This is a genomic window from Streptomyces canus, assembly GCF_030816965.1.
GTDB lineage: Bacteria > Actinomycetota > Actinomycetes > Streptomycetales > Streptomycetaceae > Streptomyces > Streptomyces canus_E.
This window is the reverse complement of record NZ_JAUSYQ010000002.1, coordinates 7,075,865-7,133,535: the sequence shown is the minus strand read 5'-3', so window position 1 is coordinate 7,133,535 and position 57,671 is coordinate 7,075,865. Positions and strand designations below refer to the sequence as shown.

Annotated in this window: 48 protein-coding genes and 2 pseudogenes (2 of these 50 running past the window's edge); 21 read left to right on the top strand and 29 right to left on the bottom strand. The window is 70.4% G+C overall.

The features are described from left to right. The 6 genes from QF027_RS33890 to QF027_RS33865 form a co-directional block, all read left to right on the top strand. A protein-coding gene (locus QF027_RS33890; RefSeq protein ID WP_003973454.1) for a DUF742 domain-containing protein crosses the window boundary here: on the top strand, positions 1 to 171 show its 3' portion. The gene continues 228 nt to the left of window position 1, outside the view; 171 of the gene's 399 nt are visible here — the last part of the coding sequence; its start codon lies beyond the left edge, outside the window; the stop codon is at positions 169 to 171. Continuing rightward, positions 152 to 727: a GTP-binding protein gene (locus QF027_RS33885; protein ID WP_007384912.1), complete on the top strand. Its 576-nt coding sequence runs from the start codon at positions 152 to 154 to the stop codon at positions 725 to 727. Before QF027_RS33890 ends, QF027_RS33885 begins: the two co-directional genes overlap by 20 nt. Positions 728 to 1,129: 402 nt before the next feature. Further along, on the top strand, positions 1,130 to 4,408 hold the full coding sequence (locus QF027_RS33880; protein WP_307078922.1) for a sensor histidine kinase: 3,279 nt from the start codon (positions 1,130 to 1,132) through the stop codon (positions 4,406 to 4,408). Positions 4,409 to 4,418: 10 nt separating this feature from the next. Further along, a complete protein-coding gene (locus QF027_RS33875; RefSeq protein ID WP_007384910.1) occupies positions 4,419 to 4,832 on the top strand; it encodes a roadblock/LC7 domain-containing protein in 414 nt (137 codons plus the stop codon). 100 nt (positions 4,833 to 4,932) lie between these two features. Beyond that, positions 4,933 to 5,514 carry a DUF742 domain-containing protein gene (locus QF027_RS33870; protein ID WP_306975964.1) on the top strand — a complete coding sequence of 194 codons (582 nt, stop codon included), beginning with the start codon at positions 4,933 to 4,935 and terminating at the stop codon, positions 5,512 to 5,514. After that, positions 5,495 to 6,076, top strand: a complete 582-nt coding sequence (locus tag QF027_RS33865; protein ID WP_026248371.1) for a GTP-binding protein — start codon at positions 5,495 to 5,497, stop codon at positions 6,074 to 6,076. The genes QF027_RS33870 and QF027_RS33865 overlap by 20 nt, the downstream gene beginning before the upstream one ends. 173 nt (positions 6,077 to 6,249) lie before the next feature. Here the strand turns inward: QF027_RS33865 and QF027_RS33860 are convergent, their stop codons facing one another. The 3 genes and pseudogenes from QF027_RS33860 to QF027_RS33850 form a co-directional block, all read right to left on the bottom strand. Beyond that, positions 6,250 to 6,441 (bottom strand): acyl-CoA carboxylase subunit epsilon, encoded by a 192-nt coding sequence (locus QF027_RS33860; RefSeq protein WP_057616439.1) that lies wholly within the window; start codon positions 6,439 to 6,441, stop codon positions 6,250 to 6,252. A gap of 57 nt (positions 6,442 to 6,498) precedes the next feature. Further along, positions 6,499 to 8,094, bottom strand: coding sequence for an acyl-CoA carboxylase subunit beta (locus QF027_RS33855; protein WP_306975969.1), 1,596 nt, complete (start codon positions 8,092 to 8,094; stop codon positions 6,499 to 6,501). Positions 8,095 to 8,245: 151 nt separating this feature from the next. Next, positions 8,246 to 10,595 (bottom strand): annotated as a pseudogene (locus QF027_RS33850) (polysaccharide lyase 8 family protein). Between the two features lie 133 nt (positions 10,596 to 10,728). Here QF027_RS33850 and QF027_RS33845 point away from each other — a divergent pair. Then, positions 10,729 to 11,283, top strand: coding sequence for a YceI family protein (locus QF027_RS33845; RefSeq protein WP_307078920.1), 555 nt, complete (start codon positions 10,729 to 10,731; stop codon positions 11,281 to 11,283). A gap of 15 nt (positions 11,284 to 11,298) precedes the next feature. Here the strand turns inward: QF027_RS33845 and QF027_RS49725 are convergent, their stop codons facing one another. Continuing rightward, complete coding sequence (locus QF027_RS49725) at positions 11,299 to 12,012, bottom strand: WD40 repeat domain-containing protein (RefSeq protein ID WP_373432447.1); 714 nt, start codon at positions 12,010 to 12,012, stop codon at positions 11,299 to 11,301. A gap of 41 nt (positions 12,013 to 12,053) precedes the next feature. Between QF027_RS49725 and QF027_RS33830 the strand changes: the two genes are divergently transcribed. Further along, entirely contained in the window at positions 12,054 to 12,227 is a 174-nt protein-coding gene (locus tag QF027_RS33830; RefSeq protein ID WP_306986860.1) for a hypothetical protein, read from the top strand. Between the two features lie 142 nt (positions 12,228 to 12,369). Then, on the top strand, positions 12,370 to 13,152 hold the full coding sequence (locus QF027_RS33825; RefSeq protein ID WP_306975978.1) for a S1 family peptidase: 783 nt from the start codon (positions 12,370 to 12,372) through the stop codon (positions 13,150 to 13,152). Between the two features lie 112 nt (positions 13,153 to 13,264). Here QF027_RS33825 and QF027_RS33820 read toward each other — a convergent pair whose 3' ends face one another. Continuing rightward, entirely contained in the window at positions 13,265 to 14,653 is a 1,389-nt protein-coding gene (locus tag QF027_RS33820; protein WP_307078916.1) for a hypothetical protein, read from the bottom strand. A gap of 50 nt (positions 14,654 to 14,703) precedes the next feature. Beyond that, positions 14,704 to 14,895: pseudogene (locus tag QF027_RS33815) on the bottom strand (hypothetical protein); the annotation flags it as partial. 92 nt (positions 14,896 to 14,987) lie between these two features. Between QF027_RS33815 and QF027_RS33810 the strand changes: the two are divergent. Then, entirely contained in the window at positions 14,988 to 15,467 is a 480-nt protein-coding gene (locus QF027_RS33810; RefSeq protein ID WP_307078914.1) for a hypothetical protein, read from the top strand. A gap of 27 nt (positions 15,468 to 15,494) precedes the next feature. Here QF027_RS33810 and QF027_RS33805 read toward each other — a convergent pair whose 3' ends face one another. Beyond that, complete coding sequence (locus QF027_RS33805) at positions 15,495 to 15,842, bottom strand: ATP-binding protein (RefSeq protein WP_307078912.1); 348 nt, start codon at positions 15,840 to 15,842, stop codon at positions 15,495 to 15,497. A 183-nt stretch (positions 15,843 to 16,025) separates the two neighbouring features. Here QF027_RS33805 and QF027_RS33800 point away from each other — a divergent pair, with 183 nt between their 5' ends. Genes QF027_RS33800 through QF027_RS33785 form a run of 4 tightly spaced genes read left to right on the top strand, consistent with a single transcriptional unit; the run spans position 16,026 to position 19,793 of the window. Then, positions 16,026 to 16,448 carry a helix-turn-helix domain-containing protein gene (locus QF027_RS33800; protein WP_307078910.1) on the top strand — a complete coding sequence of 141 codons (423 nt, stop codon included), beginning with the start codon at positions 16,026 to 16,028 and terminating at the stop codon, positions 16,446 to 16,448. Then, a complete protein-coding gene (locus QF027_RS33795; protein ID WP_307078908.1) occupies positions 16,448 to 16,738 on the top strand; it encodes a Scr1 family TA system antitoxin-like transcriptional regulator in 291 nt (96 codons plus the stop codon). The genes QF027_RS33800 and QF027_RS33795 overlap by 1 nt, the downstream gene beginning before the upstream one ends. Then, the gene (locus QF027_RS33790; protein WP_306975986.1) at positions 16,735 to 16,923 is read left to right on the top strand and encodes a DUF397 domain-containing protein; all 189 of its coding nucleotides are present in this window, start codon (positions 16,735 to 16,737) and stop codon (positions 16,921 to 16,923) included. The genes QF027_RS33795 and QF027_RS33790 overlap by 4 nt, the downstream gene beginning before the upstream one ends. 8 nt (positions 16,924 to 16,931) lie before the next feature. After that, entirely contained in the window at positions 16,932 to 19,793 is a 2,862-nt protein-coding gene (locus tag QF027_RS33785) for a hypothetical protein (protein ID WP_307078906.1), read from the top strand. On the opposite strand, the gene cimA is transcribed toward QF027_RS33785, so the two are convergent. The 6 genes from cimA to QF027_RS33755 all read right to left on the bottom strand — a co-directional run bounded on the left by cimA (position 19,748) and on the right by QF027_RS33755 (position 28,683). Continuing rightward, a complete protein-coding gene (gene cimA, locus QF027_RS33780) occupies positions 19,748 to 21,352 on the bottom strand; it encodes a citramalate synthase (RefSeq protein ID WP_306975991.1) in 1,605 nt (534 codons plus the stop codon). The two genes, QF027_RS33785 and cimA, sit on opposite strands and share 46 nt — an antisense overlap. A gap of 321 nt (positions 21,353 to 21,673) precedes the next feature. Further along, a complete protein-coding gene (locus QF027_RS33775; RefSeq protein WP_307078904.1) occupies positions 21,674 to 22,888 on the bottom strand; it encodes a TolB family protein in 1,215 nt (404 codons plus the stop codon). A gap of 56 nt (positions 22,889 to 22,944) precedes the next feature. Beyond that, positions 22,945 to 25,011 carry a hypothetical protein gene (locus tag QF027_RS33770; protein WP_306975996.1) on the bottom strand — a complete coding sequence of 689 codons (2,067 nt, stop codon included), beginning with the start codon at positions 25,009 to 25,011 and terminating at the stop codon, positions 22,945 to 22,947. Further along, on the bottom strand, positions 25,011 to 26,000 hold the full coding sequence (locus QF027_RS33765) for a protein TolB (RefSeq protein WP_307078903.1): 990 nt from the start codon (positions 25,998 to 26,000) through the stop codon (positions 25,011 to 25,013). Before QF027_RS33765 ends, QF027_RS33770 begins: the two co-directional genes overlap by 1 nt. A 295-nt stretch (positions 26,001 to 26,295) precedes the next feature. After that, positions 26,296 to 27,384, bottom strand: coding sequence for a branched-chain amino acid aminotransferase (locus QF027_RS33760; RefSeq protein WP_307078900.1), 1,089 nt, complete (start codon positions 27,382 to 27,384; stop codon positions 26,296 to 26,298). Positions 27,385 to 27,639: 255 nt separating this feature from the next. Then, the gene (locus tag QF027_RS33755) at positions 27,640 to 28,683 is read right to left on the bottom strand and encodes a 3-isopropylmalate dehydrogenase (RefSeq protein WP_306976002.1); all 1,044 of its coding nucleotides are present in this window, start codon (positions 28,681 to 28,683) and stop codon (positions 27,640 to 27,642) included. Between the two features lie 153 nt (positions 28,684 to 28,836). On the opposite strand from QF027_RS33755, the gene QF027_RS33750 reads away from it, so the two are divergent. Then, the gene (locus tag QF027_RS33750) at positions 28,837 to 30,393 is read left to right on the top strand and encodes a purple acid phosphatase family protein (protein ID WP_307078898.1); all 1,557 of its coding nucleotides are present in this window, start codon (positions 28,837 to 28,839) and stop codon (positions 30,391 to 30,393) included. Positions 30,394 to 30,445: 52 nt separating this feature from the next. On the opposite strand, the gene QF027_RS33745 is transcribed toward QF027_RS33750, so the two are convergent. The 3 genes from QF027_RS33745 to QF027_RS33735 all read right to left on the bottom strand — a co-directional run bounded on the left by QF027_RS33745 (position 30,446) and on the right by QF027_RS33735 (position 33,526). Continuing rightward, positions 30,446 to 30,577 (bottom strand): hypothetical protein, encoded by a 132-nt coding sequence (locus QF027_RS33745; protein ID WP_020121043.1) that lies wholly within the window; start codon positions 30,575 to 30,577, stop codon positions 30,446 to 30,448. 351 nt (positions 30,578 to 30,928) lie between these two features. Then, a complete protein-coding gene (pruA, locus tag QF027_RS33740) occupies positions 30,929 to 32,560 on the bottom strand; it encodes an L-glutamate gamma-semialdehyde dehydrogenase (RefSeq protein WP_306976008.1) in 1,632 nt (543 codons plus the stop codon). A 39-nt stretch (positions 32,561 to 32,599) separates the two neighbouring features. Next, positions 32,600 to 33,526 (bottom strand): proline dehydrogenase family protein, encoded by a 927-nt coding sequence (locus QF027_RS33735; protein ID WP_306976010.1) that lies wholly within the window; start codon positions 33,524 to 33,526, stop codon positions 32,600 to 32,602. Positions 33,527 to 33,671: 145 nt separating this feature from the next. Between QF027_RS33735 and QF027_RS33730 the strand changes: the two genes are divergently transcribed. The 3 genes from QF027_RS33730 to QF027_RS33720 all read left to right on the top strand — a co-directional run bounded on the left by QF027_RS33730 (position 33,672) and on the right by QF027_RS33720 (position 36,865). Next, on the top strand, positions 33,672 to 35,420 hold the full coding sequence (locus QF027_RS33730) for a helix-turn-helix domain-containing protein (protein WP_373432446.1): 1,749 nt from the start codon (positions 33,672 to 33,674) through the stop codon (positions 35,418 to 35,420). A 110-nt stretch (positions 35,421 to 35,530) separates the two neighbouring features. After that, the gene (locus tag QF027_RS33725; RefSeq protein WP_307078896.1) at positions 35,531 to 36,175 is read left to right on the top strand and encodes an HAD family hydrolase; all 645 of its coding nucleotides are present in this window, start codon (positions 35,531 to 35,533) and stop codon (positions 36,173 to 36,175) included. 66 nt (positions 36,176 to 36,241) lie between these two features. After that, entirely contained in the window at positions 36,242 to 36,865 is a 624-nt protein-coding gene (locus tag QF027_RS33720; RefSeq protein WP_307078894.1) for a hypothetical protein, read from the top strand. Here QF027_RS33720 and QF027_RS33715 read toward each other — a convergent pair. Beyond that, positions 36,819 to 37,409, bottom strand: a complete 591-nt coding sequence (locus tag QF027_RS33715) for a TetR/AcrR family transcriptional regulator (protein ID WP_306976016.1) — start codon at positions 37,407 to 37,409, stop codon at positions 36,819 to 36,821. The genes QF027_RS33720 and QF027_RS33715 overlap by 47 nt on opposite strands. A 76-nt stretch (positions 37,410 to 37,485) precedes the next feature. Between QF027_RS33715 and QF027_RS33710 the strand changes: the two genes are divergently transcribed. Next, positions 37,486 to 39,018 carry an MFS transporter gene (locus tag QF027_RS33710; protein ID WP_307078892.1) on the top strand — a complete coding sequence of 511 codons (1,533 nt, stop codon included), beginning with the start codon at positions 37,486 to 37,488 and terminating at the stop codon, positions 39,016 to 39,018. Positions 39,019 to 39,075: 57 nt separating this feature from the next. Here the strand turns inward: QF027_RS33710 and serA are convergent, their stop codons facing one another. From serA to QF027_RS33680, 6 genes are all read right to left on the bottom strand, one after another. Further along, the gene (gene serA / locus QF027_RS33705) at positions 39,076 to 40,665 is read right to left on the bottom strand and encodes a phosphoglycerate dehydrogenase (protein ID WP_266527359.1); all 1,590 of its coding nucleotides are present in this window, start codon (positions 40,663 to 40,665) and stop codon (positions 39,076 to 39,078) included. Between the two features lie 231 nt (positions 40,666 to 40,896). Next, positions 40,897 to 41,895: a ketol-acid reductoisomerase gene (gene ilvC / locus QF027_RS33700; protein WP_306976022.1), complete on the bottom strand. Its 999-nt coding sequence runs from the start codon at positions 41,893 to 41,895 to the stop codon at positions 40,897 to 40,899. 111 nt (positions 41,896 to 42,006) lie between these two features. After that, positions 42,007 to 42,534: an acetolactate synthase small subunit gene (gene ilvN / locus QF027_RS33695; protein ID WP_069766166.1), complete on the bottom strand. Its 528-nt coding sequence runs from the start codon at positions 42,532 to 42,534 to the stop codon at positions 42,007 to 42,009. A gap of 21 nt (positions 42,535 to 42,555) precedes the next feature. Further along, positions 42,556 to 44,400, bottom strand: coding sequence for an acetolactate synthase large subunit (locus tag QF027_RS33690; RefSeq protein WP_306976025.1), 1,845 nt, complete (start codon positions 44,398 to 44,400; stop codon positions 42,556 to 42,558). A gap of 218 nt (positions 44,401 to 44,618) precedes the next feature. Further along, positions 44,619 to 47,636 carry a putative bifunctional diguanylate cyclase/phosphodiesterase gene (locus tag QF027_RS33685; protein ID WP_307078890.1) on the bottom strand — a complete coding sequence of 1,006 codons (3,018 nt, stop codon included), beginning with the start codon at positions 47,634 to 47,636 and terminating at the stop codon, positions 44,619 to 44,621. A 408-nt stretch (positions 47,637 to 48,044) separates the two neighbouring features. After that, on the bottom strand, positions 48,045 to 48,995 hold the full coding sequence (locus tag QF027_RS33680; RefSeq protein WP_306976030.1) for a 2-hydroxyacid dehydrogenase: 951 nt from the start codon (positions 48,993 to 48,995) through the stop codon (positions 48,045 to 48,047). A gap of 75 nt (positions 48,996 to 49,070) precedes the next feature. Between QF027_RS33680 and QF027_RS33675 the strand changes: the two genes are divergently transcribed. Both QF027_RS33675 and QF027_RS33670 read left to right on the top strand, forming a co-directional pair. After that, positions 49,071 to 50,069 (top strand): aldo/keto reductase, encoded by a 999-nt coding sequence (locus QF027_RS33675; protein WP_307078887.1) that lies wholly within the window; start codon positions 49,071 to 49,073, stop codon positions 50,067 to 50,069. A 527-nt stretch (positions 50,070 to 50,596) separates the two neighbouring features. Beyond that, entirely contained in the window at positions 50,597 to 51,778 is a 1,182-nt protein-coding gene (locus tag QF027_RS33670; protein WP_307078886.1) for a PQQ-dependent sugar dehydrogenase, read from the top strand. A 9-nt stretch (positions 51,779 to 51,787) separates the two neighbouring features. Here the strand turns inward: QF027_RS33670 and QF027_RS33665 are convergent, their stop codons facing one another. The 6 genes from QF027_RS33665 to QF027_RS33640 form a co-directional block, all read right to left on the bottom strand. Continuing rightward, a complete protein-coding gene (locus tag QF027_RS33665; RefSeq protein ID WP_306976036.1) occupies positions 51,788 to 51,991 on the bottom strand; it encodes a DUF6191 domain-containing protein in 204 nt (67 codons plus the stop codon). Positions 51,992 to 52,026: 35 nt separating this feature from the next. Further along, a complete protein-coding gene (locus QF027_RS33660) occupies positions 52,027 to 55,086 on the bottom strand; it encodes a helix-turn-helix transcriptional regulator (protein ID WP_307082593.1) in 3,060 nt (1,019 codons plus the stop codon). Between the two features lie 137 nt (positions 55,087 to 55,223). Further along, positions 55,224 to 55,442: a hypothetical protein gene (locus QF027_RS33655; protein ID WP_307078884.1), complete on the bottom strand. Its 219-nt coding sequence runs from the start codon at positions 55,440 to 55,442 to the stop codon at positions 55,224 to 55,226. A gap of 196 nt (positions 55,443 to 55,638) precedes the next feature. Further along, complete coding sequence (locus tag QF027_RS33650; protein WP_306976039.1) at positions 55,639 to 56,223, bottom strand: hypothetical protein; 585 nt, start codon at positions 56,221 to 56,223, stop codon at positions 55,639 to 55,641. Between the two features lie 35 nt (positions 56,224 to 56,258). Then, positions 56,259 to 56,834 (bottom strand): GNAT family N-acetyltransferase, encoded by a 576-nt coding sequence (locus QF027_RS33645; RefSeq protein WP_057616366.1) that lies wholly within the window; start codon positions 56,832 to 56,834, stop codon positions 56,259 to 56,261. Continuing rightward, a protein-coding gene (locus QF027_RS33640) for an MMPL family transporter (protein ID WP_307078882.1) crosses the window boundary here: on the bottom strand, positions 56,812 to 57,671 show its 3' portion. It continues 1,411 nt past the right edge of the window; only the last 860 of its 2,271 coding nucleotides appear in the window; its start codon lies beyond the right edge, outside the window; it ends in the stop codon at positions 56,812 to 56,814. The genes QF027_RS33645 and QF027_RS33640 overlap by 23 nt, the downstream gene beginning before the upstream one ends.

The following is a 57,671-nucleotide window of genomic DNA, read 5'->3' as shown; positions in this document are numbered from 1 at the left end:
GAGGTCTCGGCGCTGCTCGCCATGCCGCTCGGTGTGGCCAGGATCCTCGTCGCGGACCTCGCCGAGGCCGGACTGGTGGCCATCCACCAGCCGGGCGGCGACGAGAACAACGGCGGCGCTCCCGATGTGACGCTGCTCGAAAGGGTGCTCAGTGGACTTCGCAAGCTCTGACGCGGGGCGGGCCACCACCTCCGCGAAGATCGTGGTGGCGGGCGGCTTCGGCGTGGGCAAGACCACGTTCGTCGGCGCGGTCTCCGAGATCAACCCGCTGCGCACCGAGGCCGTCATGACGTCCGCGAGCGCGGGCATCGACGACCTCACCCACACCGGTGACAAGACGACCACCACGGTCGCCATGGACTTCGGCCGCATCACGCTCGACCAGGACCTGATCCTGTACCTCTTCGGTACGCCCGGTCAGGACCGCTTCTGGTTCATGTGGGACGACCTGGTCCGCGGCGCCATCGGCGCGGTGGTGCTGGTGGACACCCGGCGTCTGGCCGACTGCTTCCCCGCGGTCGACTACTTCGAGAACAGCGGTCTGCCTTTCGTCGTGGCCCTCAACGGCTTCGACGGGCACCAGCCGTACGCTCCCGAGGAGGTGCGCGAGGCCCTGCAGATCGGGCCGGACGCACCGATCATCACGACGGACGCCCGGCACCGGTCGGACGCCAAGAGTGCCCTGATCACGCTGGTCGAGCACGCCCTCATGGCACGTCTGCGGTAACGCCCCGAAGGCATGTCGATCAGCTCCCAAATCAAAAGCGTCATACGGCAGTTGTCGTAGATGTCCCGGAGCCGGCTGTGGTCTTTGCCACGGTCGGCCCCGGCGTTCATAACGTTTCGGCAGAGGAATCGGGTGGTACGGCCACGCGTGGTTGCCAACCGGTCTCGCTGCGCTCACAACGGCCCCGTCTTTTGACGGGGCTCGTTCTTTATGACCGTTTTATCTGGGGCTTACATCACGCGGAATACGTGCGTACCACTGTTTGGAGGTGTGCAGGCCGTCGTGCTGGAATGCGTGAACTGCCCAATAGTCAAAGACGTACTCATCAGTCGATGACGTACTGGGCTCTGAGAGACTGCGGCACAACGTAGGTGCCGACCCCTCCGAGAGGTTGTTGGTCGAGTGAGGCGAAGCAAGAACGGTCCCGAGCCGTCGGCCCGGGGCAACTTCACCCCGCCGCCGCGCGGAGCGGCGCCCGCCCCTGTGCCCGGTCCGGACTCGACGGCCGCGCCGTCGTCCAGCGGCGGCCGGTTCTCCCCACGCAACTGGCGGGTGCCCACCCGGCTGAACGCGATCCTGCTCATACCCGTGATCGTCGGCCTCGTCATGGGCGGCTTCCAGGTCAAGAGCTCGATCGACACCTGGCGTGAGGCCGAGGACGCGGAGAACACCGCGCGTCTGGTGCGGGCCTCCCTCAGCTACGCCGACGCCCTCTACAACGAGCGCGACAGCTCCGCCCTCCCGCTGCTCAGCGGCCAGGGCCAGGACAACGCCACGGTCGTCGCCGCGCGCAAGAAGACCGACGAGGCCGCGGACGCCTTCGACGAGGCCGCCCAGAACATGCCGCAGAAGGCGGGCCTGCAGCGCCGCCTCACACTGTTCCGGGACGGCGAGGACGGGCTCCAGACGCTGCGCGCCGGCGCCTACACCTCCTCCAAGCTCACCGGCGTGAAGACCGAAGAGGGCTACACCCAGATCGCGCACCCGCTGACGGAGTTCGCCAACGAGCTCGGCCTGGGCACCGGCAACATCACCAGTTACGGCCGTACCGTCTACGCCATCGAGCTCACCAAGGCGGCCCTGTCGCTGCAGCGCTCCATCGGCATGCACCTGCTGATCAAGCCCGGCCCGGGGCTGAGCAGCTTCGCCAGCCAGAAGGTCGCCCTCTCCTCGTACGCGTACCTGGAGGGCATCGCCGTCGAGGAGTACGTCGGCGGTGGCACCGCGGCCGACGCGGCGAAGCTCGACACCGCGAAGAAGCAGATCCAGGCCGAGGGCGCGGCGCTCGCGAAAGAAGCCGCGGCCAAGAACCCGAACTACGTCCCGCCGCCGTCCAACCCCGTGGACATGGTCTCCAGCCTCGCCCAGCTGCCGTCGATGGACGAGAGCGCCCGTGAGGCGCTCGGCAAGGACGGCATCACCGCCGAGAACTGGTGGGCGGTCAACACCCTCAAGTACAACGCCTACCGCCAGATCGAGACCGACCTGGCCGACACCGCGGTGAACGAGGCCTCGAGCATCGCCGACGACGCCAAGCGCGACGCGTTCATCGTGGGTGCCGCCGTCGTGGTCGCCCTGCTCCTCGCGTTCATCCTGGCCGGTGCGGTCGCCCGCCAGATGTCCCGCTCGATGCGCCAGCTGCGCAACGCCGCCTTCGGCATCGCCGAGCAGCGCCTGCCGATGCTGGTCGACCAGCTCTCGCGCACCGACCCCGGCCGGGTCGACACCCGGGTCGCCCCGATCCCGATCACCACCAAGGACGAGATCGGCGAGGTCGCCCGCGCCTTCGACCAGGTCCACCGCGAGGCCGTACGACTCGCCTCCGAGCAGGCGCTGCTGCGGGGCAACATCAACGCGATCTTCACCAACCTGTCCCGGCGCAACCAGTCGCTGATCGAGGGCCAGCTGACCCTGATCACCGACCTGGAGAACAACGAGGCCGACCCGGACCAGCTGGAGAACCTCTTCCGCCTGGACCACCTCGCGACCCGTATGCGCCGCAACGGCGAGAACCTCCTGGTCCTCGCCGGCGAGGAGCCCGGCCGCCGCTGGGACCAGCCGGTCCCGCTGGTCGACGTGCTGCGCGCCGCCTCCTCCGAGGTGGAGCAGTACGAGCGCGTCGAGCTGTCCGGCGTCCCGGAGGCCGAGATCCACGGCCGCGCGGTCACCGACCTCGTCCACCTGCTCGCCGAGCTCCTGGAGAACGCCACCACGTTCTCCTCGCCGCAGACCAAGGTCCGCGTCACCGCGACCCGGCTGCCCGACGGCCGCATCATGATCGAGATCCACGACAAGGGCATCGGCCTGACCGCCGAGGACTTCGCGGACATCAACCACAAGCTGGCCAACCCGCCGACCGTGGATGCCGCGATCTCCCAGCGCATGGGTCTGTTCGTGGTCGGCCGGCTGTCCGACCGGCACGGCATCCGCGTCCAGCTGCGCCCCTCGGGCGAGCAGGCCGGCACCACCTCGCTGGTCATGCTGCCGGACGCGATCACCCACGGCGGCGGCGGCGAGCACCAGCCGGACCGTGACGAGTTCACCGTCTCGCAGATCATCCCGGAGCAGAACTTCGGCGGCGAGAACTTCAACAACGGCCTGCCGATGCGTACGGCCGCGGAGCTCGGCTTCGACGACAGCCGCTACTCCGAGGTCCCCGACGACATACGCGAGCTGGACCCGGTCGGCCGCTCGCTGATGCGCGAGGAGCGCCGCGCGGCCCTGGAGTCCCAGAACGGCGGCGAGCCGGGCGCTCTCCAGGGTCCGAACCCGGCGTACACCGACGCGTTCGACGCTCCCCAGAGCGCCCCGCAGAGCGGTTACGACAACGGCCGGGGCGGCCTCCCGGAGCAGCAGCCCGCCGCGTACGACCAGCAGACGTCGTACGAGGAGGCGCAGCAGGCGCCGTACGAGGAGCAGCGGCAGACCGCGTACGAGGAGCCGAAGCGCCCGGCGTACGACGAGCCGTACTTCGCGCAGAACGGCGGCCTGCCGCAGAACGACACCTTCTCCGCCGGTGGCGGCTACCCGGAGCCCTCCTATCCGGAGCCGGTCCAGGAGGAGCCCGCGGCGGTGCACGCGGCCGCGCCGGAGACCTTCTCGGGGTTCGAGGAGCGCCGCTACCAGGATGACTGGCCGCAGCCGGACGGTTACCAGAACGGCTACCCGGACCAGTACGCTCCGGAAGCGGAATCTGTGCAGGCCGCTGACGTGAGTGAGCGCAACGGCGTAGGCTTCGAACGTCCGGGGCCGGCCCCCGCCACCGTGGGTCACGAGCTGACCGACGCCGGGCTCCCCCGCCGTGGCTCCACCGGGAGCGGCGCCAACGGCACGCGGCACGCGAACCAGGAGCCGTCGGCCTCCGCGCCGGAGAGCAACGGCGGCGGTGAATCCTGGCGCTCGGCCAACGACGCGCGCTGGCAGCAGGCCTCCCAGCTCCGGAAGCCCAAGGCGGGCGGGGTCACCTCCTCCGGTCTGCCGCGGCGGGTGCCCAAGGCCAACCTGGTCGAGGGAGCCGCCGAATCCACCCCCCAGGGGGGCCCATCGGTCTCCCGTGCTCCCGAGGACGTCAGGGGCAGGCTGAGCAATCTGCGTCGTGGTGTCCAGCGGGGTCGCAACGCAGGCAGTGAAACGAACGGTCAGGGCTTCGGTTCTGACAGCACCTACAACCAGGAGCGTTAGTGTGAGCCCGATGAGCCAGGCGGCGCAGAACCTGAACTGGTTGATCACCAACTTCGTGGACAACACCCCGGGGGTGTCCCACACCGTGGTGGTCTCCGCCGACGGACTCCTTCTGGCGATGTCCGAAGGCTTTCCGCGCGACCGAGCCGACCAGCTTGCGGCCGTCGCCTCCGGTCTGACCTCGCTGACCGCGGGTGCCTCGCGCATCTTCGAGGGCGGCGCCGTGAATCAGACGGTTGTGGAGATGGAGCGGGGATTCCTGTTCATCATGTCCGTATCCGACGGTTCCTCGCTCGCGGTGCTCGCGCACCCCGAGGCGGACATCGGCCTCATTGGGTACGAGATGGCCCTCCTGGTGGACCGAGCCGGTTCGGTCCTGACGCCCGATCTGCGTGCGGAGCTCCAGGGCAGCTTGCTCAACTGACAGACAGACGGTGCGTTTTGGCGTCCCGGGGCCGTAAGGTTTCGGGACGCGGCTCCACACAGCGTGATGGGTGCCCGGCACAGTCGGAGGAGGAGAGAACGTGGCAACACCCCCAGGTGGTTCATCTGGCAATTGGTCGTACGGCCCCGGCCAGGGCCAGAACGACGGTTCCCAGAACCCGAACCGCTACAACTTCCCCTCCGCACCGAGCCAGCGGCGTCAGCAGCCGTACGCCCCGCAGGGCCCCGGGCCGTCGCCGTACGACCAGCCGCCCGCCCCGCGCATCCAGCCCGTGCAGCCGCAGCGACGCACCCCTGAGCCTTCACCCGCGGGAGGCGCCAGCAATCCTCTGGTGCGCCCGTACGCCATGACGGGCGGCCGAACCCGCCCGCGCTACCAGCTCGCCATCGAGGCGCTGGTGCACACCACCGCGCAGCCGCACCAGATGCAGGGCCAGTTGCCCGAGCATCAGCGGATCTGCAACCTCTGCCGGGAGATCAAGTCGGTAGCCGAGATCTCGGCGTTGCTGACCATCCCCCTCGGCGTGGCCAGGATCCTCGTCGCCGACTTGGCGGAGGCGGGCCTGGTCGCCATCCATCAGCCCGGCGGCGACGAGAACGCCGGCGGCCAGCCAGACGTGACACTGCTCGAAAGGGTGCTCAGTGGACTTCGCAAGCTCTAGCGGAGGGCCTTCCCGCTCCACCACGTCCGCGAAGATCGTGGTGGCCGGCGGCTTCGGCGTGGGCAAGACCACGTTCGTCGGCGCCGTCTCGGAGATCAACCCGCTGCGCACCGAGGCCGTCATGACGTCAGCTTCGGCGGGCATCGACGACCTCACCCACACCGGTGACAAGACAACCACCACGGTCGCCATGGACTTCGGCCGCATCACCCTCGACCAGGACCTGATCCTGTACCTCTTCGGTACGCCCGGTCAGGACCGCTTCTGGTTCATGTGGGACGACCTGGTGCGCGGCGCCATCGGCGCGATCGTCCTCGTTGACACGAGGCGCCTTGCCGACTGTTTCCCGGCTGTCGACTACTTCGAGAACTCGGGGCTTCCTTTTGTGATCGCCCTGAACGGGTTCGACGGGAACCAGCCGTACAACCCGGACGAGGTCCGGGAGGCTTTGCAGATCGGGCCGGACACGCCGATCATCACGACCGACGCGCGGCACCGTGCGGACGCGAAGTCGGCGCTCATCACTCTCGTGGAGCACGCGTTGATGGCTCGCCTGCGGTAAGTGGTTCTGTTTGCGGCTACTGGGCTGCCACGGACGGTTGCGCGCCGTCTGCGGCGGCCCAGTGGCTTGTCGCGCCCACGCGGCGGAGCCGCAAGTCGATACAGCCCCGCGCCCCTTCGGGGCACGTCTAAGGGCCCCTCTCATGGAGAGGGGCCCTTAGACGTGCTTACGGCTCAGTGCCAGCTGTGCGGGGCCCGGAAGCCGCCCTCGCGCTCCAGGCGGCGCCAGCCGGCCTTGGGGCGGGCTCGGTGGGCCGGGGTGGACGACGGGGCGGCCGCCGCGCGAGCCAGGAGGATCGCCGTGATCGCGGCGACTTCCTCGGGCTCGGCGTGGCCCTTCTCGACGCGGATGTCAGGGGTGCTCATAGGTCACAGTCTCCGTGAGAGAGGTTTCCGCGAGGGTGTCGCGGAGGGTCCGCGGGGTTACTGCGGAGGGTTGCCGTGCTTACGGGAGGGCAGGTCGGCGTGCTTCGACTGGAGCATCGCCAGGGACCGGATCAGTACCTCGCGGGTTTCCGCCGGGTCGATCACGTCGTCCACCAGGCCGCGCTCCGCCGCGTAGTACGGGTGCATCAGCTCGGACTTGTACTCCTTGACCATGCGGGCCCGCATGGCCTCGGGGTCCTCGGCCTCGGCGATCTGACGCCGGAAGATGACGTTGGCGGCACCTTCGGCACCCATCACCGCGATCTCGTTCGTCGGCCAGGCGTAGGTGAGGTCGGCGCCGATGGACTGGCTGTCCATGACGATGTACGCCCCGCCGTAGGCCTTGCGAAGGATCAGGGAGATCCTCGGCACGGTGGCGTTGCAGTACGCGTACAGCAGCTTGGCGCCGTGGCGGATGATTCCGCCGTGCTCCTGGTCGACACCCGGAAGGAACCCGGGGACGTCCAGGAAAGTGACGATCGGGATGTTGAAAGCGTCACACATCTGGACAAAGCGTGCAGCTTTTTCCGACGCCTCGATGTCCAGGACACCGGCGAGCGTGGAGGGCTGGTTGGCCACGATGCCGACGACCTCGCCGTCCATCCGGGCCAGCGCGCAGATGATGTTGCGGGCCCAGCGCTCGTGGACCTCCAGGTAGTCGCCGTCGTCGACGATCTCCTCGATGACCTTGGTCATGTCGTACGGCCGGTTGCCGTCCGCCGGGACCAGGTCGAGCAGCACGTCGCCGCGCCGGTCCGCCGCGTCCGTGGACTCCACGCGCGGCGGGTTCTCCCGGTTGTTCTGCGGGAGCATCGAGAGCAGGTAGCGCACCTCGGCGAGGCACGTCTCCTCGTCGTCGTAGGCGAAGTGGCAGACACCCGACGTCTCGGCGTGCACGTCCGCGCCGCCGAGGCCGTTCTGGGTGATCTCCTCGCCCGTCACCGCCTTCACCACGTCCGGTCCGGTGATGAACATCTGGGACGTCTCGCGGACCATGAAGACGAAGTCGGTGAGGGCGGGGCTGTAGGCCGCGCCGCCGGCGCACGGGCCGAGCATCACGCTGATCTGCGGGATGACGCCCGATGCCTTGGTGTTGCGCTGGAAGATGCCGCCGTAACCGGCGAGGGCCGAGACGCCCTCCTGGATACGGGCGCCCGCGCCGTCGTTCAGGGACACCAGAGGCGCACCCGCCGCGATGGCCATGTCCATGATCTTGTGGATCTTCGTGGCGTGGGCCTCGCCCAGCGCGCCGCCGAAGATGCGGAAGTCGTGGGCGTAGACGAAGACCGTACGGCCCTCCACCGTGCCCCAGCCGGTGATGACACCGTCGGTGTACGGCTTCTTGGCCTCCAGGCCGAAACCGGTCGCCCGGTGCCGGCGCAGCTGCTCGACCTCCTGGAAGGAACCCGCGTCGAGCAGCAGCTCGATGCGCTCCCGTGCGGTCAGCTTGCCCTTGGCGTGCTGCGCCTCGGTCGCCTTCTCGCTGGGGCCGGCCAAGGCCGCCGCACGGATCCCGTGCAGTTCGGCCACCCGCCCGCGCGCGTCCGTCGGCTCACCCGTCGTCTCACCCGGCGCATCATCCAAAACGGTCATGTAGCGACCTTACGAAGACCCGCGAGGAATGCGAGCCGTCGACTCCTCACAGTCTCCGGCCCGTTTTCCTGGTGCCACTGAACAGAACCCGGGAGGCATGCAGGCGTTCTGACTGCTCAGGGGGCCTGCCGCTTGTAGGGGTCTTACAAAGTCAGGGTGTGAGAGTCACCTCACATTCATGCGTGGCGCATACCGCCCCCGGGGTGACGCGCAGGTGCAGCAGGCGGCCCGTGGCGCGTATGTCGACCGTGTCGTCGGCGCGCACGACCGAACGCACGGGCCGGTTCCAGACGATCTCCAGCGGTTCGCCCGAACGGGGTGGCTCGGCCACGGAGAGAGTAGCGGTACGACCCCTGCGGCGGACCAGCACGCTCGCCCCGGCCGACGCGCTGAGCGGACCCGCGGTGCCGGCCCGCCAGAAGTTGGCGGCGATCAGGCCCAGGTGGTCGACGCGGACCGCCTGGCACCCGCTGTCGTTGGCGAGGACCGACAGCCAGTGGTGGTCGGCGGCGCGGGCGGCGACGGCGTGACGGGAGGCCCCGGGCATCAGGACATAGGCGTACGAGGCGTCCACGGGGTCGGTGCCGTGGTCGAGCCAGAGGGTCTGCCAGCGCCGGGTGCGTCGTTCGGTCGTACTGGAGGTGTTGATGTCGGACCAGGCGCCGGTGCGGTCCTCGCGCAGGGCGCGCAGGTCACCGGGGACGAGCCAGCCTCCGTGCCCCTCCAGATGCGCCCAGCCCCGTCCCCGTACGAAGGACTGCGTCCCGCCCTCCCCCAGGTTGCGGTTGTCGACCACGGTCTCGACGGGGACGCCGTCGGTGCAGGTGATGCCCGCGCCGAGGCAGATCACCGCGTCCGCGACGCAGAACCACGACTTGCGGGCCTGAAGGGTCGACTCCAGTCCCTTCAGGTGCTGGCCGACCGCCGCGTACTCGCCGTCGGTCGTGCCGCCGACCCAGCGGACGTCCGGCTTCGGCTCGCCCCACTCGCCGCCGGCCCGGTCGGGAAGACGTTTCGTGGAGACGGTCGTGCCGGGGAGGCGGTACCAGTCGACGGTCGGCCAGTACCAGTCCGTGTACTGATCGGCCCGGCCGCCACGGCCCTCGGCCCACCAGGAGAGCATTCCGGCGCCGGTGTGCCAGCCGCGCGGGTTCTCGCCGTTGCCGCATTCGTAGGCGGCGATGCGGTCGCTGGCCATGGCGATGTTCGCGACGAATCCGGGGCGGCGGTGGACGGCCCTGTCCATGGCGGCGAAGAGCGTGTGCCCGACGGGTTCGGGGGTGGCGGGGACGGGTGACTCTGCCACCGCGTGCAGCCGGGCGAGGTCGGCCACGTCGAACTGGGGTGCGGTCAGGATCGGTGTGACGGTGTCCCGTTCGATCCAGCCCTTCACCAGGCCGTGCCAGCGGAACCGCTCCTCCCCCCCCCCCCCCCTCGCTCACCCCGCCCGCCAGCAGCGCGATGGCGGCGATGACCCCCTGACCGTGGAAGTGGTCGCCGCGCATGACGTGCCGGTCGTCGCCCTTGAGATGACCGCGGCTGATGGCACGGCCGTTGACGCTGTCCATCACCAGTCCGTCATGGATCAGCGGGGCGTAGGCGCGCTCGACGCTGTCGAGGACGGTCTGCCGGTTCGGGTCGGTCACCTCCCACTCGGACCCGGCGAGGAGGGCGAAGAGGCGGCCGAGGCCGTCGAGCAGGACCTGGCCGTAGGTGCCGGAGTAGGCGACCCAGGTGTGCTGGACGAAGGAGCCGTCGGCGTAGAGGCCGTCGCCCTTCGTGACGTACGGGAAGACCGGCGAGAGGGCGTCACGGGCGAGGGCGATCTTGTCGGGGACTCTGCCGAGGATGCCGCGCAGGACGACGGAGCGGCACAGGTCGACGCGGTTGGCGCCGGTGGAGGTGCCGGAGTAGTCGGTGAGCATCGCGTCGGGGATGAAGTGGTCGACGGCGGCACAGGCGGCTGTGACGCGGTCCGGACCGAGGTGGTCGTACAGGGCGGCCGCGGTGTCCATGAGGAGGCGGGGGCTGCCGATCTGCCATTCCCACCAGTTGCCGTAGCGGGTGGTGGAGGGGTTGTAGACGGTGGCGCAGAGGTGGTCGAGGCCGCGGAGGACGTCCGCGAGGAGAGCCTCGTCGCCGGTCGAGCCGGTGCCCCGCTGGACGTAGGCCTGGGTCATGGTCCACAGGCGGCTGTAGCTCCGGGTGATGCCGGCCGGGGGGTCGTAGGGGTGGCCTGGCCAGAGGGACGTGGCGCTCGGGGCCATGGTGGCGCGGAAGCCGCGGGCGAGTGCGCCGGTCTCGGCGAGACGGGCGGCGTACGGCTGCGCTGCCGGGTCGTATCCGGTACCGAGGGCGATGCCGAGCCAGCGTCGGCGGAGGGTGTCGTAGGGATCGGCTGCGGCGGCGCGGGCGGGCGGGGCGGTGGTGGCCAGGAGCGCCGCCGCGAGTAAGACGGCTCTGCGGGTGGGTCGCACGAGGGCTCTGCGCTGCGGGTTCATACCGGGGCATCTACCACCTCGAGGCCATCACGCCAACACTTCGCGGATGATGTTGAAACCTGTATGGAATAGGTCTACGGTCGTTCGCGTTGAGTAGTTCAAGATTCAACATCACCACTCCAAGGAGCACGCCATGACGAACACCGACCTGACCGCACTGACCGGCGACTACACGATCGACGCGGCCCACTCCACGATCGGCTTCACCGTGCGTCACGCCATGGTCACCAACGTCAAGGGCAAGTTCACCGAGTTCACCGGCTCGCTGCACCTGGACGGCAGTGACCCGTCCGCGTCGACGGCCTCCCTCGACGTCAAGATGGACAGCATCGACACCGGCTCGGCGGACCGTGACGGGCACCTCAAGAGCGCGGACTTCTTCAAGATCGAGGAGTTCCCGACGATGACCTTCCGCTCCACCAAGGCGGAGGCACTCGGCGACGAGGACTACCTCATCACCGGCGACCTGACGATCCTCGGCACCACCAAGCCGGTCACCATCGACCTCGAGTTCAACGGCGCCGCGAAGGACCCCTTCGGCAACGAGCGCGTGGGCTTCGAGGGCAAGGCGGAGATCAAGCGCTCCGACTGGGGCCTGACCTGGAACACGACCCTGGAGACGGGCGGCGTCCTGGTCTCCGACAAGATCAAGCTGAACTTCGACATCTCCGCGATCAGGAACGCGTGACCCCGTCGCCGCGGATCAGCAGGTGCGCCGGTACGGGAGGTCCGGGAGGTACGTCTTCCAGGCCGTCCCGGACAGACCGGAGCCGGCGCATCGGCAGACCTCGGTGATCAGATGGCCCGGGTTCAGGTCGTACCGCCGCACGGGGATGTGAGTGCCGGAGGCGTAGAGCGTGCCGTCGGGGCCGAACGCGAGTGCGCGGATCTCGGCGCCCGGGGTGGGCAGAGTGGTCCCCAGGAGCCGTTGCGACGCCAGGTCCCCCAGGTGCGGGCTGCCGGCCGATCCGGCGACGGCGAGCGTACGTCCGTCGCGGGAGAATGCGAGCGCGGTGCCCCCGTGCTGCCCGTCTGACGATTGGCCATCATCGCTGCCCGTACGGCCGGTTCCGCGTGCCGTGTCGCTGTGTCGCGGTGTCGCCGTGTTCGCGCAGGGGACGTCCGAGTTCATGCTGCCCGGGCTGATGCGCGACATCGCCCGGGAGTTGGACGTGTCCGGTTTCGCCGTGGGAATGGCGGTCGGGGCGCCCTTGATGGCGGGCTTTGCCCGGCGGTGGCCGTGGCGTCGGGCACTGCTGGGGTTTTCGGGTGTGCTCCTGAGTGTGCCTGTCGTCAGGGCGGTGACCGGCAGTTTCCCGGTGCCGCTCGGCACCCGGGCGGTGGGTGCGCTCGCCAACGCCGGATTCCTGGCCGTCGCGCTGGTGGCCGCGGTCGGAATGGTCGCTCCGGATGCCAAGGACGGGCCACCTCGACGCTGCTGGGCGGGGTCACGCTCGGGTGCTGTCCCTCACGGAGCCGGGGCGGCTCGCGCTGGAGAGGGACATGGGCGAACGGGACGCCCGGCCGGCGGGGGCGTGGGCGTCCTTGAGCGCGACCGGGCGGGGGGAGCCGGAGCCGGCCGCGGAGTTGATGGAGCGGGTCGCCGACGCGGAGACACCTGCGTCTGGCTGAATCGCACCCCTTGTGCGTGAGTTCACAGGATTCCCATAATCCATCAACTGCTTTGACCGGCCCATGTCAGAACTTGGGCGTTTCTTTTCCCTCGGATTTGGCATGAGCTCGTCAAAGCCACCCCTCACCTGGAAGAGGCATCTTGAAGACACTCCTCACGACCCTCAAGAGATGTCTGGCGGTCGGAGCCGTTGCGCTCGCGATCGCCGGCCTCCAGCCCGTGTCGGCCGCCCAGGCCGCCCCCTCGCCCGTCGTCGGCGGCAGCCGTGCCGCACAGGGCGAGTTCCCGTTCATGGTGCGCCTGTCCATGGGGTGCGGCGGGGCGCTGTACACCCAGCAGATCGTGCTCACCGCCGCGCACTGTGTGAACGGCACCGGAGCGAACACCAGCATCACCGCCACCGCCGGGGTCGTGGACCTCCAGTCCAGCAGCGGGCGGGTGCAGGTCAAGTCGACGTACGTGTACCGGGCTCCCGGGTACAACGGTGACGGCAAGGACTGGGCGCTCATCAAGCTCGCTGCGCCGATCAACCTTCCTACGCTGAAGATCGCGACGACGACGCAGTACAACACCGGCACCTTCACGGTCGCGGGGTGGGGTGCGGCCACCGAGGGCGGGGCTCAGCAGCGGTATCTGCTGAAGGCCACCGTGCCGTTCGTGAGCGACGCCACCTGCCGGGGATACAGCGGGTACAGCGGACTCATCGCGAACGAGGAGATCTGCGCGGGGTATGCCTCGGGCGGGGTCGACACCTGCCAGGGAGACTCCGGTGGGCCCATGTTCCGGCGGGACTCGGCGAACGCGTGGGTCCAGGTGGGCATCGTGAGCTGGGGCATAGGGTGCGCCCGGGCGAACGCGCCCGGGGTCTACACCGAGGTGTCCACGTTCGCCTCGGCGATCGCTTCGGCGGCCGCGTCACTGTGAGGTGAGGCGGGTTCTGTGCTGCGGGTCCGGTGCGCTGCGCACCGGACCCCGTGGTTTCTGCCCCCGTCGGCCCTGAGGGTGCGACCCTTCGCGCAGCACCCCCGCCCCCCGCTCAGAACCCCCCGCCCCCGAAGTCCCCTCCGCCGCCGAAGTCCCCTCCACCACCGAAGTCGCCGCCCCCGAATCCGCCGAAGTCCCCGGAGTCGAAGTCCGAGCCGGAGAGGTCGCCGCCCTCGTAGCCGCCGAAATCGCCGTAACCGGAGCCGTAGTCGGCCGCGTAGGCGGGGGTGGCCATCATGCTGCCGAGGACCGTGCCGACCAGCAGGCCGGGGAGGAGGCCACCGCCGAAGTAGCCGCCGGCCCAGGGGCCGTAGGCGGGGCCCGCGTCCCAGTAGGGGCGGCGGCCCTGGTCGGTGTCGACCTCGCGCATCACCGGGTCCCGGCCGTCGGCCAGGCGGGTGGCGTCCGCGGCGCAGACCGGGACCTCGCGCGGGGCCCCGCCCGGCGGCGTCCAGATGGCGTCCGTGACGGAGGGGCCGTGGCGGGGGTCGAAGAAGCAGGGGACCCGGCGCTCGGGAAGCGCCCGGCCCTCGCGGCGCGCCGCGAGCTGGGCCAGCGAGAAGCGGCCGTCCTCCAGGGCCCGGGTGACCGCCCGCACGTCCTCGGGTCTCGTGGCCGCCCCCATGAGCGACTTCGCCTGCTCGTACGCGTCCAGGGCCCGCTCGTAGTCCGCGCGCATCGCGTCGTCGGCGCCCGCCTCGGCCGGGTGGAAGTCCAGCCGGTCCAGTTCCTCGCCGAACGCCGTGATGTCCTCGTCCACCACCACCCGCAGCTTCTCCAGCGCCGCCCGTTGCTCCTCCGCGTGCCGGCGCCGGTTGCGCCGCACCAGCGTGTACGCGCCCGCGCCACCGGCCACGAGCACCGCGCCGACCGTGATCAGTGCCGTGCTCGAGACCCCGCCCCCGTCGTCTGAGGTCTGCCAGGTCGACGGGGCCGAGCCGCCCATGTTGGTGACCGCGGCGGCGGTGAAGTCGGTCAGCTGGGGGCGGGTGCCCTCGCCCTGGACGGTCGTCACCAGGTTCCGTACGGCCGGGTGCGACAGCACCGAGGAGTCGGCGCGGGCGTCGAAGGCGTCACCCAGGCGGACCGCGTACAGGCCGGTGATGCCGGTCGCGGTGCGCAGCTTCGTGAAGAGATCCTGTTTCGGGTAGTCGGCGGGCAGCACCGCGACGAACAGCGGCTTGTCCGCCTTCGTGATGCGGTCCGCCAGGGCGTCCGCGTCCTTGGCGGACAGCTGGGCCGCGGCGGCCGGATCGACGTAGACGGGGCTCTTGCGCAGGGCCTGACCGATGGCCGAGACACTCGTGGCGCTCGTCGTGCTCGTCGTGGCGGAGACGGGCGGGGCGCCCGCAGCCAGGACGGCCAGGACCGTGAGCACCAGGGCCAACAGCAGCCCTGGAAGGCTCCGGGTCCGTACTACGGCCTGCGCTGCGGCCTTCATACTTCGAAGCTACCCGAAACCTCCCGGAACCGACCTCTCAGGCGGTCATCTCAAGCAGACCGGTACGCCTGCGTCAGCTTCCGCACCGCCTCTCCGTAGTGTCCGGTCAGCAGCAGGTGGTCGGCGTCGGCGAAGGGCTTGGCCATGGCGGCCGTCATCCGCTCTGCCGCCTTCCGCTGGACGATCAGCCGGGCCTGCCCGACGAGCGCGCGGCCCCGGTCGTCGGCGCCGGCGTCCCGGGCGAGTTGTACGACCGCAACGCGTCCGGTGCACAACCGTGGTCGCACCGAGGATTGAGCGGTGCCATCCTCGGCAGGCGACGGGGGGTGGGGCTGTGAGACGACGGTTCATCGTCGGTGTGGCCTTGGTGGGCGGGGCCGTGGGGCTGTTGAGCGGGTGTACGGCCGTCGATCTGCCGCTGGCCGGGGTCCGGGCAGGGGCGAACGGGGCGCCGTACGTGTTGCTCAGGCCGTGCGGGGACGACAGCTACCGCACGCCCGGGCTCAACGGGTCGGTCGGGGAGGGATCCGTCACCGGGTGGCTCGTGAAGAAGACGAAGCTGAGCGGAGACGCCGACTTCCCGCTGTTCTCGCCTCCGGCCGCCTGGGGCGCCCGGCACCGGGGCACGCAGCGGCTGCTGCCGAAGCACCACTACACACTGAGCTTCGGCCACTACGTGACCGGCGACTCCTACAACGGCACCGTCACCTTCACCGCCGCCGACCTCGACGCGCTCAAGTACGGCCAGGTCTGGGCCGACGGCCGGGCGATGAGCCTTCGCGACTTCGAGGAGCTCGCCGAGTCTTCATGCTGAGGACGCGCGCCGAGGGTGGCCCCTCGGTCAGTCCGCCGGTGCCCTGATCGCGAAGTCGCACCACACGACCTTGCCCGAGTCCCGTTCCCGCACACCCCAGTCGTCGGCCAGCGCGGCCACGAGCAGCAGTCCGCGGCCGTGTTCCGACTCCGGCGTCGCGTCCGGGATGCGGATCTCTCCCGAGCCGCTGTCGTGGACCTCCACGCGGAGGACTCCGTCGGCGAGGTGGACGAGGTCGAGCCGGAAGCAGCGGTTGGGTGGAACGCCGTGGAGGAGGGCGTTGGTGGCGAGTTCGCTGACGCAGAGGAGGACGTCGTCGCTCCGCTCGGTCACGCCCCAGTCGGTGAGGGTGATGCGCGTCAGATCTCTGGCCACGGCTACTGACCTGCGGTCGCGGGGGGGTAGAGGGCGGTGCGGGCGTGGAGGAGTTGGGCTTGTGGGTTCACAGGACGACTGTCACAGGGAGTGACTACCGTGGGGCAGTGAGTGAGGTCGTAGTCCTGATCACTACGACCTCGCTACGCGGACTTGGAGTGCGGGCGGGGAAAGGGGACGACCATGTCGAAGAAGGTCGGTTCGTGGCAAGCGGTCGGCGCACTCGTGGCGCACTATCGGAAACACGCCCGGCTGACGCAGGAACAGTTCGCCGAGGCGGCGAGCGTTCACGTCGACACCGTGGGGTCGATCGAGCAGGGGCGGCTGGCACTCCAGCCGGACCGCGCGGAACAGTTCGACGAACTGCTCGGGACGAAGGGGGCGTTGGCGCTGCTCGTGGAGCGGATGCCGGTGCGGGAGAAGGTGGTGCAGTTCGCGCAGTCGTTGGTGGATCACGAGCAGGAGGCGGTCAGCCTCCTGTCGTACGAGACTCAGTTGGTTCCGGGGCTCCTCCAGACCAAGGACTACTGCCGCGCCGTTCGACTCTCGTTATCCCGCGCTCGGCACCGAGCATTCTGCGGCGGCAGGTCGGCAGCCCTGAGGTGATGCGTGATCAGGTCCGTCAGATCCTGGCGTACACCACGCCGCTCCACATGAGTTTTCAGATCATGCCCATGGACCGCATGCCGCATGCCGGGCTCGCCGGCCCCATGACACTGCTGGAGACGCCCAGGGACGAACGCCTTGTCTACCTGGAAGTACAGCGCGCCAGCTTCCTCATCGAGGATCCTGCCGAGGTCCGCGACTATCACCACAAGTATGGAATGCTGCGGTCACAGGCCCTCTCGCCCGACGAGAGCGTGCGCTACCTGCACGAACTGTTAGGAGACCGATGAGCACCGCACTTCACTGGCTCAAGTCCAGCTACAGCAGCAACGAAGGCGGCAACTGCATCGAGGTCGCCACCCAGCCGTCCGCCGTCCACATCCGCGACTCCAAGAACACCGGCCCCACCCTCCGTGTGGCGCCCGGGACTTGGGCCGCCTTTCTCGGGCTGGCGCGGCGAGACGAGGTCAAGTAGGGCGGGGCGTGTCCGACGGGGGGTACGCGTGGCGCGGCAGTGGGGAGCGGGCCGCCTACGAACGGGCCGTCAGGGCCCGGCTGAAGGACCAGCGGCTGCGTGAACTGCTGGAGCGGCGGCCCACGGTCACCGAGGACGCCGTCGTGGCGGCGATGTGCGCGGAGTCCGTCGTCACGCGCGTTGTGGGCACGTCTGCCCGGACGTTCACGCATCGGCTGCACCTGCGCGCGGGGCGGCTGAACGACAGCCATCGCTGGGCCGCTCCCCAGTCGCCCACGCTCTCCGCGCTCGGCGGGACGGACGACTTCGCGACCTTCGCCTGCGGTGGCGGCTGCGCCTTCCCGTTCCTTCTGGCGCTGCTCACCTCCTGGGGAGCCTCCAAGCTGGTCGCCGCGCCGCTCGCCCTGCTGTCGGTCCTCACCGTCCTGACGTTCGTCCAGGCCCGGCGGGCGGTACTGCGCAGCCTGCCGGACACCGACCCCCCGTCCGTGTGGCAGGCGGCCTTCGTGGCCGTCCCGCTGGTCCCGCTCGTCTTCTTCCTGTGGCTGCTGGAGCAGTTGACCGCCGCACTCTGGATCCGGGACCTGCGGCGGGGGCGCCTGCCGCACACGGTGGACCGGGTCGTCGAGGAACTGCTCGGCGACGACCGCGGCACCCTGCTCGTCACCAGCAGCCACGAGGGACTGCGCTCACCCCGCGGGCACTACTTCGTCCTCAACGGCTCCGCGGTCGAACTGAGCCGGAAGATGGACCAGTTGGACGGCGGGGTGATCGCCGTGAGCGGGCCCCGCGGGGTCGGCAAGACGACGCTCATGGAGAACTGCGTACGCCCCGACGACTTCGCCGTGTTCGCGCACGCCCCCGCCACCTACGCCCCGCACGACTTCCTGACCTCGCTGTTCGTCACGGTCTGCCGGGCCTACATGAGCCGGGCCGGCTACGACCCGCCCGAGTTCGTGCGGCTGTCCTACGTGCGCAGGGCCGTCCGCGCGCTGTCCCGTCCGCTGGGTCGCCTGCTGCGCCGGCTGGCCTTCGCCGTGCCCGCCGCGGCCCTGGTCGTTGCCGGCCTGTACGCCACGGAACGCACCCTGGAGCAGGACCACCGGCCCTGGGCGCAGCGGTACGGCGAGGAGTTGTGGGAGGCGGTCACCGGGTTCGTCCGGGACGTCTTCGAGGGCCGGAGGCCCGAGGCGGCGCTCGGCCTCGCCGTGGCCGGGATCGCGCTGTGGGTGCTGCGGGACTCCCAGGCCTTCTCCCGCTGGGTGCAGGGGATCACCCGCACGCTCTTCCGCGTGGTCACGATCGGGTTGATGGCCGGTCCGGTCGTCTCGCTCTACCTGGACGACCAGTTGCGGCGCTGGGCGCCGGCCATGGTCACGTGGTGGTCGGTGTCGCTGTTCTTCCTCTGGATGGTGTGCGGCTTCCAGTACCTCAACACTGGCGCCGGACTCCGCACCCGGGTGCTGTGGTGGCGGGTGGACCGTGCCTGGTTCTACGGGCCGCCCGCCAAGCTGATCCCGCTGCTGGCGCTGGTCCTCGCCGCGGTGGACGAGGACACCCGGCCCCTGCTCACCGACCCCGATCACTCGGTGCGCGTCCTGGTGTTCCTGCTCGGGGCGCTGCTGCACAGGCTCGGCAGGGGGCCCTGGTCGTTCCTGCGACCCGCACCCCGCCTGGTCGTCGAGTGCCGTGATCACCTCTACCGGCTCCAGACCGTGCAGAGTTCGAGTGCCGCGCTGACCTCCGGTGCCGCCGCCCAGCTGCTCACCCTGGGTTCCTCGCACACCAGCACCCTGACTTCCGTACCCCCCAACTACCCCGCTTTGGTGGGCGAGTTCCGGGAGCTGCTGACCCGGATCGCGTTCGACGAGCGCCTTCGGGGGCACCGGGTCGTGATCGCCGTGGACGAGCTGGACCGGCTCGGCACCGATGTGCAGGCGCTGGCGTTCCTGGGGGAGATCAAGGCGATCCTCGGGGTTCCGCACGTGCACTACCTGGTGTCCGTCGCGGAGGACGTGGGCGCGGCGTTCGTGCGGCGGGGGCTGCCGCACCGGGACGTGACGGACAGCTCGCTGGACGACGTCCTGCACGTGAGGCCGTGCGGGGCGGCCGAGGCCGGCCGGATCCTCGCCCGGCGCGCACCGGGCATCGGCGAGCCGTACGTGCTGCTCGCGCACGCCCTGTCCGGGGGCCTGCCGCGGGACCTGATCCGTTACGCGCGCCGCCTGCACGAGATCAAGTCGGCGACCCGGCAGGCCGAACTGCAGGACGTGTCGGCCCTGTTGATCGTGGAGGAGCTGTCGGAGACGCTGTCGGGCTTCAGAACGCTGCTGGCCAAGCAGCCGTGGCGGGCGGGTGACCCCGACGTGCTGGGGCTGTTCCGGAGCGTCAGCGCGCATCTGCGGGCCGTCTGTCCCTGTCCGGGGCCGATGGAGGAACTGAAGCGGGCGCTGGCGCGTCTGGCGGCGCCCGACACGGCCGGGCTGGGCGAGGCGGCGGGTCGGCTGGTAGACGAGGCCGCCGCCTACGTCTGTCTCTCCCTGACACTGCTGGAGGTGTTCGCACTGCCCGACTTCAACCCGCGCCGGGAGCAGGCCGAGGGCTCGCCCGGCGGGGCCCCGGACCTGCTTGCCGAGGCCCGCCAGGAGCTGTCGCTGTCGCCGTATACCGCCCGGCACGTCATCGACGGGATCCGGCGGGCCTGGGGGCTGTCACCGGTCGTACCGGAGCCGCTGGACGCGGCGGCGGTCGTGCCGCCGCCGCGCCGCCCGGAGTGCGAGCGCCACCGGGTGCGCCGCCCGGTCGCCCGGGCGGTGGTCAGGACCTACTCGGCCGGCTCCACGCCCGCGCGCAGCAGCCCGTACGTGTAGGCGTCCTCCAGGGCCTGCCACGACGCCGCGATCACGTTCTCCGCGACGCCCACCGTCGACCACTCCCCTGTTCCGTCCGACGTGGAGATCAGCACGCGGGTGGTGGACTGGGTGCCGTGGACGCCTTCGAGGATGCGGACCTTGTAGTCGACGAGGTCGAGCTTGGCGAGCTGGGGGTAGATCTTCTCCAGGGCCACGCGCAGGGTGCGGTCGAGGGCGTTGACCGGGCCGTTGCCCTCCGCCGTGGCGACGATGCGCTCGCCCTTGGCGAAGAGCTTGACCGTGGCCTCGTTGGCGTGGGTGCCGTCGGGGCGGTCCTCCACGATCGCGCGCCAGGACTCGACCCCGAAGTACTTCAGGGGCTTGCCCTGGACCTCGGCCCGGAGGAGGAGCTCGAAGGAGGCGTCGGCGGCCTCGTACGTGTAGCCCTTGAGCTCGCGCTCCTTGACCCGCTCCACGACCCGGCCGACCAGCTCGCGGTCGCCGCCGAGGTCGATGCCGAGTTCCTTGCCCTTGAGCTCGATCGAGGCGCGGCCGGCCATGTCGGAGACCAGCATCCGCATGGTGTTGCCGACCTGCTCGGGGTCGATGTGCTGGTAGAGGTCCGGGTCGACCTTGATCGCGGAGGCGTGCAGGCCCGCCTTGTGGGCGAAGGCAGAGACGCCGACGTAGGGCTGATGGGTGGAGGGGGTGAGGTTGACGACCTCGGCGATCGCGTGCGAGATGCGGGTCATCTCGCGCAGCTTGCCGTCGGGGAGGACCTTCTTGCCGTACTTGAGTTCCAGGGCCGCGACGACCGGGAAGAGGTTGGCGTTGCCGACCCGCTCGCCGTAGCCGTTCGCCGTGCACTGGACGTGGGTCGCACCCGCGTCCACGGCGGCGAGGGTGTTGGCGACCGCGCAGCCGGTGTCGTCCTGGGTGTGGATGCCGAGCCGGGCGCCGGTGTCGGCGAGGACGGTCGCGACGACCGCCTGGACCTGGGCCGGGAGCATGCCGCCGTTGGTGTCGCAGAGGATGACGACGGAGGCGCCGGCCTCCGAAGCCGCCCGTACGACGGCCTTCGCGTACTCCGGGTTGGCGCGGTAGCCGTCGAAGAAGTGCTCGCAGTCGACGAAGACGCGGCGGCCCTGGGCCTTCAGGAAGGACACCGTGTCGCGGACCATCTCCAGGTTCTCGTCCAACGTCGTCCTGAGCGCCAGCTCGACGTGCCGGTCGTGCGACTTGGCGACCAGGGTGATCACGTCTGCGCCGGAGTCCAGGAGGGCCTTGACCTGCGGGTCCTCCGACGCCTTCGCGCCTGCTCGGCGGGTCGCCCCGAAGGCGACGAGCTGGGCGTGCCTGAAGTCGATCTCCTGGCGGGCGCGGGCGAAGAACTCGGTGTCCCGTGGGTTGGCGCCGGGCCAGCCGCCCTCGATGAAGCCCACGCCGAAGTCGTCCAGGTGCCGTGCGATGGCCAGCTTGTCCGCGACGGTGAGGTTGATGCCCTCCCGCTGGGCGCCGTCGCGCAGGGTGGTGTCGAAGACGTGGAACTGGTCGTCGAGCTCGCTGGTTGCGGTCATGGTCTCAAGGCTCCTGAGGATTGGATCTCGGTCGTACCGGAATGACCGGCTCCACCGCCCCCACATACTCCCTCGCGCTCTCGCCTCCGGCTGCGGGTGGGCCAGAAATGCGAAAAACCCCTCGCGGGTGCGAGAGGTCTGCGCGCGGGTCGAGGACGACGGTGTCCGCCCGTACCTGGTCGTACGTGGCGGTCACTGCGGACCGGCGCGCCTGCTGCCAATAATCATGGCGAACGAGAGCACGGAGGCAGTCTGGCACAGACCGCCCCCGTGCTCACCCTCCGTCTCAGGATGCGAGCACTGTGCTGCTCATCGTGCTGGTCATCGAAGGTGCCGTACGAACGCGTCCGTGCCGTCGTTGGTGTCGCCGGCCGGGATCAGCGTCGGGTCGGAGGACTGGAAGAGGATCCGGCGGGCGCCGTCGGCGATCCGGCCCGGCAGAACGTCGGCCGTCGCGGTGCCCCCGGTGGTGTCCGGGGTGACGAGGGTGGTGGTGCCCTTCTTCAGGTCCCGCAGATAGACGGGGTACTCCTCGCCGTACCGGCTGCCGGGCTCGGCCACCTTCGACATGAACGTGAGATAGCGGCCGTCGGCGCTGATCGCCGCGTTCCGGGTGTACACCTCGCCGGGGCCGCCCTGGGTGCCGTGGATGCGTTGGTTGGTGCCGGTGCGAAGGGTGTGCACGAACACGTTCCAGCTCACGTCGGTGTCGTCGGGAACCAGGTGGGTGTCCCGGGACTCGAAGACGACCGCACGGCCGTCGCCGCTGATGGACGGGTTCAGCGACTCCCGCTCCGTCTGCGAGCCGTCGTAGGAGCGGTCGATCTGGGTGTACTCGCCGGTGCCGCGGTCGTACATCCAGACGTCGCCCCAGTCGTCGCCGCGCGGCCCGTTCGCGTAGTTGTACTGGTAGACGATCCGGCGCCCGTCGTCGCTGACCGTCGGCTGGAAGGCGTTGCGCGGCTCCCAGGTGGGCCGGGGGTGGCTGATGCGCTCGGTGGTGCCCTTGATGCGGTCGCGCAGGAAGACCACGCTGGTGCTCTCGGCGGTCTCCTGGAGCGTGTAGACGGCGTAGCGGCCATTGGGGCTGACGGAGATCTCGGTGGGCCGCCCGGTGAAGCCCTCGGGAACCTCGATGCCGAACCCGACCCGCTTGCCCGTCTCGATGTCGTGGATCCACAGCTCCGCCGACTCCGGGCCGTACTCGGCGTAGACGTAGCGGCCGTCGTTCAGGACCGCCACCAGACCTCCGAAGCCCGCGAAGCGGAGCTTGCCGGTGTGCGGGTCGCGCAGGTACATACCGCCGTGCGGCACGTTGGGGTCCAGGTCCTCGGCGTCCGAGGTGAGGGCGATGTGGCGGCCGTCGCGGCTGATGACCGCGGTGCGTGTGACGCCGTTGCCCGCCTTCCCCTCCGGGGTGACGCTGACCGGCTCGGTGTACGGGACCCTGGGTGCGGCGCTCGCCGCGGGAGCTGTGAGTGACGCGGTGGCGATGGCCGCCAGAAGCGCGGCTGCCAGGTGCTTCTTGCTGTGCATGGTTGTTCCCCCGTGATCGCTCGTTGTCATTGCGCTGTCCGTCATTGCGCGGTCCGTCATTGCACTGTCCTGAGGAACACGTCCGACACTCCGTTGGTGTCCCCCTCCACCAGATCGGGTGACGCCGACTCGAACGCGACCACCGTGCCGTCGGCGTTGACGGAGGGGTGTCCGGCCGGGAGGTCGTTGCGGCCGCCCCAGCGGTCGACGCTGACCAACTGGCGCTTTCCGGTGGCGAGTTCGAGCAGGTGAACGGAACGGTCTGCGGTGTACGCCACCCGGGTGCCGTCTCCCGAGAGCGAGGGCTGGGTGCCCCCGACCCGGATCGTGGTGCCGGTCTCGAGGTCACGGACGTAGGAGTCGCGGCCCCGCTGGTAGGCGACCTTGCGGCCGTCCGCGCCGAGGGAGGGGGCCGACGCGCGTTCCGCGGCCTTCTCCAGGGTGCCGGTGTCCAGGTCACGGACGTACACGGAGCCGCCCTGCTCGAACGCGATGTACCGGCCGGCGTAGTCGAACGACGGGTTGCCCGCCGCCTCGCCCGTGGGCGCGCTGACCACGTCGGTGGTACCGCCGTTGAACTTGAAGCGGTAGACGCGGGGTTGCGGGTCCGGGTCGGTGTCGGTGGCGGGCAGGGTCGCCGCGTAGGTGAGCCACTGGCAGGTGGGGTTCACCACGGGCTGTCCCATCCAGGTGAAGCGGACGCCCTGGTAGGAGCCCAGGCTGGTGAGCTTGCCGACCGCGCGGTTGCGGACGTGGACGCCCGGACCGCCGTCGGGGGTGTAAGGGGCCACATAGCCGACCTCCCGTCCGCTGTAGCAGGGCGTTCCCTCGCCCGACGGCTTGTGCGTACTGGAGTTGACCTGGGCGACGCCGCCGGCCGCGTTGACGAACACATCGCCCTCCGACGTGAAGGAGACGACCTTGTCCTCCCCCATCGCCGGGTCGTACGAGGCTCCGGACCGCTGTTGCCCGTCATGCGTCATGCTGATCCGCTCGGTGACGGACGGCATCGGCGCCGGGTTCCTCCGCAGCCCGCCGGAGAAGACGAACACGTCCGACTCCGCGTTGGTGTCGCCCGGCACCAGGTGGGACGCCGTCGAACTGAACACCACCGCACGGCCCTTGGCGGCCAGCGCGCCGTCCATCACCTGGGCGCTCCGCGGCAGAGCGGCCCCGCGCAGACCGGTGCGCAGATCACGCACCCGGGTGCCGTCCTCGCCGGCGACGACGGCGTACCGGCCGTCGGCCGTGGCCGAGAGCGGCCGTCCGTCGGCCACCCGCCGCGACTCGCCGGTGCGCAGGTCATGGACGTACAGGCCACTCTCGGCGTCGAGGAGGACGCGACGGCCGTCCGCGGTGATGCTGACCAGGTAGGCGGCTGTGAGGCCCGTGTCCACCTGGGTCCGCTCGCCTGTCCTGCGGTCCTTGACGTAGACGTCGAGGGGATCCTCGTCGCTGTCGACGCGGACGCCGTACGCGACCCGCTTCCCGTCGGCGCTCACCGAGGCCCCGGCCTTCTGGCCCTCCTCGGCCGGTGAGACCAGTTCGTCGGTGCCGGTGGCCGTGTCGCGGACGTACAGGAGCCGGGTGTTCTCCGGGCCGTTGCGGTTGCCGATGGTGTACGCGACGTGCGTGCCGTCCGGACTGATCGACTGCACGCCGCCCAACTCGTTGAAGCCGGGCGGATCTTGCGGCCACAGCTTCTCCGCGTGGCCGGTGGCCCGGTCGTACAGATAAGGGGCCAGGAGACGGGTGCCCGCGGAGAAGGCGATACGGCTTCCGTCGGCGCTCGGGGTCGGTGAGCCGTAGATGTGGCCGCTGCCGAGGTCGATCTTCGTGACCTCGCCGTCGGCCAGGTCCTTCACGAGCAGACACGGGGTGAAGTCCGCGCAGCCGAAGCTCGACGCGACGGACACGAACGCGACATGGCGGCCGTCGGCGCTGATCGCGGCGTCGTCCGAGGACCCGCCGGCCTGACTGCCGTCGGCGGCGGTGCTCACGCGCTGGGTGGGGGACTCCCCGGGACGGGACTGGGCCTGGGACTGGGCGTGGGCCTGGGCGGTGGTACCGGCCAGGGCGAGAACAACTGCCGCTCCCAGCAGTGCTCTTGAGGCGCGGGACATCAGCGGGACCTCCACTGGAAGACGTCGTACGCATCATTGGTGTCGCCGGGGACGATGTCCGCGCCCTCCGTGGAGTAGACGACCGAGCGGCCCCGGTCGGAGACCGATCCGTCGACGGCAACGCCGTTTCCGACGAGCTCGCGGTGTCCGCCGTGCAGCAGCCAGAGGTTCGACTGCCCGTCCTGGAGCAGCAGTCGGCGCCCGTCGGGGCTGACGGCCCGCACCTGGACACCGGGGAAGTGCCGGACCCGGTCCGTGCGCAGATCGCGTACGTACGAGCCGTCCGCCGAATCCATCACGAGGACATGGCCGTCGGCGCTCAGCTGCACGACGGTCGAGCGCGTGCCGTCGTCCACCTCGGTCTGCCTGCCGGTGGCACGGTCGGCGATCCACACGTCCCCGGTGCCGTTGTCCTGGTAGGCGACGAGGCGGCCGTCGCCGCTGAGGGACGGGTTGCCCATGTCCCGGCCGGAGTCGGCCGGGCCCGCGCTGACGGTCTCGGTGGTGCCGGTGACCCGGTCGTAGAGGTCGATGCGGGTCGGGAACTGCGGGTGTCCGGACCACTGGTAGGCGATGTAGCGGCCGTTCGCGCTGATCTCCGGAGAGCCCGCGCTGTCCTGGGCGTTGCCCCCGACCCGGGTTCTCGTGCCGTTGGTCAGATCCGTCAGGAAGACGTTGACGTGACGGCTGCCCCAGTCGATGTACGTGGCCCAGCGGCCGTCGGCGCTGAGCCGGGGCGTGCTGAGCGCGTTCTCCATCTTGGTGACCTCGCCGGTTCTCAGGTCACGGATGTAGGAGTAGGTGCCGGGATGGGCGATCCCCTCGGGCACGAGGTTGGTCGCCGACGAACGGAACGCCACGAAGCGGCCGTTCGGCGTGGTGACCGCGGCGCTGGAGGCTTTGTCACCCTGGGTTCCGTCGGCGGCGGTGCTGACACGGTCGACGTGCGGTGCGGCGGATGCGGTCGTACCGGTGAACGCGACGAGCAAGGCCGCGCCTAAAAGACATGCGGCGGCTCTGGACATGTTCCCCCCTGTGGTCCCCGTTGACGCATGACCCCCGGCCCCGCGCCGAGGGCTCCCCACGAGGCAAACGCACCATCGACCACAGGGTCAATCGGCCTTATTACGTACAACCCGGGCGGAAGGTCACGCGTCCGCGAGGAGGCTCTCGTCGAGGAACTCCCTCACGTGGCCGAGAATCACCCCCGGTCCGCCGCCGCCCGGTCGATGCGACGGGCCCGCCCGGACGTCGTCCGGACGGGCTCGTGGAACGGTCGCTTCGTCAGCCCAGCTTGTGCATCCAGCCGTGCTTGTCCTCGCTGACACCGCGCTGGATGCCGAGCAGCGCCTCGCGCAGCTTCAGGGTGACCTCGCCGGGCGTGCCGTCGCCGTGGGTCCAGCCGTCCGCCTTCGTCTTGACATGGCCGATCGGCGTGACGACCGCGGCGGTGCCGCAGGCGAAGACCTCGGTGAGGGCGCCGGACGCGGCGTCGGCGCGCCACTGGTCCAGGGTGACGACACCTTCCTCGGCGGTGTGACCGAGGTCGCGGGCGACCTGGAGGAGGGAGTCGCGGGTGATGCCCTCGAGGATCGAGCCCGTGAGCGACGGCGTGACGATCCGGTCGCCGTAGACGAAGGCGATGTTCATGGAGCCGGACTCCTCGACCTTGGTGCGGGTCACCGCGTCGAGGTAGACGACCTGGTCGCAGCCGTTCGCGGCGGCCTCGGCCTGCGGGAGGAGGGATGCCGCGTAGTTGCCGCCGGTCTTGGCGTCGCCGGTGCCGCCGGGGACCGCGCGGACGTAGTCCTCGGAGACCCAGATCGTGACCGGCTTGACCCCGCCGGCGAAGTACGCGCCGGACGGGGAGGCGATCAGCATGAAGAGGTACTCGTTGGCCGGGTGGACGCCGAGCGCGGCCTCCGTGGCGAACATGAAGGGCCGCAGGTAGAGGGACTCCTCGCCACCGTGCGGCGGGACCCAGTCGGCGTCCTGGCCGATCAGGGCGTCGAGGGCCTCGATGAAAAGTTCCTCGGGCAGCTCGGCCATCGCCATCCGGCGGGCGGAGTTGCGGAAGCGCCGGGCGTTGGCCTCCGGCCGGAACACGGCGACCGAGCCGTCGGCCTGGCGGTAGGCCTTCAGTCCCTCGAAGATCTCCTGGCCGTAGTGCAGGACGTGGGTGGAGGGATCCAGGGAGATGGGGCCGTACGGGACGAGCTGTGCGTCGTGCCAGCCGCGGCCCTCGGTCCACTTGATCGTCACCATGTGGTCGGTGAAGTGGCGGCCGAACCCGGGACTGGCCAGGATCGCCTCGCGCTCGGCGGCGGAGAGCGGACTGGCGGAGGGCTTGAGCTCGATCGTGGGCGTCGTCATGAGTGGTTGTCCTTCACCGGTTGTGTAGTGACGGGCCGCGCTCACGCCCTTTTACTGTCAGTGACCAGTGCTAGGACGTCCGAGCATTCCCTCACTCCGCGGCTCCGCGTTCGATTATCGCAAGCGGGGAGCCGAGGAAGAAACGGCGTGAAATGCGACCCGGGGGATGATGGTGGCACCCGGCGGGGGACATGCGAAAGCCGCCGGGTGCGAGTGACCCGGCGGCTTCGAATGGTTTTCGAGTGGCGCGCCCGGTCAGCCGGCTACGCGTACGGCGAGCGCGTCGCCGATCTCCGACGTGCTGCGGGCGGGCTTGCCGGTGCGCTCGGCGAGGTCGGCGGTGACCGCCTCGTCGATGCGGGCGGCCTCGGCCTCGAAGCCGAGGTGGCGCAGGAGCAGGGCGACGGACAGGACCGTGGCGGTGGGGTCGGCCTTGCCCTGACCCGCGATGTCGGGCGCTGAGCCGTGGACCGGCTCGAACATCGAGGGGAACTCGCCGGACGGGTTGATGTTTCCGCTCGCGGCGACGCCGATGCCGCCGGAGACGGCCGCGGCGAGGTCGGTGATGATGTCGCCGAAGAGGTTGTCGGTGACGATCACGTCGAACCGGGCCGGGTCGGTGACCAGGTAGATCGTGGCCGCGTCGACGTGGATGTAGTCGGTCGTGACCTCGGGGAACTCCTCGGCCACCTTGTTGAAGATGTTCGTCCACAGGTGCCCGGCGAAGGTCAGCACGTTGTTCTTGTGGACCAGCGTGAGCTTCTTGCGCGGGCGGGCCTGGGCGCGGGCGAAGGCGTCACGGACCACGCGCTCGACACCGAAGGCCGTGTTCACGGAGACCTCGGTGGCGACCTCGTGCTCGGTGCCCTTGCGGATGGTGCCGCCGTTGCCGGTGTACGGACCCTCGGTGCCCTCACGGACGACGACGAAGTCGATGGCCGGCTCGCCCTTGAGGGGCGTGTCGACACCCGGGAGCAGCTTCGACGGACGCAGGTTCACGTGGTGGTCGAAGGCGAAGCGGAGTTTGAGCAGGAAGCCGCGTTCCAGCACGCCGGAGGGGACCGACGGGTCGCCGATGGCGCCCAGCAGGATCGCGTCGTGCTTCTTCAGCGCGTCGAGGTCGGCCTCGGTGAGGGTCTCACCGGTGGCGTGGTAGCGGCGGGCGCCGAAGTCGAAGTCCTTGGTCTCCAGCTTCACATCCTGCGGAAGGACGGCGGAGAGGACCTTCAGACCTTCGGCCACGACCTCCTGGCCGATGCCGTCACCGGGAATCACTGCGAGATTGATGCTGCGAGACATGCGGGAACCCTACTCCTCGTCCCATGGGATGACATGGTGTGTCCGCGATACGGACACGACACGGGAGCGCCCGCACGGACGGGCGTCAGTCCTTCGGCTCACGTTCACCTGGAGGTGTGGCGGCTGTTGGGGCCCGCTGGGAAGTTCACAGCCATGGACCTCCCCGACTTCGGCATTCCGCCCCAGCTCGCGCGCCGGATGACCATGGCCGAGCAGCACGAGTACCTGCGGACGAAGCTGTCCCGGCGCCGCACGCTGGTGACGGCGGGCGCGATCGCGGGGGGCCTGCTGACCGGCTGCGCGGGCAACAGCCCTGCGAGCCCGGCCACCGCCCCCTCCCCCACGGCCGCGGTGCACGGCTCCGCCGTCTCCCCCTTCGGCCGCCATCTCGCCTTCGGCGCCGACCCCAGGACGCAGATGCGGATCTCGTGGCAGGTCCCGCTAGCGGTGAAGAAGCCGTACGTCCGCGTCGGCCTGAAGCCCGACGACCTGAGCCGGAAGATCGAGGCGGAGCTCCGCGACCTGCACACCCCGGGGCAGACCGGCGTACGTCTCGCCCTCGACCAGTACTACCTGCACGCGGCCCTGGACGGCTTACGCCCCGGCACGACCTACTACTACGGCGTCGGCCACGACGGCTTCGACCCGGCGGACGCGAGTCGCCGCTCGACCATCAGCAGCTTCCGTACGGCCCCGGCGAGCACCGAGAAGTTCGTCTTCACCGCCTTCGGCGACCAGGGCGTCGGCACCGCCGCGGCCGCCAACGACAACCTCCTGCTCCGCCAGAAGCCCGCCTTCCACCTCCACGCCGGCGACATCTGCTACGCCGACGGCAACGGCCGGGGCCTGACGTCGGACGGCTACGACCCGGGCTTCTGGGACCTGTTCCTCAAGCAGAACGAGGAGGTCGCGCGGAGCGTGCCATGGATGGTGACGACCGGCAACCACGACATGGAGGCCTGGTACTCGCCCGACGGCTACGGCGGCCAGCTCGCCCGCTGGTCCCTCCCGGACAGCGGCTTCGACCCGCGCTCGGCGCCGGGTGTGTACTCCTTCGTCTACGGCAACGTCGGCGTCGTGGCCCTGGACGCGAACGACGTGTCGTACGAGATCCAGGCCAACTTCGGCCATACGGGCGGGAAGCAGACGAAGTGGCTGGAGGAGAAGCTGGCCGAGCTGCGCGCGGCCAAGGGGATCGACTTCGTCGTCGTCTACTTCCACCACTGCGCGTACTCGACGTCCTCGCACGCCTCCGACGGCGGGGTGCGCGCCGAGTGGCTGCCGCTGTTCGAGAAGCACCAGGTGGATCTGGTGATCAACGGGCACAACCACGTGTACGAGCGGACGGACGCGATCCGCGGCGGCGAGGTGGGCCGGCCGGTGCCGGTCGGCGGCGCCACGGATCCGACGCGGGACGGGATCGTGTACGTGACGGCCGGCGGGGGCGGCCGGGATCTGTACGGCTTCCCGGCGGGCGTGAAGGAGAGCTACGAGGGGCGCGTGCACGACCACGAGTCCGTCGAGACCTTCCAGTGGACGAAGTCCCAGCAGCCCCGGAAGGAGACGGTGGAGTGGTCGCGGGTGCGCTACCGCGGATTCTCGCTGCTCTCGGTGGAGGTGGAGAGCGGGGCGCGGCCGCGGCTGACGGTGTCGGCGCTCGCGCAGAGCGGGGAGCGCGTCGACCGTTTCGAGGTGCGGCGCGGGGCCTGACGGGCCCGCGCCGCACCTCGTGCGGGTGCGGCTCCCGGCTTCGAGGGGTCGGTCAGTGACCGGTCGAGCCGCCGTTGTCACGGCGGTCGAGGGCGCGCTGCAGGGCTGCGGCGGCGTTCTTGCGGTCGGACTCGCTGGTCCGGGAGGTGTGACGGACTCGACGGCGGGCGGTCGTCTCGGCCATGAGAAATCGACTCCTTCGAATTCCAGGGAAATTCCAGGGAAGGGGACAACGAGACGCCGGAGGGGCGGGGAGCGGCGGGCCGCAGGGGTTGCCTGCATGGGGCCCGGCTCACGACCGCCATTCGCTTGATCGAGCGAGACGTTCGGCTCCTACAAAGCTAAGGGAGGACGGCCGGTCTGTCTCCACAATTACTCGGACTTCCTACTATCTGAGACGGCGGAATGGATCACCCGCCACTGACCTGCGGTTTCGTCGACGCCTGAGCGTCCCGGAAGCCCGGTCGCCGAGCATCGCGACATCCGGATGGGGCCGGGCAACAGCCCGGCCCCATCCAACGGCTGACGGGGGCCGTCAGCCCATGTGCGGGTATCCGTAGTCGGTGGGCGGGACCAGGGTCTCCTTGATGGCGCGGGTCAGGGTCCAGCGCTGGAGGTTCTGCGGGGCGCCTGCCTTGTCGTTGGTGCCGGAGGCGCGGCCGCCGCCGAAGGGCTGCTGGCCGACGACGGCGCCGGTGGACTTGTCGTTGATGTAGAAGTTGCCGGCGGCGTAGCGCAGCTTCTCCATCGTGTACGCGGCCGCCGCGCGGTCGTTCGCGATGACCGAGCCGGTCAGGGCGTAGTCGGACGCCGACTCCATCTGGGTCAGCATCTCCTCGTACGTGTCGTCCTCGTAGACGTGGACCGCGAGGAAGGGGCCGAAGTACTCGGTGGTGAAGACCTCGTTCGCCGGGTCCGTGCACTCGACGACGGTCGGGCGGACGAACCAGCCGACCGAGTCGTCGTAGGAACCGCCCGCGACGATCGTGCAGGTGGGGTCCGACTGCGCGCGGTCGATCGCCGCCTTGTTCTTGGCGAAGGCGCGCTCGTCGATGACCGCGCCGATGAAGTTGGACAGATCGGTGACGTCACCCATGGCGATGCCGTCCACCTCGGCGGCGAACTCCTCGCGGAAACCGCTGTTCCAGATCGACGCCGGGATGTAGGCCCGGGAGGTCGCCGAACACTTCTGGCCCTGGTACTCGAAGGCACCGCGGGTCAGGGCGGTCTTGAGGATCGCGCGGTCGGCGCTCGGATGGGCGACGACGAAGTCCTTGCCGCCGGTCTCGCCGACCAGGCGCGGATAGGTGCGGTACTTCTCGATGTTGGCGCCGACCGTCTTCCACAGGTGCTGGAAGGTCTTCGTCGAACCGGTGAAGTGGATGCCCGCGAGGTCCCGGTGCTCCAGGGCGACCTTGGAGACCTCGATGCCGTCGCCGGTGACGAGGTTGATGACGCCCTTGGGCAGACCGGCCTCCTCGAGGAGCTGCATGAGCAGCACGGCGGCGTGGGTCTGGGTCGGGGACGGCTTCCAGACCACGACGTTGCCCATCAGCGCGGGTGCCGTCGGCAGGTTGCCCGCGATCGCCGTGAAGTTGAACGGCGTGATGGCGTAGACGAAGCCCTCGAGCGGGCGGTGGTCGAGGCGGTTCCAGACGCCGGGGGCGTTGGCCGGGGGCTGCTCGGCGAGCAGGTCACGGGCGTACTTGACGTTGAAGCGCCAGAAGTCGATCAGCTCGCAGGGCGTGTCGATCTCGGCCTGCTGAGCGGTCTTGGACTGGCCGAGCATGGTGGAGGCGGCCAGCGTCTCGCGCCAGGGGCCGGAGAGCAGTTCGGCGGCGCGCAGGATGATCGCGGCGCGGTCGTCGAAGGACATCGCGCGCCAGGCGGGGGCGGCGGCGAGCGCCGCGTCGATGGCGTCCCGGGCGTCCTGCTGGGTGGCGTTGCGGTAAGTGCCCAGCACGGCCTTGTGGTTGTGCGGCTGCACGACCTGGAAGGCCTCGCCGCCGCCCAGCCGCTTCTCGCCGCCGATGGTCATCGGCAGGTCGACCGGGTTCTCGGCCAGCTCCTTGAGCCTGGCCTCCAGCCGGGCCCGCTCGGGCGAGCCGGGGGCGTAGCCGTGCACCGGCTCGTTGACGGGGGTGGGGACCTGGGTCACAGCGTCCATGAGATCCGTAACTCCTTGAACTTGAGCGGGTGTTGGGGCTCAGCCCTTGCTGATCATGCTCCGCAGGAAGAAGCGCAGGTTCGCCGGTTTCTCCGCGAGGCGGCGCATGAAGTAGCCGTACCAGTCGGTGCCGTACGCCGTGTAGACGCGCATGCGGTGACCCTCGGCGGCGAGCCGCAGGTGTTCGTCGCCGCGGATGCCGTAGAGCATCTGGAACTCGTACTCGTCGGGCTTGCGGCCGGCCTGCCGGGCGAGTTCCTGGGCGATGGAGATCAGACGCGGGTCGTGGGAGCCGACCATCGGGTATCCCTCGCCCTCCATCAGGATGCGCAGGACCCGGACGTACGCCTTGTCGATCTCGTGTTTCTGCTGGTAGGCGACCTCGGCGGGCTCCTTGTACGCGCCCTTCACGAGCCGCACCCGGCTGCCCGCCCCAGCGAGCCGCCGGGCGTCGGCCTCGGTGCGGAAGAGGTAGGCCTGGATCACACAGCCGGTCTGCGGGAAGTCCTTCCGCAGCTCCTCGTGGATGGCGAACATCGAGTCGAGGGTGGTGTGGTCCTCGGCGTCGAGCGTGACGGTCGTACCGATGGCGGCGGCAGCCTCGACGACCGGCCGGACGTTGGCCAGGGCCAGCTCGTGACCCCCGGGAAGCGCCTGGCCGAACATCGACAGCTTCACCGACATCTCGGCCCTGGTACCCAGTTCGAGTGTCTTGAGCCGCTCGATGAGCGCCAGATAGGCGTCCCGGGCGGCTTCCGCCTGCTCCGGCGTGGTGATGTCCTCGCCGACCACGTCCATCGTCAGCTCCAGACCGCGGTCGGTCAGCTCGCGGACGATCGGCACGATCTCGTCGACCGTCTCGCCCGGGATGAAGCGGTCGACGACCCGCTTGGTCACCGGGGCCGCCGAGATCAGGCGTCGCATCCGGTCGCTGCGCGACGCGGCGAGAATCACGGGACCCAACACGGGGCACCTCCACAAACCAGCAGATAGAACCACCGTGAAATCTAAGGATCCCCCCGATCGTCGGCCATCGACAGCTGTCACGCATCCGTGCCGCAGATCTCAGACAGATGTATGAAGGACCGCGGAATTGCGGGAGAATGCCCGAGTGACGTCCGATGCCGCATCTTTCCACCGCGCAGGTGACTACCAGGAGCTGGTCGACGAGATCTCGGAGCTCCTGGGGGTGCCGGCGACCCTGGAGAACCGCGACTTCGAGCTGATCGCCTTCGGTGCGTACGACAGTGAGGGCGACCTCGATCCGTCGGCGCTGGACCCCGTCCGCGCCCGCTCGATCCTGACCCGGCGCTCCACGGCCGCCGTCCGGACGTGGTTCGAGGGCTTCGGCATCACCCGGGCGAGCGGGCCGGTGCGGATTCCGCCCACTCCGGAGGCGGGGGTCTATCGCGGGCGGATCTGTCTGCCCGTACGTCATCGGGGCGTCGTCCTCGGTTACGTCTGGCTCCTGGACTCCGAGCCCGGCCCGACCGACCGGCAGCTGGACGCGGCGATGCGTGTGACGGCCCGTATCGGCGCACTGCTCGCGGACGAGGCGCAGCACGGAGCCGACCTGAGCCGGGAGCTGCGGGCGGTGCTGACCGCCGAGCGCGGCTGGCAGGGCGACATGGCGGTGGCGGCCCTGCGCACGGCGCTGGGCTCCCGCGCCGACGGTCCTTACACCGTGGTGTGCGTCGCCCCCTGGCCGTCCACCGGCCCGGACGAGGCCCCGTCGGCCCGCACGGTCCCGCACGCGGCGGCGTTGTGCACCGTGCCGTGGGGTGTCACGGGCCAGTGCCTGGCGGTGCTGGTACGGCTACGGGCGACCGACACGCTGACACCGGCGAGCTCGGCGGCGGGGCGGTTGCTGGGGCGGGCGCGAGGTGTGGACGGGAGCGGCGGCGGTGCCTACGGCGAGCCGGGGAGCGGGGCCGGTCGCAGCGGCAGCGAGCCGAGCGCAGGCAGGTCGAGCGGGACATTTGGCGGCCGGCCGGCCGAGAAAAAGGGGAGCGGACCGGACGACGGCAGGGCGCACAGGGGCGACGACAGCGGACCGGGCGGCGCACGGAACAGCGGCAACCGGCCGGGAAGCGGCAGCAGCGTCGGACCGGTTCAGGGCGCGCCGGGCGCGGGGCGCGGTGCGGCGGGGCCGGACGCGGCCTCCCGTGACGCTCCGGGCACGCCGGGCGGCACGCCAGCCTGCGGCGCACCGCGGGACACCGCAGCCCCCGGCGCGACACAGGACACCACAGCCCCCAGCGTGCCGAGCGGCACAGCAGCCCCCGGCGCGACACCGAACACCGCAGCCCCCGGCGCGACACGGGACACCACAGCCCCCAGCGTGCCGAGCGGCACAGCAGCCCCCGGCGCGACACCGAACACCACAGCCCCCGGCGCGACGCGCAGTACCCCCGCCCCGGGCGCAACTCGGGACACCCCGACGCCCGCCGCCGTGGCTGCCGGAATCGCCGACGCTCGTGTGGGCCTTGCCGAACTGGCTGCCGCTTGGCAGGAGGCGTCGGCCGCGGCCCGTGCCGGGCTCGCCGAACCCGGGTTCGGGCCGGTCGCGGAGTGGTCGCGCATCGGCCCGTACCGTCTGCTGACCGCGCTGCCCCCGGCAGCGGCCCACGACCCGGCCGTACGCCCCCTCCTCTCCCCTGCCCACCGCGAACTCGCCCGCACCGCCGAGGTCTACCTCGACTGCGCGGGCCAGGCCGGCCGCACCGCCGCCGCACTGGGTATCCACCGCCAGACCCTCTACTACCGCCTCTCCCGCGTCGAACAGCTCACCGGCCTGGACCTGGACGACGGCGAGGACCGGCTGTTGCTGCACATGGTGCTCAAGGGGGTACGGCTGTAAGGGTTGTTGGGCGAGGGGCGCGTGCTTGCCCTGCGGGCTCCCGTCGGCCGGAGCGGCCGCACCGTGATCGCCGCGTTCGGCGTGCGACCGGCGTGGGGAGGCTGATCCCCATGCCCCTGCTGATGATCGACCTCGACAACACCCTCGTCGACCGGGACGCCGCCTTCCGCTCGGCGGCGACCGCCTTTCTCGCCGAACATGGCCTGCCTGAAGGGGACTTGGACTGGCTGATGACCCTCGACGCGAGCGGCCACACACCACGGCGGGAGGTCGCGAGGGCACTGTCCGAACGGTACGGCGGCATCGACGCCCAGGACTTCCTCGACCGGGGCGCGGCCGACCGGATCACCCTGTCCGACCCGGTCCGCGAGGCGCTCGTCGAGGCCTGCGCCTACGGCTGGTCCTGCGTGATCGTGACCAATGGGCGGACCGTCCAGCAGGAGACGAAGATCCGCAACTGCGGTCTCGACCGGCTCGTCCACGGCTGGGTGATCTCCGAGGCGGCCGGACACTGGAAGCCCGAGCCGGAGATCTTCCACGCGGCGGCCGTCGTCGCCGGAGCCCCGCTCGACGGCTCGTGGATGATCGGCGACTCGGCCCCCGCGGACATCCGGGGCGCGCTGGGCGTCGGAGCGCGGAGCGTATGGGTATCGGCCGGCCGGCCGTGGACGGAACCGGACTACCGGCCCACCCTCACCGCCCCGGAGACCGCGTCCGCCATCCGGCGCGTGATCAGCGGTCGGGACTGCCATTGAAAATGATTGTCACCATTCTACGGTCTGCGCACCGGCTCCTGACCACCCCCGTACCCGGAGGGTCCCGTGCGCCTGCCCGCCCGCCACCTCATCCCGGCCGCCCTGGCGTCCGTCCTGCTCACCCGGTTGTTTCTCGAGTACGTCCGCCGGGGCGACGGCGACGGCAAGCGCCTTTGCGTCACGATGATGCTGCCCCCGCGCTCCGGTGATGCCGCGCACCAACACGCGGCACCTCAACACCGGGAAGGGCGCCTTCAAGGACGCCTCGCTGCGAGCTACCGCCCCGAGGGGCTGCTCAGGCCCGCGCTGCCGTGGGCAGCCGAGCTGCGCCGGCACATCGAGCACGCCAGGGCCGGCAAGCCGACCGGGCAGACCGTCACCATCGGCACCTTCACCGACCGCGCCGAACTTCCCGAGGTCGCTGCCGCGCTCCAACAGCATCTGCGGAAGGCGGTGTTCAAGGCGAATCCGGAGGTCCGCGAGTACGCCACCATCGAATCCGTCGCGCTGGCGGGCGTGTTCGACGCACCCATCCTCTCCCGGGCCACCGTCCTCGACTCCGGCGGCCCGGCCGCCTGTCTCTACAGCGACTTCGCCTCCGACAGCTCCTTCAACATCCCCCAGCTCGTGGAGGGGCGGATCGTCAGCCCTTCGCAGCGCCCCCGATCACGCGGCGCAGGCCCTCCGTGAGCTGGGCGGCGTCCGTCGCCGTCTCCGGGTTGAACAGCCACTGGACCATGAGTCCCTGGAGCAGGGTCTGGTAGAAGCGGCCCTCGGAGTCGACGACGTCCTTGCCCTGCTCCTCCTCCGGGACGCCGTTGAACAGGGGCAGCAGCCCCGAGCGGCCCTGCTCCTCCGCCTCGACGAGCATCCGGCGCACCTCCGGCATGCGGTCGCCCTGCACGATCAGTTCGAAGCTGAGCATCCAGATCGCCCGCGACTCGCCCACCGCGTTCACGATGTGCGTCCACACCTCCTGGAAGCGCTCCAGCGATCCGGGGGCCGTCGCCAGGGCATCCTCCCCCGCCCCGCCGGGGGCGAATCGATCCCCCGTCGCCTCGACGAGCGAGACGTAGGCCTGCGCCAGGAGCGCGTCCTTCGAGCCGTAGTGATAGCCGATGGACGCCAGGTTCGTCCCGGACTCCTTGACGATGTCCCGCGCGGTCGTCCGCAGGAACCCCTTCTCCAGCAGGCAGCGCTTGGCGCCTTCGAGCAGATCCTCGCGATGTCCCATGCGCTCAGCCTATCTGGACAAGCGATTTATACAAGCGTCATAGACAAGCGTTTAAGACGATCGTATAGTCGCCGTCATGACGAACCCGACGAGCACCACCACCCCGCCCGGCCGCGCCGGCCGCCGTGAATGGACCGCCCTCGCCGTCCTGATGCTTCCGCTGCTCCTGGTCTCGATGGACGTCTCCGTCCTCTACTTCGCGATCCCGGCGATCAGCGCGGACCTGGAGCCGAGCGGCACCCAGCAGCTGTGGATCTTCGACATCTACGCCTTCGTCCTGGCCGGCCTGCTGATGACGATGGGCTCCCTGGGCGACCGCATCGGCCGCCGCAGGCTCCTGCTGATCGGCGCCGTCGCCTTCGGCACCGCCTCCCTGATCGCCGCTTACGCGAACAGCGCGGAGACCCTCATCGCGGCCCGAGCGGTCCTCGGCATCGGCGGCGCGACCCTGATGCCGTCGACGATGGCGCTGATCCGCACGATGTTCACCGACCCCGGACAGCGCGCGAAGGCGATCGGCATGTGGTCCGGCGTGATGACGGCCGGGATCGCGCTCGGTTCGGTGATGAGCGGTGTGCTGGTCGAGTACTTCTGGTGGGGGTCGGTCTTCCTGGTCAACCTGCCCGCGATGGTGCTGCTCCTGGTCCTCGGCCCGATCCTGCTGCCCGAGTCGAAGGCCCCTTCGCCCGGCCGGTTCGACTGGCTGAGCGTCCCCCTGTCGATGGCCGCGGTGCTGCCCGTCGTCTACGGCCTGAAGGAGATCCCGTCCGAGGGCTGGAACGTCCGTTACGTCGTCTCGATCACCGTCGGCCTGCTCTTCGCGGTCCTCTTCGTGCACCGCCAGCGCACCACGGCCTCGCCGATGATCTCCCCGGCCCTGTTCCGCGGCCGCGGTTTCGGGCCCTCCGTCGCGCTCAACCTCATCTCCTCGTTCGCGATGATGGGCTCGGCCTACTTCACCACGCAGTACCTTCAGTCGGTGCTCGGCAAGAGCGCGCTGGAGGCGGCCCTGTGGGCGCTGTTGCCCTCGGTGCCGATCGGCGCCGCGGCCCCGATCGCGACCTCCCTGGTCCAGAAGGGCGTCGACCGCGCCCACGTCGTCACCGCCGGCTTCGCGATCGGCGCGGTCGGCTACGTGCTGCTGGCCTTCACCGGCACGGAATCGATGGGGCTGGTCCTGACCGCGTGCGGTGTCCTCGCCGTCGGCGTCGTCACCGTGGTCTCGCAGATCACGGACCTCGCGATGGGCAGCGCCCCGGTGGAGCGGGCCGGCTCGGCGTCCTCCCTGATGGAGACCGGCGCGGAGTTCGGCGGTGCGCTCGGCATGGCGGTCCTCGGCTCCATCGGTACGGCGGTCTACCGCCACGAGATGCCGGATGCCGCGCCGGATGCGGCGCGGGAGACGCTGGGCGGCGCGCTCGCGGTGGCCGACCGGTTCCCGGGCCTCGCGACGGCGGCCCGGGAGGCGTTCACCAGCGGAATGCAGGGCGCGGCGATCGCGGGGGCGGTGCTGCTGGTCGGCGCGGCGGGCCTGGCGGCGCTGACGCTGCGAGGAGTCGAGGTGCGCAAGGAGGCGCCGGAGCCGGAACCGGAGAAGTCACTCGTATGAGAAAGAGGCTGGGCGGACCGGGAGTTCCCGGTCCGCCCAGCCTCCTGTCGTGAAGCGTCAGACCAGGTTCACCGCACGGGCCGACGTCGCGCCGATCTCCTCGGCCACCTCGGTCAGCACACCCGCGGGCACCGTGTCGTCGACGGTGAGGACCGCGAGCGCCTCGCCACCGGCGATCGCCCGCGACACCTGCATACCGGCGATGTTGATACCGGCCTCGCCGAAGATACGACCGACCGTGCCGACGACGCCGGGACGGTCCTCGTACTTGAGGACGACCATGTGGTCGGCGAGGGCCAGGTCGACGTCGTACTCACCGACCGCGACGATCTTCTGGAGGTGCTTGGGACCGGCCAGCGTGCCGGAGACCGACACCTCCTCGCCGCTGCCGAGCGTGCCACGCACGGTGACGACGTTGCGGTGGTCGGCCGACTCCGAGCTGGTCGTCAGCCGCACCTCGACGCCGCGCTCCTGGGCGAACAGCGGGGCGTTGACGTACGACACGGTCTCGGCGACGACGTCCTCGAAGACACCCTTGAGGGCGCTGAGCTCCAGCACCTTCACGTCGTGCTGGGTGATCTCGCCGTACACCTCGACGTCGAGGCGGACCGCGACCTCACCGGCGAGCGCGGTGAAGATCCGACCGAGGCGCTCGGCGAGGGGCAGGCCCGGCTTGACGTCCTCGGCGATGACGCCGCCCTGGACGTTCACCGCGTCGGGCACGAGTTCGCCGGCGAGGGCGAGGCGCACCGAGCGGGCGACGGCGATACCGGCCTTCTCCTGGGCCTCGTCGGTGGAGGCACCGAGGTGCGGGGTGGCGACGACCTGGTCGAACTCGAAGAGCGGGGAGTCCGTGCAGGGCTCCTTCGCGTACACGTCGAGACCGGCACCGGCGACCCGGCCCTCCTTGAGGGCGGAGTACAGCGCCTCCTCGTCGACGATCCCGCCGCGCGCGGCGTTGACGATCCGCACGCTCGGCTTGACCTTGCGCAGCGCCTCGTCGCCGATGAGGCCGACGGTCTCGGGGGTCTTGGGCAGGTGGACGGTGATGAAGTCGGAGACCTCGAGCAGCTCGTCCAGGGACAGCACCTTGACGCCCATCTGGGCGGCGCGGGCGGGCTGGATGTAGGGGTCGTAGGCGACGACCTTCATGCCGAAGCCGGACATGCGCTGGGCGACCAGCGCACCGATCCGGCCCAGACCCACGACGCCGAGGGTCTTCTCGGCGAGCTCCACGCCCGTGTACTTGCTGCGCTTCCACTCGCCGTTCTTCAGCGCGGCGTTGGCCTGCGGAATGTGGCGGGCGGTGGCGACGAGGAGACCGCAGGCCAGCTCGGCGGCGGTCACGATGTTCGAGGTGGGGGCGTTGACGACCATCACGCCGGCCTTGGTGGCGGCGGAGACGTCGACGTTGTCCAGGCCGACGCCGGCTCGCGCGACGACCTTCAGCTTGTTCGCGGCGGCGATCGCCTCGGCGTCCACCTTGGTGGCGGAGCGGATCAGGATCGCGTCGACCTCGGCGATGGCCGGGAGCAGTTCGGCTCGGTCCGCTCCGTTGCAGTGCCGGATCTCGAAGTCGGGGCCAAGCGCGTCCACGGTCGCGGGCGACAGCTCTTCAGCGATGAGTACGACGGGTTTCGAGCTCACGTGAGTCCTCACAAGTCCAATGCGGACGGCCGTCCCGACGGCCGCAGGCGGTGGAGGGGTGCTTGCCGCGTTGGAGACGCACGACGCTGTGGGCCTGACGCGTATGTAGTACGGCAGTGTAGTGGCGCCGAGACGGTCGTCCCGCGCCTCTGCGGAAGGATCACCCGTCCGTGATGCGACGGGTTGGACAACGGGGCCGGAGCTGTCTGCTCCGGCCCCGTGGCCTGAGGCTTACGCCTCCTCGTCGACCCAGCTCATCAGCTTGCGCAGCTGCTTGCCGGTGGTCTCCAGCAGGTGCTCGGAGTCCTGCTTCTTGTACTCGTTGTACTTCTTCAGACCGCCGTGGTACTCGGCCATCCACTCACGGGCGAAGGTGCCGTCCTGGATCTCGGCGAGGACCTTCTTCATCTCGGCCTTGGTGGCGTCCGTGATGATCCGCGGGCCGGTGACGTAGTCGCCCCACTCGGCGGTCTCGGAGATCGACCAGCGCATCTTCTCCAGGCCGCCCTCGTACATGAGGTCCACGATCAGCTTCAGCTCGTGCAGGCACTCGAAGTACGCGATCTCCGGCTGGTAGCCGGCCTCGGTCAGCGTCTCGAAACCGGCCTTGACCAGCGCGGCCGTACCACCGCAGAGAACGGCCTGCTCACCGAACAGGTCGGTCTCGGTCTCCTCCGTGAAGGTCGTCTTGATGACGCCGGCGCGGGTGCCGCCGATGCCCTTGGCGTACGACAGCGCGAGCGCGAAGGCGTTGCCGGTCGCGTCCTGCTCGACGGCCGCGATACACGGAACGCCGCGGCCCTCCTCGTACTGGCGACGGACGAGGTGGCCCGGGCCCTTGGGGGCGACCATGCAGACGTCGACGCCCGCCGGGGGCTTGATGAAGTCGAAGCGGATGTTCAGGCCGTGGCCGAAGAACAGCGCGTCGCCGTCGTTCAGGTTGTCCTTGATGGACTCCTCGTAGACCTGGGCCTGGATCGGGTCCGGGACCAGGATCATGATGACGTCGGCCTCGGCGGCGGCCTCGGACGGCGTCACCACGCGCAGGCCCTGCTCCTCGGCCTTCGCCTTCGACTTGGAGCCCTCGTGCAGACCGACACGCACGTCGACACCCGAGTCACGGAGCGACAGCGCGTGGGCGTGGCCCTGGCTGCCGTAACCGATGACCGCGACCTTGCGGCCCTGGATGATGGACAGGTCGGCGTCGGCGTCGTAGAACAGCTCGGCCACTTTGGGTTCTCTCCTTGGTCTGCAGGTGTTGCGTCCCACCGTATGACGGCGGGCTGAGATGAAGTTTCCGGGTCTCGGCATACGGGCGGCCGGAGCCGCCCGTACCCGGCCCTACGCGCTGCGGTCGAGCGCGCGCAGCGAGCGGTCCGTGATCGAACGGGCGCCGCGGCCGATCGCGATGGTGCCCGACTGGACCAGCTCCTTGATGCCGAAGGGCTCCAGCATCTTCAGCATCGCGGACAGCTTCTCGCCGCTGCCGGTGGCCTCGATCGTGACGGCCTCCGGGGAGACGTCGACGGTCTTGGCACGGAACAGCTGGACGATCTCGACGATCTGGGACCGCGTCTCGTTGTCGGCGCGCACCTTCACCAGAACGAGTTCGCGCTGAACGGCCGAGCCGGGTTCCAGCTCGACGATCTTCAGCACGTTGACGAGCTTGTTGAGCTGCTTGGTCACCTGCTCCAGCGGCAGTTCCTCGACCACCGTCACCACGATGGTGATCCGGGAGATCTCGGGGTGCTCGGTGACACCGACCGCGAGCGAGTCGATGTTGAAGCCGCGGCGCGAGAACAGGGCGGCGATCCGGGCGAGGATGCCGGGGGTGTTCTCCACCAGGACGGAGAGCGTGTGCTTGGACATGATCTTTTACGTCTCTCTCGCTCAGTCGTCTTCGTTGTCGCCGAAGTCGGGGCGGACGTCCCGGGCGGCCATGATCTCGTCGTTGGAGGTGCCGGCGGCGACCATCGGCCACACCATCGCGTCCTCGTGGACGATGAAGTCGACGACGACGGGACGGTCGTTGATGGAGTTCGCCTCCGCGATGACCTTGTCCAGGTCCTCCGGGCGCTCACAGCGCAGGCCCACGCAGCCCATCGCCTCGGACAGCTTCACGAAGTCCGGCACGCGCGTGCCCTTGGCGTCCGGGTTCACGTCCTCCGGGCCGCTGTGCAGCACGGTGTTGGAGTAGCGCTGGTTGTAGAAGAGGGTCTGCCACTGGCGGACCATCCCGAGGGCGCCGTTGTTGATGATGGCGACCTTGATCGGGATGTTGTTCAGGGCGCAGGTGGTCAGTTCCTGGTTGGTCATCTGGAAGCAGCCGTCGCCGTCGATCGCCCAGACCGTGTTGCCCGGCATGCCGGCCTTGGCCCCCATCGCGGCCGGGACCGCGTAGCCCATGGTTCCGGCGCCACCGGAGTTGAGCCAGGTGGCGGGCTTCTCGTACTGGATGAAGTGCGCGGACCACATCTGGTGCTGGCCGACGCCCGCCGTGAAGATCGTGCCCTCGGGGGCGAGCTGTCCGATCCGCTCGATGACCTGCTGCGGGGAGAGCGAGCCGTCGTCGGGCAGGTCGTAGCCGAGCGGGTAGGTCTCGCGCCAGCGGGACAGGTCCTTCCACCAGGCGCTGTAGTCGCCCTTGTGGCCCTCGCTGTGCTCCTTCTGAACGGCCTGGACCAGGTCGGCGATGACCTCGCGGGCGTCTCCGACGATCGGCACGTCGGCGGCACGGTTCTTGCCGATCTCGGCCGGGTCGATGTCGGCGTGGACGATCTTGGCGTGCGGGGCGAAGCTGTCCAGCTTGCCGGTGACGCGGTCGTCGAAGCGGGTACCGAGGGCGACGATCAGGTCGGCCTTCTGCAGCGCGGTGACGGCGGTGACCGCACCGTGCATGCCCGGCATTCCCACGTGCAGCGGGTGGCTGTCGGGGAATGCGCCGAGCCCCATCAGGGTGGTGGTGACGGGGGCTCCGGTGAGTTCTGCGAGGACCTTCAGCTCGGCGGTGGCGCCGGCCTTGATGACACCGCCGCCGACGTAGAGGACGGGCCGCTTGGCCTGGGTGATCAGCTTGGCGCCTTCACGGATCTGCTTGGCGTGCGGCTTGGTCACCGGGCGGTAACCGGGCAGATCCATGACGGGCGGCCAGGAGAACGTCGTCTTCGCCTGGAGGGCGTCCTTGGCGATGTCGACCAGGACCGGTCCGGGGCGGCCGGTGGAGGCGATGTGGAACGCCTGGGCGATCACTCGCGGGATGTCCTCGGCCTTGGTGACCAGGAAGTTGTGCTTCGTGATCGGCATGGTGATGCCGACGATGTCCGCCTCCTGGAAGGCGTCCGTGCCGATCGCCTTGGAGGCCACCTGCCCGGTGATCGCCACGAGCGGCACCGAGTCCATGTGGGCGTCCGCGATCGGGGTGACCAGGTTGGTGGCACCGGGGCCCGAGGTCGCCATGCAGACGCCGACCTTGCCGGTGGCCTGCGCGTAACCGGTGGCCGCGTGGCCCGCGCCCTGCTCGTGACGGACCAGGACGTGCCGCACCCGGGTGGAGTCCATCAGCGGGTCGTACGCCGGAAGGATGGCACCGCCGGGAATGCCGAATACCGTCTCGGCGCCGACCTCCTCGAGAGAGCGGATGAGGGACTGCGCGCCCGTGACGTGCTCGGGGGCGGACTGCTGTCCTCCGGATCGGGGCCGCGGCTGCGGATGGGCCCCGGTGGCCTGCTCGGTCATCGTCATTCTCTTCTCGATGCTGAGGGTTTTTGCGAAGTTTGTGCGGTGTTCGACTGGTGTCTGTGCAACAAAAAACCCCTCGTGCCATAAGGCAAGCGAGGGGAGCGCGCCGGTGGGGTCGCTGAGCGATCGAGGGCTCAGCGTCAGCCGACGCGCTTTCCAAGTACGAGAATTCGGGTGCGCATGGCACTGACCCTCTCCCCGGCACGCGTGTGGTGTCAAGTGGGTGGGACGGGAGTCTCATTATGTGAGCGAAGGACCGAGCCTCCTCCGAGGACCGCGGTCACCCCACTGGTGTACACCTCAGCGCCGCCTCCCGCGAACGCGGGTTCGGCGGGGCCGTGCGGCACCGGATAGTGGCCCGAGGCCAGCGCCCTGCGCAGCCGGTACTCGTCCAGCGGTCCCGAGAAGGCCATGCCCTGCCCGTGGGTGCAGCCCATCGCCCGCAAGGCGATGACCTGTTCCGGGAGGTCCACGCCGTCGGCCACGGACTGAAGACCGAGGTCTCCGGCGATCCTCAGCAGCCCGCTGGTGATCTTGTGCAGTCTGGCGGACTCCACGACGCCCTCGACCAGGCTGCGGTCGAGCTTCAGTACGTCCACGGGAAGCCTGCGCAGCGCGGTGATCGCCGCGAAGCCGCTGCCGAAGCCGTCCAGGGCGATCCGGACACCGACGCGGCGGATCGCGGTCAGCCGGCGCTCCAGCTCGTCCAGGGAGACCCGGGGGTCGGCGTCGGAGAGCTCGATGACCAGGGAGCCCGACGGCAGCCCGTGCCGGGTCAGCAGCGCCTCCACCGAGCCCAGGGGCAGCGAGCGGTCCAGCAGCCGCTGGGCGCTCATCCGGACAGCCACGGGCACCGTGAGCCCGGTCGCGGCCCGCTCGGCGGCCTGCTCGACGGCCTCCTCCAGGATCCAGCGGCCCAGCTCCTGCGTACGGTCGCTGTCCTCGGCCACCCGCAGGAACTCGGCGGGCGTGAACAGCACCCCCTGGGAGGAGCGCCAGCGCGCCTGGGCGGAGACCGAGGTGATCCTGCCGTCCTCCAGACAGACGACGGGCTGGTGCAGCAGGGCGAACTCGCCGTCGTGCAGCGCGGCACGCAGGCGCGTGGCCAGCTCCGCCTTCCGTACGACGTCCTGCTGCATCTGGGGCGCGTAGAGCTCGACGCGGCCCTTGCCGCCCGCCTTGGCGCGGTACATCGCGAGGTCCGCGTTGCGCAGGAGCTCGCCCGCCCCGAGGCCGGGTTCGGCGAAGGCGACGCCGATGGAGGCAGCGACCCGGACATCGTTGCCGTCGATGAGGTACGGCTGCGAGAGCGTGACCCTGAGGCGGTCGGCGAGCTCCAGGATGTGGCCCTCGCGGGCGGTGCGGTCACGGGTGCCGTCCCCGACGATCAGCGCGGCGAACTCGTCCCCGCCGAGCCGGGAGGCGGTGTCCCCATATCGGACCGCGTCCTGGAGTCTGCGGGCGGCCTGGACGAGCAGCTCGTCCCCGGCCTGGTGCCCGATCGTGTCGTTGACGGCCTTGAAGCCGTCCAGGTCGATGAAGAGGACGGCCGTGCCGCGGTCGGAGGAACGGCGGCCGGACAGGGCCTGCTGGACGCGCCGGGTGAACAGGGCGCGGTTGGGCAGGTCGGTCAGCGGGTCGTGCTCGGCGTTGTGCTGGAGCTGCGCCTGCAGGCGCACTCTTTCGGTCACGTCCCGGCTGTTGAAGATGAGGCCGCCGTGGTGACGGTTGACGGTGGACTCGACGTTGAGCCAGCCGCCGTCGCCGGACCGGAAGCGGCACTCGATGCGGGTGGTGGGCTCTTCGAGAGGGCTGGCGGCGAGGAAACGGCGCACCTCGTGCACCACGCAGCCCAGGTCCTCCGGGTGGATGAGACCGGCCAGTTCCGTGCCCACGAGCTCCTCGGCGGAGCGGCCGTAGACCCCTGCGGCGGCCGGGGAGACGTAGCGGAGGATGCCGTTGGGTGCGGCGATCATGATGACGTCGCTCGAGCCCTGCACCAGGGAGCGGAAGTGGTTCTCCTTCTGCGCGAGTTCCTGGGTGAGGGTGATGTTGTCGAGCAGCATGATGCCCTGGCGCACCACGAGGGCGAGCACGACGGTGCCGCCGGTGAGGAGCACCACGCGGTCCACGCTGCGGCCGTTGAGGACGTTGTAGAGGATCCCCAGCGTGCAGACGGCGGCGGCGAGATACGGGGTGAGGGCGGCCAGGGACCCGGTGATGGGCCGGGTGACCGGATACCGGCTGTGGTCACCGCCCTGCCCTGCCTGCCCTCCCTGCCCTCCCTGCGCGGACGGATGGCGCTGGATCCCGAACCGCGGCCTGGGCAGGTGTTCGTGCACCACGCGCGTGCGCCCGGCCGGTCGCCGCAGGTCGCCGTCCGGGTGCCGGGGTGCGGCCCAGGGGGCGTAGGCGAGGAGCAGGGAGCCGGCGAACCACCCGGCATCCAGCAACTGGCCGGAGCGGTAGCTGTTGTGGAGCAGTGGCGAGGTGAACAGGGCGTCGCACATCACGGTCAGGGCGAGCGCGCCGATCGCGGTGTTCACCGCGGTGCGGTTGACCGCCGAGCGCCGGAAGTGCAGCGCGAGGACCATGCTGACGAGGGCGATGTCCAGCAGCGGATACGCCAGGGACAGCGCGGTGTGCGCGACGCTGGGCCCCTCCGACTTGGCCGCCTGGGCGAGAGCGAGGCTCCATGAGAGCGTGAGGAGCGAGCCGCCGATCAGCCAGGAGTCCAGGCCGAGACAGACCCAGCCCGCCTTCGTCACCGGGCGCTTGGCGAGGACCAGCAGACCCACGATCGCGGGCGGCGCGAAGCACAGGAAGAACAGGTCGGCGTAGCTGGGGTTGGGCACGTCCCGGCTCAGGACGACCTCGTACCACCCCCAGATCAGGTTGCCGAGCGACGCCATGGTCGAGGAGAGCGCGAAGAACAGCCAGGCCTGCCGAAAGCGGACCCGACGGTCGCGGGCGTAGAGGAAGCACGACACGGCGGCCGTGCCCGCCGCGGCGCTGAGCCCGAAGTCGCCCATGATCAGGGCGAGTTCGCGCGAGCCCCAGCCGAGCGCGGAACCGACGGCGTATGCCGCGCACACCAGGGCGAGGAGGAGTTGGTGGACCAGGCTCGACCCGCCACGGAGGACCGGCGGCCGGGAGGGCAGCAGCGCCGCCCTCGCGGGGCGGGCCCGCAGCGCTCCGTCGAGGGTGGTCGTAGGAGAGGGAGGCGAGCTCACCGGGTCCTCCCGGTCAGCGCCGCCCCCGGGTCCCGGGGGTCCGGGTGCGCATGCCTCCTGCGAGTGCTGTGCCTGCGGTGATGAGGGCTGTGGTGACCGCCGTGACCGGCGTGGTGGCCGCGTCTGCGCGCGGCTGTGTGCCAGGGTCGGAGCCGGCGGCCCCGCCGCGTCGGATCGTTGGTCCATAGGCCGTGCATCGCCCGTCGCCCCCCTCACAGTCTGCAATGTCCATCCCCGGCGCCGAATGGTGCGCGGCGCTGCCCCTGTCCGGACGATACACCAGTCTCGTCACTCAGGGACATAGTTCCTCTACGCTCCGTGACGACCAGCGGCGATACAGGCACGGCCCGCGTCCGGAAGGTTGCGGAGGGTACCGGAAACGGATTGCGCGCCTGTTACTCCGTGGGTCTAAGCGTTCTCGGAACCCGTCGTAAGGATCACGTTGCGCAAGGGCTCCTGGTTCACATAGCGGTTCAACTGGTCCGCCAACAGGCGCTTGGCGCGCGGCAGGAACGCCGAGGTGGGTCCTCCGACATGGGGGCTGATGAGTACGCCCGGCGCCTGCCACAAGGGGTGTCGCAGGGGGAGCGGCTCGGGGTCGGTGACGTCGAGGGCGGCCGTGATGCGGCCGGTCTCCAGTTCGGCGAGCAGCGCCTTGGTGTCGACGACCGGGCCGCGGGCGACGTTCACGAGGAGCGCGCCGTCCTTCATACGGGCCAGGAAGCCGGCATCGGCCAGGTGACGTGTGGTCTCGTCGAGGGGCGTGGACAGGATGACGACGTCCGCCTCGGGGAGCAGGGCGGGCAGTTCGGTGAGTGGGTGCACCGGGCCGCGCTCCGTGGTACGCGCGGAGCGCGCGACGCGCACCACCCGCGCAACCTCGAACGGTACGAGCCGGTCCTCGATGGCGGAGCCGATCGAGCCGTAGCCGACGATGAGGACGTTCTTGTCGGCGAGCGAGGGCCGGAACCCGCCGCGCCACTCCCCCTGGTCCTGGGCCCGCACGAAGTCAGGGATCCCGCGCAGCGAGGCGAGGACCAGGGTGAGCGTGAGCTCGGCGGTGCTCGCCTCGTGCACACCGCGCGCGTTGCACAACCGCACGCCGGGACGCAGATGCCTCAGGCCCGGTGTCACGTGGTCGACGCCGGCCGACAGCGTCTGTACGACCTCGACGGAGCTCAGGTGGGGCATCGGCCGCAGGACGACATCCGGCGGCTTCATGTAGGGGACGACGTAGTACGCGCAGTCGGCCGGGTCCGCCGGGAAGTCCTCGTCGCCGTTCCAGAAGTGGTATTCGGGGCCCTCGGGAAGACCCTCGATGTCGTCGGGCGGGATGGGAAGCCACACGTCAGCACTCATGCTCAGGAGGCTATGTCAGGCGCCTGGGAGCCCAGAGGTTAGGTTGGGGGCCGGAAGAGGGAGGGTCACGAGCAGGTGGAGCGCAGGAAGATCGGCGCGGCGGCGCTCGCGGTGGGAGCCGTCGGACTCGGGTGCATGCCGATGAGCTGGGCCTACAGCGGGTCGCGGCAGCGGGGCGACGAGTCGGTCAGGGCCGTGCACCGGGCGCTCGATCTGGGCTCGACGCTGCTGGACACGGCCGACATGTACGGCCCGTTCACCAATGAGCTGCTGCTCGGCCGGGTGTTGAAGGAGCGGCGCGGGGACGCCTTCGTGTCGACGAAGGTCGGTCTGCTGGTGGGCGAACAGCACATCGTGGCCAACGGCCGCCCCGGCTATGTGAGACGGGCCTGTGACGCCTCCCTGCGGCGGCTCCAGACCGATGTGATCGACCTCTACCAGCTGCACCGCGAGGACCCCGAGGTCCCGGTCGAGGAGACCTGGGGCGCGATGGCGGAGCTCGTACAGGCCGGAAAGGTACGGTCGTTGGGGCTCTGCGCGATGGGAGCGCGAGGCGGGCGCCGCACCGGCAGGCGGCTGTACGACGCGACGATCCGGCAGTTGCAACGGGTCCAGCAGGTCTTCCCGGTGAGCGCGGTGGAGGCGGAGCTGTCGGTGTGGTCGCCGGAGGCGCTGGGGACGCTGCTGCCGTGGTGCGCGGCGCGCGGGATCGGCTTCCTGGCGGCGATGCCCCTCGGCAACGGCTTCCTGACCGGCACCCTGACCCCCGGCGAGGGCTTCGAACCGGACGACGTCCGCGCCCGCCACCCCCGCTTCACCGCCGAGATGATGGCCGCGAACCAGCCGATAGTCTCCGGCCTGCGACGCGTCGCGGCCCGGCACGGGGAGGGCGTCACTCCGGCACAGGTGGCGCTGGCGTGGGTGCTGGCCCAGGGCACTCACGTGGTCCCGGTGCCCGGGACCAAGCAGGAGCGTTGGGTGACGGAGAACGCGGCGGCGGCCGGTCTCCGACTGACCGGCCAGGACCTCACCGAGGTGGCGGCACTGCCGTCCGCACAGGGCTCGTGGGACTAGCGGACCTGCCGACGGCCCACGGGGCCAGCCGCCCCAGCGACGGCGCCCGCCCTGCGAGCCAGCAAGCCTGCCGAATGAGCAGGGGCCCGTGGGACCAACACACCCCAAGACGAAGCCCGCGCCGCGGACCAGCCTGCCGACTGCACACGGGCCGCGGGCTCGCAGCCCCCGGCGGCGCAGAGACGGCAAGACTGACAGCCCCGCCGGCGCCGGCGCCCCACCCACGGACCCGCAGCCTCAGCGGCATCCGGCCCACGGACCAACAAGCCCGCCAACGGCGCACGGGCCCGTGGACCAGAAAGCCCACCGACGACGCCCGACCCACGGGCCGGCTCGCCCGCCGACTGCACAGCGATCCGTGGGACCAAAAGACCCCTGGACGACACCCGCGCCGCAGACCAGGCCTTCCCCGCCTGCGCACAAGCCGCCAGTCCGCAGACCAGGTGTGCGCACCGGGTCCGGGAGATCGGGAACCTGGGAGGCGCGAGCGGTGTATGACAGGTAGAACCCGCCGCTTCGAAGGGACCATGATCGTGCATCGTCGAGCTGTGACGGCCGTGCTGGCCGCGACCACGCTCCTGCTGACGGCCGGCTGCTCCTCCGACGGCGGAGGAGGGAGCGGCGGCTCGCCCGACGGCGGCGACAGCGCCTCGTCGAGCGGTGCGGCCTCGGGGTCCTCCCCCACCCGGCAGGCCGCGGAGGCGACCCCGCCGGCGAAGGGCTCGGTGAAGGTGGTGCGCACGGTCGCCGAGGATCTCAAGACCCCTTGGGGCCTCGCCCCGCTCCCCGACGGCGACCTGCTCGTCTCCTCACGGGACGACGGCACGATCACCCGGGTCGACGGACAGTCCGGCAAGAAGACGGAGCTGGGGCAGGTCTCCGGGGTCTCCGCAGCCGGCGAAGGCGGCCTCCTGGGCATCGCGCTGTCCCCGGACTACGCCTCGGACCACATGGTCTACGCCTACTTCACCTCCGACTCGGACAACCGCGTCGTGCGGATGGTCTACGACGAGCAGAAGGCGTCCGGTGAGCAACTGGGCGCACCCGACACCGTCTTCAAGGGCATCCCGAAGGGCTTCATCCACAACGGCGGCCGGATCGCGTTCGGCCCGGACGGCATGCTGTACGCGGGCACGGGTGAGAGCGGCAACACCGGCCTGTCCCAGGACCGCAAGTCCCTGGGCGGCAAGATCCTGCGGCTGACCCCGGAGGGCGATCCGGCCCCGGGCAACCCGTTCCCGGACTCCCCCGTGTACTCGTACGGCCACCGCAATGTGCAGGGCCTCGCCTGGGACTCCAAACAGCGTTTGTTCGCCTCGGAGTTCGGCCAGGACACCTGGGACGAACTGAACGCGATCAAGCCGGGCGGCAACTACGGCTGGCCGACCGCCGAGGGCAAGTCCGACGACAAGAACTTCCACAACCCGACAGCCCAGTGGCACACCGACGACGCCTCCCCCAGCGGCATCGCCTACGCCGAGGGCTCCGTGTGGATGGCCGGGCTGAAGGGCCAGCGCCTGTGGCGCATCCCGCTGAAGGGCACGGCGGCCTCCGCCGACCCGCAGTCCTTCATCAAGGGGGAGTACGGCCGGCTGCGCACGGTGGTCTCCGCGGGCGGCGACAAGCTGTGGCTCGTCACCAGCAACACCGACGGCCGCGGCAGCCCCAAGGAGGGAGACGACAAGATCCTGGAGATACAGGTCAGCTAGTCGGAGCCGTCATGTCGGTGCGCTCTGCGAGGGCTCCTCGGTGTCGTCGTCCGGCTTGGACCGGCGGACGACGACCTTCCCGGACGTGAGATCTATCGGTCCGCGTCCGGGGTCGCCGTCGCCGACGTCCTCGCGGGTCAGCTCCAGCCGGTTCTGCTCGTCACGGGTGTGCTTGCGGCCGGGTGCGAACAGTTCCTCGAACATGTTGAACATGCAGCCTCCCCTGCCGGTCTCCTACACCGTACGCCTCACTCTGTGATCGGCGCGTGGAGAGCCTCCGCCGGGAACAGCCCCAGCCGGTGCGCCACGGCCGCAGCCTCTCCCCTTCCGGAGACGCCGAGCTTGGCCAGGATGTTGGAGACATGGACGCTGGCCGTCTTCGGGGAGATGAAGAGTTCCTCGGCGATCAGGCGGTTGGTGCGGCCCAGGGCGACCAGGCGCAGGACGTCGCGTTCGCGGCCGGTGAGGCCGAGGGAGCGGACCGGGTCGTCCCGGCCGGGGGCCGGCGCCGGCGTCAGGGTGAGGCGGGCGCGCTGGGCGAGGAGCGCGACGGAGTCGGCCAGGGGTCGGGCACCGAGGTGGTCGGCGGCGGCATGGGCGAGGCGCAGGAGTTCGGTGGCCCGGTCGCGGTCGGGCTGCTCGGCGCCGCCCGGTGCCGACAGCAGGGCCTGGGCGAGCCGGTGGCGGACCCGGGCGAGGTCGTAGGGGCGTTCCAAGGGCTCGAAGGCGGTGACGGCCTCGTACCAGTGGTCCGGGGTGTCGGCGCTCTCGGCGCGCAGCAGTTCCGCGCGGACCCAGCGTTCGTGGGCCAGCCAGACGGGTGCGTTGGTGGCGAGGGGTCTGGCGGCCTCCCTGATGCGGTGGAGGATCTTCGCGCGGTCCTGTTCGGCGACGGGCAGACAGAGGGCGTCGGCCTCCATGGTGGCGGCGGTGAGCAGCAGGGGCCAGGCATAGCGCTGGGTGCCGGGTGGGAAGCCGGCGTCCAGGACGCGTTCGAGTTCGGCGCGGGCGTCCAGGAGGCGGCCCTCGGCGGCGGCGATGCCGATGGCCAGTTCGGTGAGGGGGAGTTCGTGCTGAGGGGCTCTGTCATGGGTACCGAAGTAGCCGCGCGCGGCGGTGAGTTGGCGTGCCGCCTCGGGCAGGTCGCCGCGGGCGAGGGCGAGTGCCGCGCGATTGCCGGCGTGGAAGCCACGGGGCTGGGCACTCCGGCCGACGAGTTCGGCCCTGGTGGCGGATTCCGCGGCCCGGTCCCAGCGGCCCAGGGAGTGGAGGGATTCGGCGAGGTTGCCCCAGATCCAGGCCTCCTTGTCGGACAGGCCGAACTTCCGGGCGTAGCCGAGCCCCTCCTCCAGGATCGGCACGGCTTCCCGGGAGCGCCCGATGGCTTCGAGGGCGTTCGGCAGATTCACGTAGACACGGCTGGCGACGGCGGAGATGCCGTCCTCGACCGTCTGCCGCAAAATCTCGAACATCTCGTCGAGCCCGGTCTCGACGCCGCCGGACTCGACGATGAGACCCGCGTGGGTGAGGCGGGCGTTCATCTCGATCTCGCGGGCGCCGACCATGCGCGCATACTCCACGGCGCGCTCGGCGGCCGAGATGGCCTCGGGGCCGGGGACGTGGACCATGGACCAGTGGGCGACGTTGGCGAGGACCTCGGCGTGCACCTCCGAGGGCGGCAGGCCGCGCACCAGCTCTTCGGCGGTCGCCAGTTCGGCCCAGCCGTCGCCGCGGGCCAGCCCCTGGACGAGATGGGAGCGCTGGACCCAGAACCAGGCGGCGCGCAGGGGGTCCCCGTCGTCCTCCAGGAGGTGCAGCGCCCGCCTGGTGATCTTCAGGGCGCGTTCGCGTTCGCCTCCCAGGCGGCCGGCGACTGCGGCCTCGGCCATCAGGTCGAGGTAGTGCAGTGGGGTGGTGGCCGGGTCACAGCCGCAGGGAGGGTAGACCTCGGTGTAGTCGACGGGGCGCAGGGCGGACCTGACGTCCTCGGGGGTGGTGTCCCACAGCTCCATCGCGCGTTCCAGGAGCCGGAGTTGTTCGGAGTAGGCGTGCCGGCGACGGGCGGTGACGGAGGCGGCAAGGACGGCGGGCAGGGCCTTGGCGGCGTCGTGGGCGTGGTACCAGTAGCTGGCCAGTCGCATGACCCGCTCGTCGGCCGGGACGAGCGTGGGGTCGGCTTCCAGGGTTTCGGCGTAGCGGCGGTTGAGGCGGGAGCGTTCGCCGGGCAGCAGATCGTCGGCGACGGCCTCGCGGACCAGGGAGTGCCGGAAGCGGTAGCCGTCGCCGTCGGGTGCCGGAAGGAGGATGTTGGCGTTCACCGCGACCCGCAGCGCCTCGATGAGGTCGTCCTCGGCGAGCCGGGTGACGGCGGCGAGCAGCCGGTACTCCACGGTGGAGCCGCCCTCGGCGACGACCCGGGCAACTCGCTGGGTGCTCTCGGGCAGCCCCTCGACGCGGACCAGGAGCAGATCGCGCAGGGAGTCGGTGAGGCCGGTGCCACAGCCCTCGGTCGCGCAGACGGCGAGTTCCTCGACGAAGAAGGCGTTGCCGTCGGAGCGTTGGAAGATGTCGTCGACCTGAGCGGGGTTCGGTTCGGTGGCGAGGATCCCGGCTATCTGACGGCTGACCTCGTCCCGGTTGAAGCGGCCGAGTTCGATCCGGCGGACCGTGCGCAGCCGGTCGAGTTCGGCGAGCAGGGGGCGCAGCGGGTGGCGGCGGTGGATGTCGTCGGCGCGGTAGGTGGCGAGGACGACCAGGCGGCCGGTGCGCAGGGTGCGGAAGAGGTAGGCCAGGAGGTGGCGGGTGGAGGCGTCGGCCCAGTGGAGGTCCTCCAGGGCGACGACGACGGTGCGCTCGGCGGCGACGCGCTCCAGGAGGCGGGCGGTCAGTTCGAAGAGGCGGGCCAGGCTCTCCTCGTCGTGCCGGCCGGTGCCCCGGGCGGGGAGGGCCTCGCCGACCTCGGGCAGCAGCCTGGCCAGTTCCTCCTCCTGGCCCGCGGCCGCGGCGGCCAGTTCGTCGGGCAGGGCGCGGCGCAGGGCGCGCAGGGCGGTGGAGAAGGGGGCGAAGGGCAGGCCGTCGGCGCCGATCTCGACGCAGCCGCCGAGGGCGACGACCGCGCCCTGGCGGCAGGCGGCGGTGGCGAACTCCTCGACGAGCCGGGTCTTGCCGACGCCGGCCTCACCGCCGAGCAGCAACGCCTGAGGCTCGCCCGCGGCGGCGCGGGCGAGCGCTTCGTTCAGGCTGTTCAGCTCTTCGGTGCGGCCGACGAACACGGGACTGACGGACCTGGTCTCCACAAGCCCGAGCATTGCACGCGCGTCCGACAGTGCGGCACCCGTTTTCGGGGCGGGTCCGGTTCCCCAACTGGCCCTGGTTGCCGGGAGGACGGCCGCGGTGGTGACCGCGGGGACGGGCAGAGCCGTACGGCCGTCCTCGCCGCCGGCGCTCACGCCGTGCGAAGGAACCGGTGCCGCCGGCGGCGGCCGGTATGCGAATCTCCCCCAGTGCCGAAAGCCTGGGAGGTGCTCCCATCCGCGGTGCGCTCGGCGGCTTCGCGACGGGCGGCGCGGCGACCGCGAAGGGTCTCGCGGACGAGGCGCTCGTGCTCGGCCTGGCGGCGGAGTTCGGCGGAACGGTACTGGGAGATCTCGTATGCGGAGTACATGGTGTCGTCCTTGTCGGAGTCGGTTTCGGGCTTCGCTTTCTGCGATGCCTCTACCTTCGTCTCCGAGGGGGGTCCGCCACATCGGGAGAGTTCCGCATCTTCGGGGGCCGCGGGGGCCTTAGACGCGCGAGAGGGGCCTCAGGGCCTCCGTAAGGTACCTACGGCTGCCCTAAGACCCCTCGTGACCTGCGCTTGTTCAGCTCGCGGAAGGCAGGTCCAGCAGGAGGTCGGTGTACTTGAGGACGGCCAGGAGCAGGCCGACGACACCGAGTGCGACACCGCCCCAGGCGACGGACTTGATCCAGGTGGCCTGCGGCTTGCCGGGAGCGCCGAAGGCCGGCCGGGCCAGGACGCCGACACCGACGACCAGCGCGATCAGCGCGAAGACGCCGCCCCAGAACGCGGTGGCCTTCCAGGCGTCGCCGTAGCCCTCGTCGAGGAGCTTCGCCACGTCGGAGGACGTCGCGGTCTGCGCGTGCAGCTGGCCGACCAGCGACTGCCGCGCGGACGCCACGGTGCCGACCCAGCTGCCGGTGAGCGAGACGAGGCCGAGCGCCGCGGAGACGACGGCACCGGCGCCCTGGCCGACCCCGGTGGGGCCCTCCTCCCGGACGGCCTCGGGCAGGTCGTCCTCGTCGTCGATCTCGTCGGCGGCGGTGTCCTCGGTCGAGGTGTCCCCGGCCTCCGTCACCTCGTCGGTCTTGGCGACGCTCACCTTCTCCTCGGTCGTGGCCTCTGCGCCCGTCTCGGCGCCGGTCTCGTCAGCTGTCTTCGTTCCCATGTCGGGCACCGTACGGATCCTGTCTGAGAGGGTTCTTAATGATCGTTCCGGGCTGCACGCGCGCGTGCTTCACGCCACTCGGGGGCGAGAATCGACCACACCTCGAGGTCGTGCCGTACGCCACGATAGGGGTGGGCCTCACGGCGGACTCCGTCGCGGGTCATTCCCAGGCGCCGGGCGACGTTGATGCTGGCCGTGTTTCCCGACGCGGCGACCCATTCGACCCGGTGGACACCGCGCTCCTCGACCACCCAGTCGATCAGTATCCGCATGGCCCGGGTGATCAGTCCGCGGCCGGTCGCGGCGGGCTCCAGCCAGCAGCCGACCTCGCAGTTTCCCTGTTCGGCGTCGAAGTTGAGGGTGAGCACTCCGCCGACGAGCTTTCCGTCGAGCCAGATGCCGTGGTAGCCGCCGGTGTCGTCGGCGCGCATCCGGGCGTACCGCTGGAGTGTCTCGCGCGCGGAGGCCACGTCGACGGCCTGGGAGCCGAAGGGGATGAACTGCCCGATGAACTCCCGGCCCCGCTCCAGATTGGCCAGGAACTCCTCCGCGTGCCACGGCTCCAGGGGCCGCAGTTCGGCCCCGTCGTCACCCAGGGATATCGCGTACATCCTCGTCCCGCTCCCTCTCCATCTGCTCCACGACGTCCTGCCCCACGACATCGATGAGCCTCTCATGCGCTGCGCGGCACTCGGGCGGTTCGATGCTGATGCGGGGCATCCGGCGGTCCAGCCAGCCCGGCAGCCACCAGTTGGCGCCGCCGAGCAGGTGCATGAGCGCGGGGACGAGGAGGGTGCGCAGGACGAAGGCGTCGAGGGCGACGGCGGCGGCGAGCGCGATGCCGAACATGGCGATCACGCGGTCGCCGCTGAGGACGAAGGCGAGGAAGACGGAGATCATGATGACCGCGGCGGAGTTGATCACCCGGCTGGTCTCGGCGAGGCCGACCCGGACGGCCCGCCGGTTGTCGCCGGTCTCCAGCCATTCCTCGTACATCCGGCTGACCAGGAAGACCTGGTAGTCCATGGAGAGCCCGAAGAGCACGGACACCATGATCACGGGGAGGAAGGGCTCGATCGGGCCCGCGCGGCCGAGGCCGAGCAGCTCGCTCCCCCAGCCCCACTGGAAGATCGCCACGACCACCCCGAAGGACGCGGCGACGGCGGCCACGTTCATCGCGGCCGCCTTCAGCGGGATGCCGACGGAACGGAAGGCGAGCAGGAGCAGCAGACAGCCCAGACCGATGACCACGCCGACGAACAGGGGAAGCTTGCCGACGATGACGTCCGCGAAGTCGTCGTACGACGCCGTCGTCCCGCCGACCTGGATGTCGAGTGACGTGCCGGTCTCCGCGCGCGGCAGCACCTCGGTGCGCAGCCGGTCCACGAGCTCGCTGGTCTGCTGGGACTGCGGGGCGGACTCGGGGACGATCGTGAAGTAGGCGAGGT

What these genes read in the sequence shown, in the direction of transcription:
- QF027_RS33875 (WP_007384910.1), top strand. Translation starts at nt 4,419, where the DNA reads ATGAGCCAGGCGGCGCAGAACCTGAACTGGTTGATCACCAACTTCGTG.
- QF027_RS33860 (WP_057616439.1), bottom strand. Translation starts at nt 6,441, where the DNA reads ATGAGCACCCCTGACATCCGCGTCGAGAAGGGCCACGCCGAGCCCGAG.
- QF027_RS33855 (WP_306975969.1), bottom strand. Translation starts at nt 8,094, where the DNA reads ATGACCGTTTTGGATGATGCGCCGGGTGAGACGACGGGTGAGCCGACG.
- QF027_RS33845 (WP_307078920.1), top strand. Translation starts at nt 10,729, where the DNA reads ATGACGAACACCGACCTGACCGCACTGACCGGCGACTACACGATCGAC.
- QF027_RS33820 (WP_307078916.1), bottom strand. Translation starts at nt 14,653, where the DNA reads ATGAAGGCCGCAGCGCAGGCCGTAGTACGGACCCGGAGCCTTCCAGGG.
- QF027_RS33800 (WP_307078910.1), top strand. Translation starts at nt 16,026, where the DNA reads ATGTCGAAGAAGGTCGGTTCGTGGCAAGCGGTCGGCGCACTCGTGGCG.
- QF027_RS33795 (WP_307078908.1), top strand. Translation starts at nt 16,448, where the DNA reads ATGCGTGATCAGGTCCGTCAGATCCTGGCGTACACCACGCCGCTCCAC.
- QF027_RS33790 (WP_306975986.1), top strand. Translation starts at nt 16,735, where the DNA reads ATGAGCACCGCACTTCACTGGCTCAAGTCCAGCTACAGCAGCAACGAA.
- cimA (WP_306975991.1), bottom strand. Translation starts at nt 21,352, where the DNA reads ATGACCGCAACCAGCGAGCTCGACGACCAGTTCCACGTCTTCGACACC.
- QF027_RS33775 (WP_307078904.1), bottom strand. Translation starts at nt 22,888, where the DNA reads ATGCACAGCAAGAAGCACCTGGCAGCCGCGCTTCTGGCGGCCATCGCC.
- QF027_RS33770 (WP_306975996.1), bottom strand. Translation starts at nt 25,011, where the DNA reads ATGTCCCGCGCCTCAAGAGCACTGCTGGGAGCGGCAGTTGTTCTCGCC.
- QF027_RS33760 (WP_307078900.1), bottom strand. Translation starts at nt 27,384, where the DNA reads ATGACGACGCCCACGATCGAGCTCAAGCCCTCCGCCAGTCCGCTCTCC.
- QF027_RS33755 (WP_306976002.1), bottom strand. Translation starts at nt 28,683, where the DNA reads ATGTCTCGCAGCATCAATCTCGCAGTGATTCCCGGTGACGGCATCGGC.
- QF027_RS33750 (WP_307078898.1), top strand. Translation starts at nt 28,837, where the DNA reads ATGGACCTCCCCGACTTCGGCATTCCGCCCCAGCTCGCGCGCCGGATG.
- QF027_RS33745 (WP_020121043.1), bottom strand. Translation starts at nt 30,577, where the DNA reads ATGGCCGAGACGACCGCCCGCCGTCGAGTCCGTCACACCTCCCGGACC.
- pruA (WP_306976008.1), bottom strand. Translation starts at nt 32,560, where the DNA reads ATGGACGCTGTGACCCAGGTCCCCACCCCCGTCAACGAGCCGGTGCAC.
- QF027_RS33725 (WP_307078896.1), top strand. Translation starts at nt 35,531, where the DNA reads ATGCCCCTGCTGATGATCGACCTCGACAACACCCTCGTCGACCGGGAC.
- QF027_RS33715 (WP_306976016.1), bottom strand. Translation starts at nt 37,409, where the DNA reads ATGGGACATCGCGAGGATCTGCTCGAAGGCGCCAAGCGCTGCCTGCTG.
- QF027_RS33710 (WP_307078892.1), top strand. Translation starts at nt 37,486, where the DNA reads ATGACGAACCCGACGAGCACCACCACCCCGCCCGGCCGCGCCGGCCGC.
- ilvN (WP_069766166.1), bottom strand. Translation starts at nt 42,534, where the DNA reads ATGTCCAAGCACACGCTCTCCGTCCTGGTGGAGAACACCCCCGGCATC.
- QF027_RS33690 (WP_306976025.1), bottom strand. Translation starts at nt 44,400, where the DNA reads ATGACCGAGCAGGCCACCGGGGCCCATCCGCAGCCGCGGCCCCGATCC.
- QF027_RS33680 (WP_306976030.1), bottom strand. Translation starts at nt 48,995, where the DNA reads ATGAGTGCTGACGTGTGGCTTCCCATCCCGCCCGACGACATCGAGGGT.
- QF027_RS33670 (WP_307078886.1), top strand. Translation starts at nt 50,597, where the DNA reads ATGATCGTGCATCGTCGAGCTGTGACGGCCGTGCTGGCCGCGACCACG.
- QF027_RS33665 (WP_306976036.1), bottom strand. Translation starts at nt 51,991, where the DNA reads ATGTTCAACATGTTCGAGGAACTGTTCGCACCCGGCCGCAAGCACACC.
- QF027_RS33660 (WP_307082593.1), bottom strand. Translation starts at nt 55,086, where the DNA reads ATGCTCGGGCTTGTGGAGACCAGGTCCGTCAGTCCCGTGTTCGTCGGC.
- QF027_RS33655 (WP_307078884.1), bottom strand. Translation starts at nt 55,442, where the DNA reads ATGTACTCCGCATACGAGATCTCCCAGTACCGTTCCGCCGAACTCCGC.
- QF027_RS33650 (WP_306976039.1), bottom strand. Translation starts at nt 56,223, where the DNA reads ATGGGAACGAAGACAGCTGACGAGACCGGCGCCGAGACGGGCGCAGAG.
- QF027_RS33645 (WP_057616366.1), bottom strand. Translation starts at nt 56,834, where the DNA reads ATGTACGCGATATCCCTGGGTGACGACGGGGCCGAACTGCGGCCCCTG.